Annotated in this window: 63 protein-coding genes and 1 tRNA gene (1 of these 64 cut by a window edge); 29 read left to right on the top strand and 35 right to left on the bottom strand. The window is 67.6% G+C overall.

Annotated elements, in window-relative coordinates:
- The 3 genes in view from V9K99_RS22030 to V9K99_RS22020 are tightly spaced (at most 42 nt apart) and all read right to left on the bottom strand, a layout consistent with a single transcriptional unit that may run on beyond the window.
- Positions 1–1435, bottom strand: partial view of a phosphoketolase family protein gene (locus tag V9K99_RS22030; RefSeq protein WP_337010330.1) — the 5' portion only. It extends 932 nt beyond the left edge of the window; the window shows 1435 of its 2367 coding nt (coding positions 1–1435); the start codon lies at positions 1433–1435; its stop codon lies beyond the left edge, outside the window.
- On the bottom strand, positions 1435–1758 hold the full coding sequence (locus V9K99_RS22025) for a plasmid stabilization protein (RefSeq protein ID WP_337010332.1): 324 nt from the start codon (positions 1756–1758) through the stop codon (positions 1435–1437). The genes V9K99_RS22030 and V9K99_RS22025 overlap by 1 nt, the downstream gene beginning before the upstream one ends.
- Positions 1759–1800: 42 nt before the next feature.
- Positions 1801–2805, bottom strand: coding sequence for a DNA topoisomerase IB (locus V9K99_RS22020; RefSeq protein ID WP_337010334.1), 1005 nt, complete (start codon positions 2803–2805; stop codon positions 1801–1803).
- Positions 2806–2892: 87 nt separating this feature from the next.
- On the opposite strand from V9K99_RS22020, the gene V9K99_RS22015 reads away from it, so the two are divergent.
- The 4 genes from V9K99_RS22015 (at position 2893) to V9K99_RS22000 (ending at position 5834) form a co-directional block, all read left to right on the top strand.
- Entirely contained in the window at positions 2893–3066 is a 174-nt protein-coding gene (locus V9K99_RS22015; protein ID WP_337010336.1) for a CsbD family protein, read from the top strand.
- Between the two features lie 90 nt (positions 3067–3156).
- A complete protein-coding gene (locus V9K99_RS22010; protein WP_337010338.1) occupies positions 3157–4020 on the top strand; it encodes a hypothetical protein in 864 nt (287 codons plus the stop codon).
- A gap of 39 nt (positions 4021–4059) precedes the next feature.
- Positions 4060–4965, top strand: a complete 906-nt coding sequence (gene ku / locus V9K99_RS22005; protein WP_337010340.1) for a non-homologous end joining protein Ku — start codon at positions 4060–4062, stop codon at positions 4963–4965.
- A gap of 32 nt (positions 4966–4997) precedes the next feature.
- Positions 4998–5834 carry an alpha/beta hydrolase family protein gene (locus tag V9K99_RS22000; RefSeq protein WP_337010342.1) on the top strand — a complete coding sequence of 279 codons (837 nt, stop codon included), beginning with the start codon at positions 4998–5000 and terminating at the stop codon, positions 5832–5834.
- A gap of 47 nt (positions 5835–5881) precedes the next feature.
- Here V9K99_RS22000 and V9K99_RS21995 read toward each other — a convergent pair whose 3' ends face one another.
- Positions 5882–6763, bottom strand: coding sequence for a LysR family transcriptional regulator (locus V9K99_RS21995; RefSeq protein WP_337010344.1), 882 nt, complete (start codon positions 6761–6763; stop codon positions 5882–5884).
- A gap of 73 nt (positions 6764–6836) precedes the next feature.
- Between V9K99_RS21995 and V9K99_RS21990 the strand changes: the two genes are divergently transcribed.
- Positions 6837–7499, top strand: coding sequence for a type 1 glutamine amidotransferase domain-containing protein (locus V9K99_RS21990; RefSeq protein ID WP_337010346.1), 663 nt, complete (start codon positions 6837–6839; stop codon positions 7497–7499).
- Here the strand turns inward: V9K99_RS21990 and V9K99_RS21985 are convergent.
- From V9K99_RS21985 to V9K99_RS21975, 3 genes are all read right to left on the bottom strand, one after another.
- The gene (locus tag V9K99_RS21985; RefSeq protein ID WP_337010348.1) at positions 7483–8136 is read right to left on the bottom strand and encodes a hypothetical protein; all 654 of its coding nucleotides are present in this window, start codon (positions 8134–8136) and stop codon (positions 7483–7485) included. The genes V9K99_RS21990 and V9K99_RS21985 overlap by 17 nt on opposite strands.
- A 106-nt stretch (positions 8137–8242) precedes the next feature.
- On the bottom strand, positions 8243–8905 hold the full coding sequence (locus tag V9K99_RS21980; protein ID WP_337010350.1) for a DUF6766 family protein: 663 nt from the start codon (positions 8903–8905) through the stop codon (positions 8243–8245).
- A gap of 29 nt (positions 8906–8934) precedes the next feature.
- Complete coding sequence (locus V9K99_RS21975) at positions 8935–10227, bottom strand: MFS transporter (protein ID WP_337010352.1); 1293 nt, start codon at positions 10225–10227, stop codon at positions 8935–8937.
- A 95-nt stretch (positions 10228–10322) separates the two neighbouring features.
- On the opposite strand from V9K99_RS21975, the gene V9K99_RS21970 reads away from it, so the two are divergent.
- Together V9K99_RS21970 and V9K99_RS21965 are read left to right on the top strand one after the other, a co-directional pair.
- The gene (locus V9K99_RS21970) at positions 10323–10796 is read left to right on the top strand and encodes a MarR family winged helix-turn-helix transcriptional regulator (protein WP_337010354.1); all 474 of its coding nucleotides are present in this window, start codon (positions 10323–10325) and stop codon (positions 10794–10796) included.
- A gap of 12 nt (positions 10797–10808) precedes the next feature.
- Positions 10809–12911 carry a thiamine pyrophosphate-dependent enzyme gene (locus tag V9K99_RS21965; protein ID WP_337010356.1) on the top strand — a complete coding sequence of 701 codons (2103 nt, stop codon included), beginning with the start codon at positions 10809–10811 and terminating at the stop codon, positions 12909–12911.
- On the opposite strand, the gene V9K99_RS21960 is transcribed toward V9K99_RS21965, so the two are convergent.
- On the bottom strand, positions 12904–13380 hold the full coding sequence (locus V9K99_RS21960) for a J-domain-containing protein (protein ID WP_337010358.1): 477 nt from the start codon (positions 13378–13380) through the stop codon (positions 12904–12906). The genes V9K99_RS21965 and V9K99_RS21960 overlap by 8 nt on opposite strands.
- A gap of 102 nt (positions 13381–13482) precedes the next feature.
- Here V9K99_RS21960 and V9K99_RS21955 point away from each other — a divergent pair, with 102 nt between their 5' ends.
- Positions 13483–14058 (top strand): hypothetical protein, encoded by a 576-nt coding sequence (locus V9K99_RS21955; protein WP_337010360.1) that lies wholly within the window; start codon positions 13483–13485, stop codon positions 14056–14058.
- A gap of 58 nt (positions 14059–14116) precedes the next feature.
- On the opposite strand, the gene V9K99_RS21950 is transcribed toward V9K99_RS21955, so the two are convergent.
- Complete coding sequence (locus tag V9K99_RS21950) at positions 14117–14770, bottom strand: hypothetical protein (protein ID WP_337010362.1); 654 nt, start codon at positions 14768–14770, stop codon at positions 14117–14119.
- Positions 14771–14982: 212 nt separating this feature from the next.
- Positions 14983–16350: an aromatic amino acid lyase gene (locus V9K99_RS21945; protein ID WP_337010364.1), complete on the bottom strand. Its 1368-nt coding sequence runs from the start codon at positions 16348–16350 to the stop codon at positions 14983–14985.
- Between the two features lie 106 nt (positions 16351–16456).
- Here V9K99_RS21945 and V9K99_RS21940 point away from each other — a divergent pair, with 106 nt between their 5' ends.
- Both V9K99_RS21940 and V9K99_RS21935 read left to right on the top strand, forming a co-directional pair.
- A complete protein-coding gene (locus tag V9K99_RS21940; RefSeq protein WP_337010366.1) occupies positions 16457–17167 on the top strand; it encodes a YqeB family protein in 711 nt (236 codons plus the stop codon).
- 183 nt (positions 17168–17350) lie between these two features.
- Positions 17351–17833 (top strand): adenosine-specific kinase, encoded by a 483-nt coding sequence (locus V9K99_RS21935; protein ID WP_337010368.1) that lies wholly within the window; start codon positions 17351–17353, stop codon positions 17831–17833.
- Positions 17834–17858: 25 nt separating this feature from the next.
- Here V9K99_RS21935 and V9K99_RS21930 read toward each other — a convergent pair whose 3' ends face one another.
- The 3 genes from V9K99_RS21930 to V9K99_RS21920 all read right to left on the bottom strand — a co-directional run bounded on the left by V9K99_RS21930 (position 17859) and on the right by V9K99_RS21920 (position 19415).
- Positions 17859–18245: a pilus assembly protein CpaE gene (locus tag V9K99_RS21930; RefSeq protein ID WP_337010370.1), complete on the bottom strand. Its 387-nt coding sequence runs from the start codon at positions 18243–18245 to the stop codon at positions 17859–17861.
- 72 nt (positions 18246–18317) lie between these two features.
- Positions 18318–18686: a hypothetical protein gene (locus V9K99_RS21925; protein WP_337010372.1), complete on the bottom strand. Its 369-nt coding sequence runs from the start codon at positions 18684–18686 to the stop codon at positions 18318–18320.
- Positions 18687–18722: 36 nt separating this feature from the next.
- Positions 18723–19415 (bottom strand): M15 family metallopeptidase, encoded by a 693-nt coding sequence (locus tag V9K99_RS21920; RefSeq protein ID WP_337010374.1) that lies wholly within the window; start codon positions 19413–19415, stop codon positions 18723–18725.
- Between the two features lie 176 nt (positions 19416–19591).
- On the opposite strand from V9K99_RS21920, the gene V9K99_RS21915 reads away from it, so the two are divergent.
- Both V9K99_RS21915 and V9K99_RS21910 read left to right on the top strand, forming a co-directional pair.
- Positions 19592–20956 (top strand): sensor histidine kinase, encoded by a 1365-nt coding sequence (locus tag V9K99_RS21915; RefSeq protein WP_337010376.1) that lies wholly within the window; start codon positions 19592–19594, stop codon positions 20954–20956.
- Complete coding sequence (locus V9K99_RS21910; RefSeq protein WP_337010378.1) at positions 20935–21693, top strand: response regulator transcription factor; 759 nt, start codon at positions 20935–20937, stop codon at positions 21691–21693. The genes V9K99_RS21915 and V9K99_RS21910 overlap by 22 nt, the downstream gene beginning before the upstream one ends.
- 218 nt (positions 21694–21911) lie before the next feature.
- Here the strand turns inward: V9K99_RS21910 and V9K99_RS21905 are convergent, their stop codons facing one another.
- The gene (locus tag V9K99_RS21905) at positions 21912–22253 is read right to left on the bottom strand and encodes an MmcQ/YjbR family DNA-binding protein (RefSeq protein WP_337010379.1); all 342 of its coding nucleotides are present in this window, start codon (positions 22251–22253) and stop codon (positions 21912–21914) included.
- A gap of 64 nt (positions 22254–22317) precedes the next feature.
- Between V9K99_RS21905 and V9K99_RS21900 the strand changes: the two genes are divergently transcribed.
- From V9K99_RS21900 to V9K99_RS21890, 3 genes are read left to right on the top strand one after another with little or no spacing between them, the layout of a single operon-like run.
- Positions 22318–23394, top strand: coding sequence for an alpha/beta hydrolase (locus V9K99_RS21900; protein WP_337010381.1), 1077 nt, complete (start codon positions 22318–22320; stop codon positions 23392–23394).
- Positions 23354–24100 (top strand): esterase family protein, encoded by a 747-nt coding sequence (locus V9K99_RS21895; protein WP_337010383.1) that lies wholly within the window; start codon positions 23354–23356, stop codon positions 24098–24100. The genes V9K99_RS21900 and V9K99_RS21895 overlap by 41 nt, the downstream gene beginning before the upstream one ends.
- Positions 24101–24108: 8 nt before the next feature.
- Positions 24109–25338 (top strand): ATP-grasp domain-containing protein, encoded by a 1230-nt coding sequence (locus V9K99_RS21890; protein WP_337010385.1) that lies wholly within the window; start codon positions 24109–24111, stop codon positions 25336–25338.
- On the opposite strand, the gene V9K99_RS21885 is transcribed toward V9K99_RS21890, so the two are convergent.
- The 4 genes from V9K99_RS21885 to V9K99_RS21870 all read right to left on the bottom strand — a co-directional run bounded on the left by V9K99_RS21885 (position 25324) and on the right by V9K99_RS21870 (position 27349).
- The gene (locus V9K99_RS21885; protein WP_337010387.1) at positions 25324–25623 is read right to left on the bottom strand and encodes an AzlD domain-containing protein; all 300 of its coding nucleotides are present in this window, start codon (positions 25621–25623) and stop codon (positions 25324–25326) included. The two genes, V9K99_RS21890 and V9K99_RS21885, sit on opposite strands and share 15 nt — an antisense overlap.
- On the bottom strand, positions 25620–26303 hold the full coding sequence (locus tag V9K99_RS21880; RefSeq protein WP_337010389.1) for an AzlC family ABC transporter permease: 684 nt from the start codon (positions 26301–26303) through the stop codon (positions 25620–25622). Before V9K99_RS21880 ends, V9K99_RS21885 begins: the two co-directional genes overlap by 4 nt.
- Positions 26300–26860, bottom strand: coding sequence for a CGNR zinc finger domain-containing protein (locus V9K99_RS21875; protein WP_337010391.1), 561 nt, complete (start codon positions 26858–26860; stop codon positions 26300–26302). The genes V9K99_RS21880 and V9K99_RS21875 overlap by 4 nt, the downstream gene beginning before the upstream one ends.
- A 72-nt stretch (positions 26861–26932) precedes the next feature.
- Positions 26933–27349, bottom strand: a complete 417-nt coding sequence (locus tag V9K99_RS21870) for an ArsR family transcriptional regulator (protein WP_337010393.1) — start codon at positions 27347–27349, stop codon at positions 26933–26935.
- Positions 27350–27409: 60 nt separating this feature from the next.
- Here V9K99_RS21870 and V9K99_RS21865 point away from each other — a divergent pair, with 60 nt between their 5' ends.
- The gene (locus V9K99_RS21865) at positions 27410–28276 is read left to right on the top strand and encodes an amidohydrolase family protein (protein ID WP_337010395.1); all 867 of its coding nucleotides are present in this window, start codon (positions 27410–27412) and stop codon (positions 28274–28276) included.
- Here the strand turns inward: V9K99_RS21865 and V9K99_RS21860 are convergent.
- Together V9K99_RS21860 and V9K99_RS21855 are read right to left on the bottom strand one after the other, a co-directional pair.
- A complete protein-coding gene (locus tag V9K99_RS21860; RefSeq protein WP_337323600.1) occupies positions 28262–28942 on the bottom strand; it encodes an epoxide hydrolase N-terminal domain-containing protein in 681 nt (226 codons plus the stop codon). The two genes, V9K99_RS21865 and V9K99_RS21860, sit on opposite strands and share 15 nt — an antisense overlap.
- Positions 28943–29169: 227 nt before the next feature.
- Complete coding sequence (locus V9K99_RS21855; protein ID WP_337010397.1) at positions 29170–29805, bottom strand: hypothetical protein; 636 nt, start codon at positions 29803–29805, stop codon at positions 29170–29172.
- Positions 29806–30363: 558 nt separating this feature from the next.
- On the opposite strand from V9K99_RS21855, the gene V9K99_RS21850 reads away from it, so the two are divergent.
- A complete protein-coding gene (locus tag V9K99_RS21850; RefSeq protein WP_337010400.1) occupies positions 30364–32166 on the top strand; it encodes a glycoside hydrolase family 2 protein in 1803 nt (600 codons plus the stop codon).
- Here V9K99_RS21850 and V9K99_RS21845 read toward each other — a convergent pair.
- Entirely contained in the window at positions 32151–33212 is a 1062-nt protein-coding gene (locus V9K99_RS21845) for a YeiH family protein (RefSeq protein WP_337010402.1), read from the bottom strand. The genes V9K99_RS21850 and V9K99_RS21845 overlap by 16 nt on opposite strands.
- 121 nt (positions 33213–33333) lie before the next feature.
- On the opposite strand from V9K99_RS21845, the gene V9K99_RS21840 reads away from it, so the two are divergent.
- The 3 genes from V9K99_RS21840 to V9K99_RS21830 all read left to right on the top strand — a co-directional run bounded on the left by V9K99_RS21840 (position 33334) and on the right by V9K99_RS21830 (position 34998).
- Entirely contained in the window at positions 33334–34107 is a 774-nt protein-coding gene (locus V9K99_RS21840; RefSeq protein WP_337010404.1) for a GntR family transcriptional regulator, read from the top strand.
- An 86-nt stretch (positions 34108–34193) separates the two neighbouring features.
- Positions 34194–34598: a nuclear transport factor 2 family protein gene (locus tag V9K99_RS21835; RefSeq protein WP_337010406.1), complete on the top strand. Its 405-nt coding sequence runs from the start codon at positions 34194–34196 to the stop codon at positions 34596–34598.
- Between the two features lie 10 nt (positions 34599–34608).
- A complete protein-coding gene (locus tag V9K99_RS21830) occupies positions 34609–34998 on the top strand; it encodes a VOC family protein (RefSeq protein WP_337010408.1) in 390 nt (129 codons plus the stop codon).
- 1 nt (position 34999) lies between these two features.
- On the opposite strand, the gene V9K99_RS21825 is transcribed toward V9K99_RS21830, so the two are convergent.
- A complete protein-coding gene (locus tag V9K99_RS21825; protein WP_337010410.1) occupies positions 35000–35911 on the bottom strand; it encodes a hypothetical protein in 912 nt (303 codons plus the stop codon).
- A gap of 14 nt (positions 35912–35925) precedes the next feature.
- Entirely contained in the window at positions 35926–36579 is a 654-nt protein-coding gene (locus V9K99_RS21820; RefSeq protein ID WP_337010412.1) for a flavin reductase family protein, read from the bottom strand.
- Positions 36580–36646: 67 nt separating this feature from the next.
- On the opposite strand from V9K99_RS21820, the gene V9K99_RS21815 reads away from it, so the two are divergent.
- Both V9K99_RS21815 and V9K99_RS21810 read left to right on the top strand, forming a co-directional pair.
- Positions 36647–37354, top strand: coding sequence for an ArsR/SmtB family transcription factor (locus V9K99_RS21815; protein ID WP_337010413.1), 708 nt, complete (start codon positions 36647–36649; stop codon positions 37352–37354).
- A 62-nt stretch (positions 37355–37416) separates the two neighbouring features.
- Positions 37417–37656, top strand: a complete 240-nt coding sequence (locus tag V9K99_RS21810) for a hypothetical protein (protein ID WP_337010415.1) — start codon at positions 37417–37419, stop codon at positions 37654–37656.
- A 578-nt stretch (positions 37657–38234) separates the two neighbouring features.
- On the opposite strand, the gene V9K99_RS21805 is transcribed toward V9K99_RS21810, so the two are convergent.
- Genes V9K99_RS21805 through V9K99_RS21795 form a run of 3 tightly spaced genes read right to left on the bottom strand, consistent with a single transcriptional unit; the run spans position 38235 to position 39854 of the window.
- Positions 38235–38897, bottom strand: a complete 663-nt coding sequence (locus V9K99_RS21805) for an anti-sigma factor family protein (RefSeq protein WP_337010417.1) — start codon at positions 38895–38897, stop codon at positions 38235–38237.
- The gene (locus V9K99_RS21800) at positions 38894–39403 is read right to left on the bottom strand and encodes a sigma-70 family RNA polymerase sigma factor (protein ID WP_337010419.1); all 510 of its coding nucleotides are present in this window, start codon (positions 39401–39403) and stop codon (positions 38894–38896) included. The genes V9K99_RS21805 and V9K99_RS21800 overlap by 4 nt, the downstream gene beginning before the upstream one ends.
- A 43-nt stretch (positions 39404–39446) precedes the next feature.
- Positions 39447–39854 carry a DoxX family protein gene (locus tag V9K99_RS21795; RefSeq protein ID WP_337010421.1) on the bottom strand — a complete coding sequence of 136 codons (408 nt, stop codon included), beginning with the start codon at positions 39852–39854 and terminating at the stop codon, positions 39447–39449.
- A gap of 216 nt (positions 39855–40070) precedes the next feature.
- Here V9K99_RS21795 and V9K99_RS21790 point away from each other — a divergent pair, with 216 nt between their 5' ends.
- From V9K99_RS21790 to V9K99_RS21775, 4 genes are all read left to right on the top strand, one after another.
- Positions 40071–40439 (top strand): PRC-barrel domain containing protein, encoded by a 369-nt coding sequence (locus V9K99_RS21790; RefSeq protein ID WP_337010423.1) that lies wholly within the window; start codon positions 40071–40073, stop codon positions 40437–40439.
- A gap of 110 nt (positions 40440–40549) precedes the next feature.
- Positions 40550–41698 (top strand): hypothetical protein, encoded by a 1149-nt coding sequence (locus V9K99_RS21785; RefSeq protein ID WP_337010425.1) that lies wholly within the window; start codon positions 40550–40552, stop codon positions 41696–41698.
- A complete protein-coding gene (locus V9K99_RS21780; RefSeq protein ID WP_337010427.1) occupies positions 41611–43104 on the top strand; it encodes a LuxR C-terminal-related transcriptional regulator in 1494 nt (497 codons plus the stop codon). The genes V9K99_RS21785 and V9K99_RS21780 overlap by 88 nt, the downstream gene beginning before the upstream one ends.
- A 56-nt stretch (positions 43105–43160) precedes the next feature.
- Positions 43161–43364 carry a hypothetical protein gene (locus V9K99_RS21775; RefSeq protein WP_337010429.1) on the top strand — a complete coding sequence of 68 codons (204 nt, stop codon included), beginning with the start codon at positions 43161–43163 and terminating at the stop codon, positions 43362–43364.
- On the opposite strand, the gene V9K99_RS21770 is transcribed toward V9K99_RS21775, so the two are convergent.
- Together V9K99_RS21770 and V9K99_RS21765 are read right to left on the bottom strand one after the other, a co-directional pair.
- Positions 43351–44235, bottom strand: a complete 885-nt coding sequence (locus V9K99_RS21770; protein ID WP_337010431.1) for a hypothetical protein — start codon at positions 44233–44235, stop codon at positions 43351–43353. The genes V9K99_RS21775 and V9K99_RS21770 overlap by 14 nt on opposite strands.
- A gap of 78 nt (positions 44236–44313) precedes the next feature.
- Positions 44314–44736, bottom strand: a complete 423-nt coding sequence (locus V9K99_RS21765) for a MarR family winged helix-turn-helix transcriptional regulator (protein ID WP_337010433.1) — start codon at positions 44734–44736, stop codon at positions 44314–44316.
- Positions 44737–44788: 52 nt separating this feature from the next.
- Here V9K99_RS21765 and V9K99_RS21760 point away from each other — a divergent pair, with 52 nt between their 5' ends.
- Positions 44789–45367: a TIGR03086 family metal-binding protein gene (locus V9K99_RS21760; RefSeq protein WP_337010435.1), complete on the top strand. Its 579-nt coding sequence runs from the start codon at positions 44789–44791 to the stop codon at positions 45365–45367.
- Here the strand turns inward: V9K99_RS21760 and V9K99_RS21755 are convergent.
- From V9K99_RS21755 to V9K99_RS21725, 7 genes are all read right to left on the bottom strand, one after another.
- On the bottom strand, positions 45364–45954 hold the full coding sequence (locus V9K99_RS21755; protein ID WP_337010437.1) for a G5 domain-containing protein: 591 nt from the start codon (positions 45952–45954) through the stop codon (positions 45364–45366). The genes V9K99_RS21760 and V9K99_RS21755 overlap by 4 nt on opposite strands.
- A 235-nt stretch (positions 45955–46189) precedes the next feature.
- Positions 46190–47176 carry an ArsR/SmtB family transcription factor gene (locus V9K99_RS21750; protein WP_337010439.1) on the bottom strand — a complete coding sequence of 329 codons (987 nt, stop codon included), beginning with the start codon at positions 47174–47176 and terminating at the stop codon, positions 46190–46192.
- A 121-nt stretch (positions 47177–47297) separates the two neighbouring features.
- Positions 47298–47942 (bottom strand): hypothetical protein, encoded by a 645-nt coding sequence (locus V9K99_RS21745; RefSeq protein ID WP_337010441.1) that lies wholly within the window; start codon positions 47940–47942, stop codon positions 47298–47300.
- 95 nt (positions 47943–48037) lie between these two features.
- Entirely contained in the window at positions 48038–48844 is an 807-nt protein-coding gene (locus V9K99_RS21740) for a carbohydrate ABC transporter permease (RefSeq protein ID WP_337010443.1), read from the bottom strand.
- 2 nt (positions 48845–48846) lie between these two features.
- Positions 48847–49713 carry a carbohydrate ABC transporter permease gene (locus V9K99_RS21735; protein WP_337010445.1) on the bottom strand — a complete coding sequence of 289 codons (867 nt, stop codon included), beginning with the start codon at positions 49711–49713 and terminating at the stop codon, positions 48847–48849.
- The gene (locus V9K99_RS21730; protein ID WP_337010447.1) at positions 49703–51007 is read right to left on the bottom strand and encodes an ABC transporter substrate-binding protein; all 1305 of its coding nucleotides are present in this window, start codon (positions 51005–51007) and stop codon (positions 49703–49705) included. The genes V9K99_RS21735 and V9K99_RS21730 overlap by 11 nt, the downstream gene beginning before the upstream one ends.
- Entirely contained in the window at positions 51000–52229 is a 1230-nt protein-coding gene (locus V9K99_RS21725; protein ID WP_337010449.1) for an ROK family transcriptional regulator, read from the bottom strand. The genes V9K99_RS21730 and V9K99_RS21725 overlap by 8 nt, the downstream gene beginning before the upstream one ends.
- Before the next feature lie 135 nt (positions 52230–52364).
- Here V9K99_RS21725 and V9K99_RS21720 point away from each other — a divergent pair, with 135 nt between their 5' ends.
- Together V9K99_RS21720 and V9K99_RS21715 are read left to right on the top strand one after the other, a co-directional pair.
- Positions 52365–54290 carry an alpha-N-acetylglucosaminidase gene (locus V9K99_RS21720; RefSeq protein WP_337010451.1) on the top strand — a complete coding sequence of 642 codons (1926 nt, stop codon included), beginning with the start codon at positions 52365–52367 and terminating at the stop codon, positions 54288–54290.
- 27 nt (positions 54291–54317) lie between these two features.
- Positions 54318–54393 (top strand) — tRNA-Lys (locus V9K99_RS21715).
- Positions 54394–54430 lie beyond the last annotated feature (37 nt).

Below are 54430 nucleotides of genomic sequence, written 5' to 3'. Positions count from 1 at the left end.
GGCCGGTGAGCAGGTACCCCTCCAACCAGCCCTGGCAGGTGTGCTCGCTCAGGATCTCGAGCACCCGCCCGTCCGGCGCCAGATGTTCGTCGGTGTCTCGCCGGTCCGCCATCCAGGCTTTGCCCGTCGCCTCGTAGACCGCGTTCAGCCGGTTCGACTCGGTCTCGTCCGGACCGAACAGCCGGAGATTGTTGTAGTCCGCGTTCAGCCTGAACGCGTCCCGCAGGTACGCCGCGAACACCTTCGTCGGCTCCCCGTCCTCGGCCCCGGGCCGCTTCACCGGTACGGCGTACTCCTCGACGGACGGCAGTTCCAGGTCACGGCTCGCGCCGTTGGCATGCGGACTCGACCCCATCCGCAACTCCGGCCCGGGCGCGAGCTTCAGCAACCCCTCAACGGGCCGGCCGTTCTCGTCGAACAACTCGTCCGGCCGGTAGCTGCGCAGCCAGGACTCCAACTGCCGCAGGTGGTCCTCGTTCTTCCGCACACCGGACAGCGGCACCTGATGTGATCGCCAGGTGTCCTCCACCGGCTGGTCGTCGACCGTATGCGGACCCGTCCAGCCCTTCGGCGTCTTCAGCACGATCATCGGCCAGGCAGCACGCGGCGGCCGCTCCGGAGCCGATCGCGCTTCGTGTTGGATCTCGTCGATCCGGTCCATGCAGTGGTCCAGCGCGGCGGCCAGCGCCTGATGCACGGTCGCCGGATCCGAACCCTCCACCAGACAGGGCTCGTGACCGTATCCCTGCAGCAACGCGGTCAGCTCCTCGTCGCCGATCCGCGCGAGCACCGTCGGGTTGGCGATCTTGTAGCCGTTGAGATGCAGGATCGGCAGCACCGCTCCGTCGCGGACCGGATCGAGGAACTTGTTCGAGTGCCACGATGCCGCGAGCGGCCCGGTCTCGGCCTCACCGTCGCCGACCACACACGCGACGACGAGATCCGGGTTGTCGGCCGCGGCGCCGTACGCGTGACTGAGCGAGTAGCCCAGCTCGCCGCCCTCGTTGATCGATCCGGGAACATCGGCCGCGACATGACTCGGTATGCCACCGGGGAACGAGAACTGCTTGAACAGCCGGGTCATCCCCGACTCGTCCTGCGTGGTGTTCGGGTACGCCTCCGTCCAGCTGCCCTCGAGCCAGGTGTTGGCCACGATCGCCGGACCGCCGTGGCCCGGTCCGATCACGTACATCAGCTGACGTTGGCGTTGCCGGATCACCCGGTTCAGGTGCGCGTAGATCAGGTTGAGGCCGGGCGTCGTACCCCAGTGTCCGAGCAGGCGCGGCTTGATGTGCTCAGGCCTGAGCGGCTCCTTGAGCAAGGGGGTGGCGAGCAGATAGATCTGACCGACGGACAGGTAGTTGGCCGCCCGCCAGTACGCATCGAGACCTTGCAGCTCCTCGTCACTCAGCGGGGTGGCGTCGAGCTGTCGCACTACCGCCCCACGGCCTTCTCGAGCTGTGCCTTCGACATCTTCGAGCGGCCCTTGATGTTCTTCTGCTTGGCCTCGTTGTAAAGCTGCTCCTTCGTGCGCCCCTTGGCGCCGCTGTGGGAGCGGAGGCCGCCGCGGCGACCGGACGAGATGTCGTGGGTGGAGCTGTGGCTCTTGGTCTTGGCCTCACCGGAGCGGGCGCGCTCCTTGTTGACCGTGCGGGCCGCGATCTCTTCCGCGGTGTCCTCGCTCCGGCCACGCTTCTTCAGCCCGGCCTTGATGTGCTCGTACTGCCGCTCACGCTTCCGGCTCGATCCTGCAGGCATTGTCTGACTCCTTTCACACCGCGCGCCCGGTACCCGCATCCGCTAATCCGTAAGCAGCCTCGCGACCGAGCGCTCCAAGGCTGCCCGGGTGTCCTCGTCGTTCAGGTCGTCACCGTGCCGCTTGACCGCCGACGCGATCGTGCGGCCCTCCTCGTACTGCGTGACGACGCGAGGATCGACGTACGACGACCTGGCCACGGCCGGCGTGTTGCCGAGGTGATCGGATACCTCCTCGAGCATGTCCTTCACCGCGGCGTTGAGGGCCTTCTTGGTGGTCGGCGGATCCGCCTGGGCCAGGTCCACGGCGGCGTGGACGGTGGCGGTCCAGGTGCGGAGATCCTTCACCGTGAAGTCCTCGCCGACCAGCTCCTGGAAGCGCTCGTTGATCATCGTCGCGTCGATCTCGTGGTAGCCGTCGCCATCCCGGTAGACGAGCAGCAGCGGCTCGCCGTGCCGGGCGCGTTTGAGCGAGGAGACCGCGTCGACCAGGCGGTCGTCGTCCAACTCGATCACTCGCTCGACCCCGCCCTTGGCGACGAATTCGAACACCAGCTTGCCGTTGCGGACAGACACGTCGTCACGCAGCAGCGTCGCGGCGCCACGGCTGCCGTTGTCCTCCGCGTACTCCGTGTTACCGGTCCGGAAGACGCCGTAGTCGAGCATCCGCAGCGCGACCGCGAGCACCCGTTCGCGGACGATTCCCTTCCGGCACAGGTCGCGGTCCACTGCTTCCCGGAATTCGGGCAGTTTGCGGGCGAGCCGCCGTACCCGATCGTGTTTGCCGGCGTCCTGCGTGGTCCGCCAGTCGTCGTGGTACAGGTATTGCCGGCGGCCGGCATCGTCGGTTCCCGTCGCCTGCAGGTGGCCGTTCGGATACGGGCAGATCCAGACGTCCTTCCAGGCCGGCGGGATGGCCAGCGACCGGATCCGCTCGAGCGTCTCCTGGTCGGTGATCCGCTTGCCGCGGGCATCGAGATAGGTGAAACCGCGCCCGTGTCCCCGCCGGGTCAGGCCGGGCCGGTCCGGATCGCTGCGTCGTAACCGCATACCGACCGATACCCGCCCCGCATGCATGGACGCCGGTCCACGGGGCACCCGAAGGCCGACAGTAACCGGCCCACGAAGGAGAGACCGATGGGTATCGGAGACAAGATGAAGAACGCCGCCGAGGAAGCCAAGGGCAAGGTCAAGGCGAAGACCGGCGACGCGACCGACAACCGCGATCTGCAGGCCGAGGGCGAGACCGAGAAGTCCGTGGCCGCCCTGAAACAGGCCGGCGAGAAGGCGAAGGACGCCTTCAAGAAGTAACCCGAGAAGCAGTTCGGCCACCCCAGCGCTCTGATCCCCCTCGCGCTGGGGTGGTTCTGTGCGCAGCGGAGTTCCGGTAGCGTCGGCTGCGTGGACTTCGAAGAGGCAGCTGATGCGTTGTATGCGGCGTCGGCTGCGGACTTCATTGCTACTCGCAACGAGCTGGCCAAACAGCTGAAGGCGGACGGCGACCAGCTGGGATCGACCCGGTTGAAGGCGATGCGCAAGCCGACCGTCGCCGCCTGGGTGACGAACCTGGTCGCGCGGGAGCTGCCCGACGAGCTGGACGATCTGCTGGCACTGGGGGACGAGTTCCGCGAGGCGACCGCGGACCTGGACGGCGACCGGCTGCGGGAGCTGACTCCCAAGCGGCACAAGTTGCTCGACCAGGTGGCCAAGGCCGCCACCAAACTGTCCGAGCAGCAGGGCCAGAAGGTCAGCGCCGATGTCGGCCAGAAGCTGCGTGAGACGCTCGACGCGGCCTTGGTGGATCCGGCCGCGGGCGACGCCGTACGCGAAGGCCGGCTGAGCAGCGCGCTCCGGCACGTCGGCTTCGGCGTGGTGGACGAGAGCGGCGAGCCCACCACCGTCACGCCGATCACCGACGAACGCCGCCAGCGGGCCAAGGACCGCCGCAAGGCCGAGACCGCGGCGGAGGAAGAGTCGGCCGCCGCCCGCCGCAAGCGGGAGGAGGCCGAGCGCGAGCAGGAGGAACGCGAGGCCGCGGAGAAGACCAAGGCCAAGAAGGCCTTCGAGGACGCGGTCACGGCGGCGCAGGCGGCCGAGGCGAAGGTCGAGGACCTGGACAACCAGCTCGACGAGGCCCGCGAGGCCCTGGCCGACGCGCAGGAGCTGGTACGACGGCTGGGCGCGGAACTGGACGACGCGCGCCGGGCCGCCCGGGACGCACAGAAGGAGAGCCGGGAGGCGCGGAAGCGGTACAACCGCCTCTGACCTGGGTACCGGCGAAGGACGGTTGGAAAGGAGCCGGCGATGGCGCGGTCGATCTGGAGCGGATACATCAACTTCGGGCTGGTATCGGTGCCGGTCGGGCTGTACAGCGCGACCGAGGAGCACGAGGTCGACTTCCACCAGTTCCAGAAGGGCACGTCGGACCGGATCCGGTACAAGCGGGTGAACGAACGCACCGGCCGCGAGGTCGACTACGAGAAGATCGTGAAGGGCCACGACATCGGCGGCGGTGAGTACGTCATCGTGGAGCCCGACGAGCTGGACAACATCGCCCCGGGCAAGTCGCGGTCGCTGGAGATCTCCACCTTCGTCGACCTGGACGAGATCGACCCGATCTACTACCAGAAGAGCTACTACCTCGGCCCGAAGGACTCCGACAACGCGTCGTCGTACGCGCTGCTGCGGGACGCGCTGAAGAAGACCAACCGGGCCGGGATCGCCAAGTTCGTGATGCGTGGCAAGGAGTACCTGGCCACGATCCGGGCCCAGGACAAGGTTCTGGTGCTGGAGACGATGTTCTTCGCCGACGAGATCCGCGACCCGGCCAAGGAACTGGACGACCTGCCGGCCAGGTCGGGGGCCGGCAAGCAGCTGTCGATGGCGGCCGACCTGATCGAGGCGATGAGCGGCGAGTGGAAGCCCAGCGCCTACAAGGACACCTACACCGAACGCGTGAAGAAGCTGGTCGAGACCAAGCGCAAGGGCCAGGAGGTCGTCTTCACCGAAGAGGAGCCCGAGGCAACGAATCGGACCGACCTGGTCTCGGCCCTGCGGGCAAGCGTCGAAGAGGCCCGCAGCCGCCGCGCGTCCGGCACCGGGAAGAAGGCCACTGCCAAGAAGTCCAGTGCCAAGAAGACGACAACGAAGAAGACGGCTGCGAAAAAGACCACCGCCAAGAAGGCGTCCACCAGGAAGAAAGCTGCCTGAGCAAGCACCGTTCTTCGCTATAGTCGCCGCTCGTGCAGGTGACTTTCGCGGACGGCAGCAGTACCGAGCTCCAGATCCATCGGACCACCGCCGCCGACGCGCTGGTCGTGCTCTGCCTGCCCGCGATGGGCGTCCGGGCGAAGTACTACGAGAAGCTCGCCCACACCCTCACCGAGCACGGCTGTCACGCCGTACTGGCCGATCACCGCGGCACCGGCCGCAGCTCGGTCCGGCCGTCCCGCCGGGTGTCGTTCGGGTACGCCGACGTCCTCGAGCTGGAGCTGCCGGTCATTGTCGAGTCGATCTGCGAGGAGTTCGGGACTCGCCGGATCGCCGTGGTCGGGCACAGCCTCGGCGGACAACTCGGGGTGCTGTTCTCCGCGGTGTCCGACCGGATCAGCCATGTCGTCCTGGTCGCGAGTGGCTCGGCCTGGTGGGCCAAGGTGCCGGGGATCCGCTCGATCGCACGGTTCGCCGGTCTCCAGTTGCTGCTTGCGACGACCTTCCTGTGCGGCTACTTGCCGGGCTGGTTCCCGTTCGCCGGCAAGGAGGCCCGAGGGCTCGTCCGCGACTGGGGTCATGAGGCGTTGACCGGTCGCTACAAGGTCGCCGGCAGCACGGTCGACTACGAGGCGGCGCTGGCGAAGTCGTCCGTTCCCGCGCTCTTCATCAACTTCCCCGGCGACAACTACGCGCCGGCGACCTGTGCGTCGTACCTGGCGAGCAAACTCCGGTCGGCGCATGTCACCGCGCGGAGTCTGTCGGCCGCGCAGCTCGGGATGGCTCGCAGCGACCACTTCCGTTGGGCGGCCCAGCCCCAGGCGCTCGTCCGCGACGCGGTGAAGTGGATTCGTACGCATGCCGGCTGAGCTCTTGCTCGCTGGCATCGTCCTGCTCGGCGGCATCTCCACGATCCTCAAGGGCGCGCTAGGCGCCTGACCAGCTCATCCCGTACGACGGCCGCCGCGCTCCGCGGTCCCACATCCGACCGGGTCACGACGTACAACGTGTTCAACGGCGGCAACTCCGGCTCCGCCAGCAACACCAATTCCCCAGACGCCAACGCCTCGTCGCACAGGTACGTCGGCAACACGCTCGCTCCCGCACCAGCCCGTACGGCGGCCAGCACGCCACGCAGATCGGGTACGACGAGATCCGCCGTCCGGGTCAACCGGGTACCGAACACGCTGCGCCAGTAACGACGGATGATCGGGGCCTCCTCGGCGTACGCGACGAGCGGGATCTGGCGGAGCGATTCCGGCGACGTGATCGCCGTACCGCCCGACCACTGGGGTGCCGCGACCAGCGCGAACACCTCGTCGTAGAACGGCGTCACGCGCAGGCCGGGACGTCGTGGGCGGACCGAGCTGATCACCAGATCGAGGCTGCGGTTGAGCAGGCGGTCGAGCAGGTCGTCGGGCAGGCCGAACGTCGTACGCACCTGCAAGCCGTCCGCGAACCGGTCGGCGAGCGCGGGCAGGATCTGGTGACACAGGAAATCGGCAGGACCGCCGAGGTGAACCGTCGCCGCGACCGGTACGTCGAGCTCGTCCCGCAGCAGGCCTTGCAGCGCGTCGATCGGCTCGGCGATCCGGCGGGCCAGCTCATCGCCCGCGGTGGTCGGCCGGACGCCCCGAGCCTGGCGCTCGAAGAGTGGGCGATCCAGCGCGGCCTCGAGCGTCTTGAGCTGCGCGGTCACGGTCGGCTGGGACAGGCCGACGGTCTCCGCGCCCGCGGTGATCGAGCCGGCCCGATGCACGGCCAGGAACGTCCTGAGCAGGTCGAGAGATGCTGCCATATCAGAAATTTTATGCCTTACTGTCGATCTTCCTATTGGTTCCCGATGGCTCCGGAGACGCATCATGGGCGGCATGACACGCGTACTGATTGCTCTCACCAGTCACTCCCAGCTCGGGGACACCGGGCGCAGCACTGGCTTCTATGTCTCCGAGGCGGCCGAGCCGTGGGCGGTGTTCACCGACGCCGGCTTCGACGTCGACCTGGTCTCGGTGGCCGGCGGCCGTCCGCCGGTCGACGGGCTGAACGAGGAGGACCCGATCCAGCAGAAGTTCCTCGCCTCGGTGGACCTCGACCACACCCCGACGGCGGCGGACCTGGACGCTTCGTCGTACGACGCAATCCTCTTCGCCGGCGGTCACGGCACGATGTGGGACTTCCCGGACGACGAGGCGCTGGCCTCGCTCGCGGCCGGTATCTACGAACGCGGCGGCGTGGTCGCGGCCGTCTGCCACGGACCCTCCGCCTTGGTGAACCTGAAGCTCTCCGACGGTTCCTACCTGGTCGACGGCAAGAACGTCGCCGGTTTCACCAACGCCGAGGAGGAAGCGGTCGGCCTGACCCAGGTCGTCCCGTTCCTGCTGGCCGACACCCTCACCGCCCGCGGCGCGATCCACCACCCGGCCGAGAACTTCACCGCGCACACGATCACCGACGGCCGCCTGGTCACCGGCCAGAACCCACAGTCCGCGGAGCCGACCGCTCAGGCAGTCGCAGCCCTCATTCGGCAGGTCTAGGCGGCAGCAGGTATCTGCTCGGGTTGGCGGGGGCGCCGGCGTCGAGCCAGCGGTGGAAGCCGTCGGGGTTGCGACGCTCGAACTCGTCGAGGCAGATCCGCCGTACCTCGGCCACTGCCTGCCGGTCGCGCGGACCCGCGCCCTGGGCGAGCGTGGTGGCGGTCTCGGTCCAGACGCCGCAGAGCTCCTCGATGCTGAGCGGGCACTTGAGGGAGGCGATGAGCTGCTCATCCTCCAGCAGCTCCGCCTCCTTCAACCGCTCGAGCTTGCGCTGACTCCGAGACGGACGCGGCCGGCGCTCCGGCGCCACCAGCTCGATCAGCACGAACAGGCCAGCGACGAGCAGCGCCACCGTCAGCCCGACCGCACCCCAGGCCAGCAGCCGCACCAACCCGGGCAGGCACAGCACACCGGCGGCCGCAGCCGCCGCGACGATCACAGGAGATTGGTACGGCGCCTCGTCCGCAACGTGCCGCACCACCGAAGCCAGCGGCCAGACCAGCACGAACACCGCGGCCAGCAGGATCGACGCCGCGAGCGGACCCAGCAGCAACACGCCAGCGAGCACCCCGGTCGTCCCGACACCGAGAGCACCCGCGATCGCCAGCCGACGCATCAGCGGGGACGGCCGCCTCACCAGAACTCACCCACGACACACCTCACGTGTACCCGCCCCACACCACGACACCTATCCCCAGAACGAACGGCCCGTTCCCACCGTTCCCACGAGAACCGGCTCCCAATCAGCCGCCGGTCTCCGAATGCGGGGCGTGGACAGGCTTCGACTGCGCCGACCGGCGCTGGCGCAGGTAGACGGAACCGCCGACGATCGCGGCGACCGCGAGGAATTCGCTCTGCCAGTTCTGGAACGACTCGTACCAGAACTGCGACGTCCGCACGTACTCCCAGGTGCTCACAGCCTCACCGCCATGCAACTGCTGCTCCTCGCTGTACGACGACGCACCCGTGACCGCGTGCAGCCAGAACGACAGCAGGAACACCAGTCCGAAGGCGATCGCGAGCGAGTTCTCGTACACCTTCAGCAGCACCTCGGACCCGTGCCGAACCGGCCAGGGCGCCTCCCGGTCGTTCCGGTGCGCCCGCGGATCCTCGTCCTGCGGGGCGGGCCCGTCGATCGGCCGCGACTCCGCCGACCCCCTCTGCACCAGATACGCGGTCAGCAGGACGTACATCCCCATCTGCAGGAACTCGGACTCCCAGTTCTCGAACACCGCCTCCCCGAACGACGACGAGACGACGTACTGCCCCAGGCTCTGCGGCGGCTGCCCGTGATCGGCCAGCTCAGCGTTCTCGTGCGCGTGCCCGGTGAGCAGCAGGCCGACCAGGAACAGGAAGAACAGCACGAGGTTGGCCGTGAGCAGCGCCCGCAGTCGAATCCATCGCATGGTTCACCCGGTACCCGCCCGTAACCGGTTCAGGCAGCAACCGGCTCCTGCTGGTCGAGCGGGTGAGCGATCTCGTCCGCCGGGAACCGGCCGAAGTACACGACCAGGAGGGACACCACCGCGGGCCCGACGCCGGCGATGATGAACACCGTCGTCAGCCCCAGTACGGCGCCCGCGGGGCCGGCCAGCGCCATCGACACCGGCATCAGCAGCAGCGAGACGAAGAAGTCCAGGCTGGCGATCCGCCCGCGCAGGTGATCAGGGATCCGCCGCTGCAACAGCGTCCCCCAGATCACCATCGCCGCCGAGCTGGTCAGGCCGACCACGGCCGCACCGGCCATCATGATCCACAGCTCACGCGCGAACCCGAGCACCACGATCGGCAGCGACCCGAGACCCCACAGCAGCGTCAGCACGGTCAGATACCGCCGGGGCAGACTCCGCGACGAGATCAGCAACGCACCGGCCGCCCCGCCGATCCCGAACGCCGCCAGCACCAGCCCGAAGTCACCCGGTCCACCGCCGAGCTGATCCTTGACCGCGAACGGCAGCAGCACCTCGAGCGGTCCCAGGATCAGCAGCACGAACACCGTGCCGAACAGCAGCGACGCGAGCAGCCAACGGGTCCGTCGTACGTAGCTCCAGCCTTCGCGCAGATCGCCGAAGATCGTCCGCGCTTCAGGCTTCTGCTCCACGTCGTCGACCTCACCGGGCTCGACCGGCTCGAAACCGGTGGACGGCACCCGCATCGCGAGCACGCACCCGGCCGAGAAGAAGTAGGTCAGCGCCGTCACCAGGATCGCGATCCCGGGCGACAGCGCCGCGATCGCCAGACCGCCCAGCGCCGGCCCGGTCGCCTGCTGGGCCAGCGGCCGCAGCGTGCCCTCCAGCCCGTTCGCGGCCAGCAACTGCTCGGGCGGCAACAGCTTGGGGACGAGAGCCGTGTACGCCGGAATGAGGAAGGCCTCACCGGCTCCGATCAGCACCGCGGCGCCGGCCAGGTGCCAGACCTCCAGCAGCTCGGACAGCGCCAGCCCGGAGACCACCAACAGCACCAGACCCCGTACGACGTCCGCCGTGATGATCACACTGCGCTGCGACAACCGGTCGGCCGCGATCCCACCGAACAGCACGCAGACGACCAGCCCGATGCTGTACGCCGTCGTCACCACGGACAACTGGACCGGCCCGCCACCGAGCTCGATCACCTGCCAGGCCAGCGCGACCAGCCAGAGCCCGCTGCCGAGCAGAGCGACAGCCAAGCCGGTCCACAGCAGCCGGTAGTCCCGATGCCGCAGCGGTTGGACTGCCTTCCAGCTCACGAGTTCCTCCCCTAGACCGTTGCAGCGAGCATACACAGACAAACAGTTCACGTGTCAACTGTTGTGATGCGCATCCAACGCCGTACACTCTGACCATGTCGACGACGATGAGCTCCGAACAGCTCGGTGCCTGGCGAGCGATGTACCGCGCGGACACGCTGCTGTTCGCGCATCTCGACAACACACTGCGCTCGCGGCTGAAGATGGGGTACTTCGAGCACGAGGTGCTGCGCGCGCTCGACCAGGCCGGCGGCCGGCTGCGGATGGCACCGCTCGCGGAGCAGCTGATGATCTCCCGCAGCGGCTGCACCCGGTTGGTCGGCAAGCTCGAGGACAAGGACGGCTGGGTGGTCCGCCGGAACACCCCGGAGGACCGCCGGGCCACCTGGGCCGAGCTCACTCCGGCCGGACGGGAGGCGCTCGCGGCTGCTCAACCTGTGGTCGAGGCTGTGGTGTCGACGTTCTTCGCCGATCATGTATCAGATGAGGACCTTCGCCGCGCGAGCAGAATCCTGGACGTCCTGGCCGACGCGAACCCGAACGACGACGGGTTCGACTGCGGGCTGTAAGGACACCAGCTCGTGACCAGCGTCGACGAGCAGTTCCCCGGTCGCGTCCGCGCACTCAAGCCGACGCCCTGCGACTACCCGGCCGACCTGCTGCGAACTCTGTACGACGCTCAGCTCGGCAGTCGCCATGCCGACCTGGCCGCTCGCTGGATGCAGTCACAGGGCCAGGGGTTCTACACGATCGGCTCGGCCGGCCACGAGGGCAACGCCGCCGTTGCCGCGGCCCTGCAACCCACCGACCCCGCCCTGTTGCACTACCGCTCCGGCGCCTTCTACCTCGCCCGCGCCGAGCAGTGCGGTTCGAAGGAAGGACTGCGCGACATCCTGCTCGGGGTCGCGGCGGCCACCACCGAGCCGATCGCGGGCGGCCGGCACAAGGTCTTCGGCCGGCACGACCTGGCGATCATCCCGCAGACGTCGACGATCGCGTCCCACCTGCCGCGCGCGATGGGGGTCGCGTTCTCGATCTCGCGGTCGGCGAAACTCGGCGTACCGTCGCCGTGGCCGCACGACGCGATCGTGGTGACCAGCTTCGGCGACGCCTCGGCGAACCACTCGACCGCGACCGGCGCGATCAACGCCGCCCTGCACGCGTCGTACCAGGGACTGCCGATGCCGTTGCTGCTGGTCTGCGAGGACAACGGGATCGGGATCAGCGTGCGGACGCCGGAGGGCTGGATCCGGCAGGCGTACGGGCAGCGTCCCGGCCTGCGGTACTTCGATGCCGACGGCACCGATGCCGCCGCGACACTGTCGATGGCCACGGAAGCAGCGACGTTCGTACGGCGGAACCGGCGGCCCGCGTTCCTCCGGCTCCGGACCGTCCGGCTGCTCGGTCACGCCGGATCGGACGTCGAGACGGCCTATCGTTCCCCTGCCGAACTCGCCGCCGACGAGGAGCTCGACCCGCTGCTCGGTACGGCGCGATTGCTGCTCGGAGCCGGTTACACAGCCGACGAAGTGATCGAACTGTACGAGGACAAGCGATCCGAGGTGATGCGGATCGCGACCGAGGTCGCAGGCCTGCCGCAGCTGTCCTCCGCGGAGGCCGTCGCCGCGCCACTGCGTTTCCCCGATCCGGCCAAGGTCGCGGAGTCGCTGCCCGAGCGCAGTACGACGACAGACCGGCTGACCCTGAGCCAGTCGATCAACCGTGCGCTGGCCGACGTACTCGCGTCGTACCCGGAGGCGATGGTGTTCGGCGAGGACGTCGGCCGCAAGGGTGGCGTGTACGGCGTGACCCGCGGACTGCAGAAGGCGTTCGGGCCGGCGCGGGTGTTCGACACGTTGCTGGACGAGCAGTCGATCCTCGGACTGGCCTTGGGCGCCGGGGTCTCGGGACTGCTGCCGATCCCGGAGATCCAGTACCTCGCGTACCTCCACAACGCCGAGGACCAGTTGCGCGGCGAGGCGGCGTCACTGAAGTTCTTCTCGCAGGAGCAGTACTCGAATCCGATGGTGCTGCGGATCGCCGGTTACGGCTACCAGAAGGGGTTCGGCGGCCACTTCCACAACGACGACGCGATCGGCGTACTGCGCGACATCCCCGGCCTCGTGATCGCGTCACCGTCCCGGCCCGACGACGCGGCCGCGATGCTGCACACCTGCGCGGCCGCCGCACGCTCGACCGGCGCGGTCTCTGTCTTCCTGGAGCCGATCGCGCTATACCACCGGCGGGATCTGTACGACGACGGTGACGACGCGTGGCTGGCGTCGTACCCGGATGAACCGGGGCCGATCGGACGCGGCCGGACGTACGGCGAGGGGACCGGGCTGACCATCGTCACCTTCGGCAACGGGGTCCCGATGAGTCTCCGGGTGGCGGCCAAGGTCCCCGGCATCCGGGTCCTCGACCTGCGCTGGCTCGCACCGCTGCCGGTCGAGGATTTGTTGCGTGAGGCAACCACAACCGGCCGGGTGCTGGTCGTCGACGAGACGCGCCGGTCCGGCGGCGTCTCCGAAGGCGTGCTGGCCACGTTGATCGACTACGGGTACACCGGCCGGATGGCGCGCGTCGCCAGCCACGACTCCTACGTCCCGCTCGGCGCCGCCGCCCACCACGTCCTGGTCAACGAGCGGGAGATCGAGACGGCTGCCCGCGAGCTGCTCAGCTGAACAGCTTCTGCCAGAAGGACTTCTTCCGCGGCGGCTCCGGCGCGCTCGCCTGCTCCGCACGGGCCCGCTCGGGACGGCTCGTGCGCCAGTGCTCGAGGATCTCCTCCTCGTCGACCGTGCCGACCGGGACGACCGGGCCGGTGGTGTCGCGGATGCTGACCAGGATCCGCTTGTTCAGGTCGGCGAGGTAGTCGCGCACCTCGGACTCGCGCCGCATCCTGGCCACTCGCTCGTGGACCTGCTGCTTCTCCTTGCGCAACTGGACCGCGGCCGGCAGCAGCGCCTCGGTGTCGATCTTCTCGCGGCGGATGAAGTCCTTCACCCACCAGTCCGGATCATGCGAGTCCGCCAGCTCCAGCGGCTTCCCCGCACCGGCCAGATCGTCGAACTCACCGGCATTCTGGGCCCGCTTGATCTGGGCCTCGACCCAGTCCTGGGTCTTCATCCCCGGTGGCTTTCGCTCGGTCATAGGCACCTCATCTGTCCTCATCGACAGTTGCTCCGGCACTCACTTTACCGGCTTGTGAATGCAATCACAAGGCATCCTGGCGCGTCCTCGGATACTGGAACGGTGACGGACGAGGAGATCGCGGCGCTGACACCGGCCGAGCGGCGGGACCTGATCCTGCGGCTGGCGCCCGACCCGGGTGGAATGCTGTCCCTCCGGACGATCGAGCGGATCCGCAAGTGGCGGACCGCACTGATGCTGGTCTGCGTGGCCGCGCTGATCCCGTGGACCGTCTACCTGGCCGTCACCCTGCCCAAGCACTACGTCGCGAGGAACTGGGTCGCCACCTGGGTGGGCTTCGACATCCTGCTGCTCACCATGCTGACGCTGACCGCGATCGCGGGCTGGAAACGCAAGCAACTGGTGTTCCCGACCGCGTTCGCGTCCGGGGTGCTGCTGATCTGCGACGCCTGGTTCGACGTCATGACCAGTCAACGCGGTGGCGATCTCACCCAGGCCCTGCTCAGCGCCTTCCTGGTCGAGCTCCCGCTGGCCTTCATCCTGATCGCCGGCCCGCTCCGCCTGCTCCGGTACGTCGCCCTACGCCACGGACTCATCCACCCGCACATGCACCTCTGGCGGATGCCCATCCCGATCCCCGACCTCTACCCCAACCGCAAGCTACCGCCGCACCCGTAGCCTTTCCTTCCGTCCGAAGAAGTGTGGCCTATAGGCCACGTTTCTTCGGACGTAAGGCTCAGGGCTCTTCGTTGCGGGGATCCTCGGCCGGGTCCTGTGGCCAGTTGTCCGGGTCGCACCACTCGGGATCCCAGCCCTGCTGGATGCAGTACTGCCGGAGCAGTTCCTCGCGGGTCGGTGGCGTAGTCGTGCTGGGTCGCGGCGGCCGGACGGTCTTCGGAGCCGTCGACGTCTTGGTCGGCGTTGGCTCGGACCGATCCTCCGACTCCGTCTCGGTGGTGCGCGTCTTCGTCGGCTTGGGCGACGGTTTCGGTGTCGGTGTCACCGTCGTCTTCTGCACCGGCGGCGGCGCGGCGGTCGTGACCCTCGGCGGTACGACGGTCGGAGTCTCCGAGGGGGTCGGCGAACTGTCGTCGACGACGTGGACGGCCTGCGAACCGGAGTCGCCGCCGAACAGACCGATCGCGGACAGGGCCCAGAAGTTGACCCCGAGCAGGAGCACCATGCCGCCGATGCCGACGTACATGGACTTGCGGGACGGGCCGCCGTACCGGCCGACCGGACCGCGAACGGCGTTGCCCTTGCCATCGACCCAGAACCGCCAGCCCTCCGGCGGCGGTGGCCAGGACGGATCGGGACGCCAGGTCTTCGGCGGGACCCAGTGACGGCGGGGCGGCGACGGCCAGGTCGGCGGGACCACGAACCGCTTCAACGAACTCCTCCATCTCCGCCGACCGAAATCTGACTCAGGCTAGTGGATCCAGCTGAGCCCCAGACACCCCCGCCAGGGTCAGGTCTTCGTTCAGATCCACACGCCCGCATCCAGGCCAACGACACAGACCCACCGCAAGCTACTTGCGACTTTCACCCATCCGCGTGTCGCACTGGATTTTCCGATCAACCCATGCCGGATTGATTGACTGGTCAGGTGGCTTCGAGGACCGAGTCCAGCAATCTGGTCAGGTCCTCGCCGAACGGGCGATCGGCTTCGATCGGCGGTACGACGTTCGCCACGGTGCCCATCAGATCGTGCAACCCAGGCGGGATCGGTCGCTTGGACAAGGCGAAGGCTTGGTGGACGGCGAGGAGTTCGCAGGCGGCGACCTCGCGGGTCAACCGGATGGCCTCGGCAAGTCCGCCGACCGCCTCCCAGGAGAAGCTCTGGACGTCCTCCTGACCGTTGGACGTCTCCGCCGTACTGATTGCCGAGGGCAACGTCAGACGACGAAGCGCATGGCTGGTCGCGACTGCTCGTTTGTGGACAGCCACCAGGCCTGCTTGTGGGCCTGGTTCGTGGGCAAGCTGGGCAGGCAGGCCGGTGACGGCGGGATCGAGCAGGCGGTGGAGGCGGGCTGTGGAGACCTCGGCCGCGTGCGCGAGGGCTGCGGTCAGGTGATCGCAGTGCGCGGCGAGGTCGATCCCGTGGAACCCCGCGGTCCCGACGAACTCGCCGTCCAGGTAGGCCGGTGAGTCGGTGACACCGGTGAAGGCTCGCTCGACCGCCGCATCCAACTGCGTGAGGGTACGTCGGACATGCGAGATCACCTGCCCTGCAACGCGAAACGAGACAGGAGCCTGCAGTGACCGAGGTTCGGGGTCGGGACCGGCGAGGTCGCGGAGCCGGGTGAGCTCGGCCGCCAGCTCGTCGTCGCCTCGGGCGGTCAGCGGGTGGTACGGCGCTCTGTTCGCGCCGATCACCGCGATCGCGCCGGCGGCGATCTCGCTCAGACGGTCTGCCAGGCGGCGCGCTCGCGCGGCGTGCAGCGCTGCCCGCCCGGTCGCACCTGGAATACCCGCGAGGAGCGCGATGCCCTCCTTCGGGCCGAGCTCGAACTCGAGCGGACCGAACGCATGCGCCAGCGGGATGATCTCGCCGGCCGAGCCGGCACCGCTCGCCGGGATCTTGGGCATCCGACCGCTGTTGATGACGGCGACCAACTGCTGGATCAGCTCGACGGAGACCCCCGCGTCGCCGGTCAGGAATGTGCGCAGCCGGCCGATCAGCACGGCCCGGGCTTCATCATCCGGCAACCACGGTGGCCCGCCGACCGCTCGACCGAGCAGCAGGTTCCGTTGGTGCTTCTTCTGCTCGTCCTCGGTCAACCGGACCTTGCTCAGGGCACCCATTCCGGTGTTGACGCCGTACACGGGTGCCGCGGAGATCAGCGCTGCGAGCACGTCGGCGCGGACCGCGGCCAGGTAGTCGAGGAGGGGTTGAGCGATGGTGATCGGCTGGGGACTGGCGGGGTCGAGATCCGACGGCCGGCTGATCAGCAGGTCAGTGTCCGTCACCCGGCTCCTTCACCATGTCCCCACCCCCGAGCAAAGCGAGGGGCGAGGTTCTTCGGTCGTCGTGATTCGATACTAAAGTTCTTCGCCGCCACGCTACGTTCGGGCCATGACGACACAGACGCCGGCGCGGACGGTGATCGGGCACTCGACCACGGACAAGGTCGTCCTGTTCGGTGGGTTCCCGCTGGTCGGGCTGGTGCTCGGGTTCTTCCTGCCGCGGATCGCCGACTGGGCCACCACGCTGGGCTGGGTGCCGTTCCAGGGACCGCTGGAGCTGATCGCGGGCTGGGACGAGTGGTGGGTGAGCGTGATCTGCATCGTCATCGGCCTGCTCGCGGGTGTCCTGCTCGCCGCGATCGCGCTCGAGGACACGCTCAAGGTGACGGTCACCGGGCAGTCGGTGGAGTTCCTGAAGAACCAGAAGACGGTCACGGTGCCGCGGGAGAAGGTGGCGGTCGCGTTCCTGGACGGCAAGGAGATCGTGCTGCAGGACTCGACGTCGCGGGAGCTCGCCCGGGAGAAGCACGATCAGCTGAAGTCCGAGGCCAAGCAGATCCCGGCGGCGTTCCGGGCGCACGGCTATCCGTGGTCCGATGGCGGTGATCCACATGCCGCCCGGTTCCGCCGGTGGGTGGAGGACGAGCCGGACCTGCCGCCGACCGTCAACGCGGTGCTGAAGGTGCGGTCGAAGGCCTTCGACCAGGGTGACAAGGGGAAGGCCGATCTCCGGGAGCTTCGCGACGAGGTGACGAAGCTCGGCTACACGGTGAAGGACAAGGAGAAGAGGCAGTACTGGCGGGCCACGACACTGGGCTGACAGGGCTGGGATGGCGCCGAGGAACAGGAGGTAGTCGGCTCAGCAGCTCGAGGTCGTGGTCAACTGAGCGTGCCGAGGCCGGGTAGGTAGAGGTATACATCCTGTCCTTCGGCACGATGCAACTCACGAATCCGCGGTGATCGGGTCTGGGCGCGGGGCAGTACTGCGAGGCAGCATGGCTGTGTGGAACTGACAGCCGTTCGGGTCACCAAACCCGACGACCTCAACGTGATCGTCGGGCAGGCGCACTTCATCAAGACCGTCGAAGATCTGCATGAGGCTCTGGTTGGGGTCAGCCCGCACCTGCGGTTCGGGTTGGCCTTCTGCGAGTCCTCCGGGCCGCGGCTCGTCCGCCACTCTGGCAACGACCCGGACCTTGTCCAGCTCGCGGTCGAGAACGCCCAGGCGATCGGCGCCGGTCACGCTTTCATCGTGTTCCTGCGCGAGGGCTATCCGGTCAACGTCCTGCAGGCCGTGCGGCAGGTGCCGGAGGTCTGCGGGATCTTCTGCGCCAGCGCCAACCCGGTCGAGGTCCTGCTGGCCGAGACCGAGCTTGGCCGCGGCATCATCGGCGTGGTCGACGGTCAGCCGCCACTCGGCGTCGAGACCGAGTCAGACCAGGCCGATCGCAAGCAACTGCTCCGGACGATTGGTTACAAGTTGTAGCCAACGGAGACCGCTGGCGACGTGATCAGGCGCCGAGGAGGTGGATGACGGCCTGGGCGTAGGCCTGTTCCGCGTCGGGGGCGGTGTGGGAGCTGTCGGTGAGCTCGACCCGGTAGCCGCCGGGCACTGCCTCGAGGGTGCGGAAGTGATCGCCGAGGAGGGCGCGGAGCTGTTCCTCGCGCGGGAGCCAGATCACCTCGCGCTGCTCGATGCTGTCCAGGGCCCACTCGGTGGTGCCGTTGAAGCCGATCACCTTGCTGCCCTGGTAGTCGTGCACCTCGACGGTCATGTCGCTCACCACGAACACGTCGTCGTCCATGTCCCGGTCCGGTACGACGAAACGATCCCCCGCCGCGGGGGCCCACAGCACCCCGGCCTTGCGCAGTCGCCCGGCCTGCTCGATCGTGATCACGTCTCCATCCTCCCCATGCCACTCAAGCCCCGCACCTCAGCCGCGAGCCGCGGGGCCGGCCAGGAGGGTGGTTCAGCGGTTCAGAGCAGCCCGGAGTTCGGCCGCACGGCGCGCGATCCGGTCGCGTGACTCGCTGGTCAACGGGAGGTCGAGGAGCGCGGTTGCCTGCAGGTGACTCGCCCCGAGCAGCTCACGAAGACGTCGTACGGCGGTCTCGCGGTCCGGCGACGACGCCAGCACGTCCTGGACCTCGGTACGGCGCTCGAACGCGGCCAGTACGCCGTCGTAGATCTCCAGCTGCGTGTGCGCCGACCGGTCGGGTTCGGTCACGACTGCTTCGTCTCCCTTTCCGGTAGCCCGGATCACCTGTCGCCACAGAGCGGGGACGGCGAGGCGCGCCCGGGTGTATCGCGGCATCGGCTGGGCGTAGGTCATGGTCATGATCGGCTCCTGATTCGTCTCGTCGGGTCAGTCGGACTAGTCGGACACAGCGCGCGCGTACGGTTCGCGCGGCGGGCACTTGGTGCCGGGGGTGGTCAGCGCCTCGAAGTGCCAGGGTTCGTTGTCGTACCTGCGGCAGATGCCGTAGCGATAGCCGTTCCGGTTCAGCCACTGCATGGCGGCCGCCGGACCGATGTCCACGGCCTTGCCCTGCACGTGAGCGGAGTACTTGGGCGGCAGCACCCACCGCGTCGCCGCCTTGTACGAGCCGTACTTCTGGATCGCCTCGTTCAGCAGTCGCTGCTGCTTGGCCGCGGTACGGCGACCGGAAGTGATCCGGAGCGTGACGCCATCCCGCTTCGCCGCGGCCATCGCCTTCGTCAACCGCGACTTCAGCTTCGGCGACAGCCCGTTGATGCTCGACTCGCCGTACGACGGTTTCGTCGGAGGTTTGGTCGGCTTCTTCGTCGGCGTCTTGGTGGGCTTCGGCGCCGTTCTGGTCGGTGTCGGGGTCGGTGTGCTCGTGGCGAGGGTGGTGGGCGGGCCCGAGACCGCGGGGGCGTTCATGATGACCGGCTCCTTGTCGGCGGCCAGGCCGAACAACTCCCCCATCTGCCCGTGCCAGAGCACCAGCGATCCGACCGCCAGCACCGCGAGCCCCGCACCCGTCACGGACAGCAACCGCATCCGCACCGGGCCGGTCCGGCGCGGCGGCTGCTCGTTGGTCATGGGAGTAAGCCTCTCGGATCACGGTGGCGGGCGCATCGGCCCCAGGGACCGTCATCGGGACCCGGAAGTAGGCCCTGAGTATCAAATCGGACGCTCAGCCTCCTCCAAAAGTTGGAGAGCGTGCCCATCCGGGCAGATGAAGCTTCGGCGAACGTCACCTGACTACGCTGGGCAACGTGTGGACCTACTGGCGTCGGTTGCCGCAGGCGCAGCAGGATCTGCTGCTCGCGGCGCTCATCGGCGTGGGCTGGTTCATGGCGCTGAGCCTGATCAACGACAGCGGCCTGCGCCCGCAGAATCCGACCGTCTCGGTCGTCACCGGCGTCTTCCTGGTCATCACGGTTGCCTTCGGCCGGCGGTTCCCGCGCGCGATGCTCGTGGTCGTCTCGGTGCTCTACCCGTTCCTGTACGCCGCGGTCGGCACCGGACTGGCCGCCCAGATCGGCCTGACGATCTTCGGCCAGCCCGAGATCAGCGATGCCGCGCTGCAGTCCGAGATCCACCTGGTTCCGCTGCTCGTGGTCGGGTACCTGGCCGCATCGAGCGGCGTACGGCGGTTCACCTGCCTGTTCTTCACCATGGGCAGCCTGGCCGCGCTGATGATCGGTCTGCCGACCGTGGTCGCGATCGTGCTGGGCCATGCGAACCGGGCAATCCTGTACGGCGACCGGTACAAGAACCTGCCCACCGACGTACCGAGTCTGTACAACTACATCGACGTCTCCCTGTTCGTGTTCGCCGAGGCGCTGATCTGCGGCATGGTGCTGCTCGGCGCGGACGCCCGCCGGCGGCGCAAGAGCGTGGCTCTGCTGGAGCAGCGCAACGCGGAGCTGGTCCGGCTGCGCGCTGTCGAGGCCGAGCGGGCCAAGGTCGCCGAGCGGACCCGGATCGCCCGCGACCTGCACGATGTCATCTCGCACCACGTCAGCGCGGTCGTCATCCGGGCCCAGGCCGCGGACCGGGTCGCGGACCAGAAACCCGAGGCGCTGCGGGAGGCGATCCGCTGGATCATTGCCAGCGGCAAGGAAGCGCTGACCGCGATGCGTGAGACGGTCAGGGTGCTGAACACCGCCGAGCCGGGTGCGGACGCCGCGACCACAGCAGGCTCGGGTGGCGGGACGGCGCCGGTGCCCGATCTGTCCGACGTCGCGCGGATGGGTGAGCGACTGAAGGCGGTCGGCGTCGACGTGACGATGCATCTGCCCACCCGGCAGCGGCAACTGACCTCGGCCACCGATCTGACCGCCGTACGGATCATTCAGGAGGCGCTGACCAACGTGATGGTGCACGCGAAGGCGACCGCGGCTCAGGTCACCTGGCAGAGTGGACCGCAGGGCGAGCTCCTGACCATCGACGACAACGGCAGCGGCGGACCACCGCCGGTGAATGTGCTGGAGACCGCCCGGCGGAGCGAGAGCGGTCGCGGGAACGGGCTGATCGGGATGCGGGAACGGGCGACGGCGGTCGGCGGCACGCTGGCCGTCGCGGCCGGCCCACTGGGTGGATGGAGAGTGCAGGCATGGCTGCCGCCGCAGAGGTAGACGACCAGATCCGGGTACTCGTCGCGGACGACCAGGGCGTGATCCGGATGGGCCTGGCGATGATCCTCGACCATGAACCGGACCTGACCACGATCGCCCAGGCCGGCGACGGCGAGGAGGCGCTCCGGATGGTCGACGAGTTCGACCCGGACGTCGTCCTGATGGACATCCGGATGCCGGTGATGGACGGTCTGGTCGCGACCGAGCGGATCACGTCCGCGAACAAGACGGCCGGCCGTTCGCGTCCCGCCGTACTGGTGCTGACGACCTTCGACGACGAGGCGTACGTGCTGAGCGCGGTCCGGGCCGGGGCGTCCGGGTTCCTGCTGAAGGACACGGATCCGGATCTGCTGGTGTCAGCGGTCCGCGCGGTCTACCGAGGCGACTCGCTGGTCGACCCGGCGTCGACGCGGGTGCTGCTGGAGCGGTGCATGGAGCTCGAGCGTCAGGTCGGCAGCGGTACGACGCAACCCGCGCCGGTCCAGCCGGACGGCCGCTGGGTCGGGCTGCTCGGGCAGTTGAGTGAGCGTGAGCGCGAGATCCTGGTCTGGATGGCCCGCGGCCTGTCGAACCGGGACCTGGCCACCAAGCTGTTCGTCAGCGAGACGACGGTGAAAACCCACGTGAGCAGCGTGCTGTCGAAGCTCGGCCTGTCCAGCCGGGTCCAGGCCGTCGTGGTCGCCTACGAGGCGGGCGTCGTCCGACCGGGCGAGGCCGACGTCCGCTGGGAGTCCTAGGAATACAGATAGATCCCCAGCGCCGCCGCGGCGAGGAGGAAGAGGACCGTCAGGACCTGGGCTTTCAGGGATGCCTTGCGGCGGTTGGGTAGGAAATCTCCGGTCATGCCTCCAGGATGCGTCGCGAGACGCACTCGCCCATCGGTCCTCAGGACGGTTCTGCGGTACTACCTGAGGATGAGGTCGTTGCCCTCGGCCCCCTGATCGTCAGACACGGCCTAGTCCCCGAAGTACTCGGCCCGGACCTTCTTCGGGACGCACATCGACCAGGCGTCCAGGATCAGTTCGCGGAGTTCGTCGTACTCGAGGGCGGCCAGGCGCACCTGGATCCACCGGAAGCGCTCGTCGGACGGGCGCGGTGGGAAGAACTTGTCCGGCTCGGCCGCCAGCGCCGCCGCCCGCTCCTCGCGCGGGAACCCGATCCCGATCGTCTGCTCGTCCGCCGCCACCGCCAGGTACACGATCTGCCCGACCCGGAACTTGATCTGGTCCCGGACCAGCACCTCGTAACTGCGCGGCAGGTCCGCCGTGATTGCCCGAATATCCGTGAGATCGACCACGGTCCAACGATAGACAAGGATCACTGACAGGGAATGTCAGTGATTCCGGCTGTACCTTGGTCGGATGCCTTTTGAGGTGAGCGCGGTCGAAGGGGCCGAGGTGGTGTTCCGCCTCGCCGATCCCTCGCATGCGTTCACGGGCGTCAAGCTGTGGCAGGAGCTGGGTCTCGCGGCCGAGTTGCTCGAGTTCAAACCGGTCCACTACGGCTGGGAGCTGCGGCTGCCGCGGCCGTCCGTGCACCGGATGGAGTACCTGTTCGACATCGCGGATCTGGGGATGCGGACCGATCCGACCAACCCACGGCTCGTCGGCGGCGCGTTCGGCGAGCACTCCTGGCTGCCGCTCCCCGGGTACGTCGAGCCCGCCTGGCTCACGAGCACGCAGATCCCCTCCACTCTGACGCCACTGACGGTGGACTCCCCGGTGGGCACCGTCGACCTCCAGGTGTGGGCGCCGGAAGGCATCGCGCCGACCTTCGAGCTGCCGATGCTGCTCGCCCACGACGGTCCCGAGTTCGCCTCGTACGCCGGTCTGACGCACTACGCCGGCGCGATGGTCGCTCAGGGCGTTCTCCCGCCCTTCCGGCTCGCCCTGATCCACCCGACCGCCCGCAACCTCTGGTACGCCGCCAATCCGCAGTACGCCGAGGCCTTGACGCAGTACGTGCTGCCTGCGATCAAAGCGCAGTACCGGAGCCGTCGAGCCGTGATGATGGGGGCGAGCCTGGGGGCGCTGGCGGCGCTGCATGCGGAGTGGCACCATCCCGGCACGTTCGACGGGCTGTTCCTCCAGTCGGGGTCGTTCTTCACGCTGGAGACGGACCCGCAGGAGGCCAGGTTCGAGTACTACGGCCAGGTCACCGGCTTCGTTAACCAGGTGCTGGCGGCAACCACGGCCCCGAGTACGCCGCTGGTCGGGATGACCGCCGGGACGCCGGAGGAGAACGTCCACAACAACCGGGTGATGGCGGCGAAACTGGCCGGGCTCGGACTCCGCGTACAGTTCGAGGAAACGCCGGACATGCACAACTTCACAGCCTGGCGTGATGTGCTGGATCCTGATCTCACGGATCTACTGCGACGCGCCTGGGGTGAGGCTGATGGAGCGGGAACAGGTCGAGTTGGAGGCACCGGGGCTTGACCGCCCCGGCACGCTGATCCGTTACGGCCATTACGGCCGCCCGGTGCTGGTGTTCCCGAGTGAGCAGGGCCGCGCCTGGGACTACGAGAACAACGGCATGGTCGACGCCGTCGCCGACCTGATCAAGGCCGGCCGGGTGAAGTTGTACTGCGTCGACTCCTACGACCACGTCAGCTGGTCCGACCGGAGCATCCAGCTCGAGGACCGGGCCCGGCGGCACGGGCTGTACGAGTCGTGGATCGTCAACCAGGTGGTCCCGGTGATCGGTGCGGACTCGCCCGGCGTGTCCGACATCATCACCACCGGCTGCAGCCTGGGCGCCTTCCACGCGCTCAACTTCGCGTTCAAACGGACCGACCTGTTCCCGGTCGCGATCTGCCAGTCGGGCAACTACGACGCGGCCAGCTGGCACGCCTGGGGTGAGCGCGGCGAGGCGACGTACTTCAACAACCCGGCCGACTACCTGCCCAACCTGAACGGCGACCACCTGCAGTGGCTGCGCGAGCGGATCTTCATCGTGCTCACGGTCGGCCAGGGCGACTGGGAGACCAACCCCACCGGATCGCTGCCGTCCGCTCGCGCGACAGCCGCCGTACTCGCGGCGAAAGGCATCCCGCATGACTTCGATCTGTGGGGGTACGACGTAGCGCACGACTGGCCCTGGTGGCGGCAGCAGATCGCCCACCACCTGCCCCGATTCTGTTAGGAGATCTTGTGGCTGACCGCTCAAGGCATTTGATCGGGTTGTTGCTCGGGGCCGAAGAAGATTGGCCGCAAGCGTTCGAGGCATTGTTGCAGCGGGTCGGGCCGGTGACGCTGGACGGGGCCGAGCACGAGTTCGGGTCACGGCGGCTGACCATCGAGCCGTTCGACCTGACCGATCCGGTCCGGGTCGGCCTGGTGATCGACCGGCTGGCGTACTGGTACTACCACCCGCGCGAGTGGCTGAAGAAGGCCGCGCTGATGAACGGCACCTACCTGCTGAACTCGCCGTTCACCTTCCAGGCGATGGAGAAGCACAGCGCGTACTGCGCGATGCTCCGGCTCGGTCTGAAGATCCCGAAGACCGTGCTGGTGCCGTACAAGAACCCGGTCGACAACGTGCGCTGGGCGTACACATCGGCGAAGTACAACAAGGGGTTCGATCTCGACGCGATCGCCGAGGACCTCGGCTACCCGCTGTACATGAAGCCGTTCGACGGCGGTGGCTGGCGAGGAGTGTCCCGGATCAACGACAAGGTCGACCTGCACCGGGCCTACGACCAGTCCGGCGAGATGCTGATGCATCTGCAGGCGACCGTCGACTACGACAAGTTCGCCCGGGCGCTGTCGATCGGTGCCGAGACGATGGTGATGGATTTCCGGCCGGACGAGCCGATGCACAACCGGTACGCCGTCTCGCACGACTTCCTCAGCCCGTCGGCCGGGCACCAGGCGGTGGCGATCAGCCGGATCGTGAACGCGTTCTTCGGCTGGGAGTTCAACTCCTGCGAAATGCTGGTCGCGGGCGACTCGGTCCACCCGATCGACTACGCGAACGCCTGTCCGGACGTCGCCGTCACGTCACTGCACTACTACTTCCCGTGGGCGATCAGCGCACTGGTCAAGTGGTCGGTCTTCTCGCTGGCGACCGGCCGGCGCAGCAGCATCGACCTGCACACCGAGCGGTACTTCGAGATCGCCGACGACGAGTCCCTCGACTACGACGCCAAGATCGACGCCTACCTGGCGCTCGCCGACGAACACTTCGAGACGGCGAAGTACCACGAGTGGTGTGCCGAGCACCTGGGTGACTTCGACCTGCGCGTCCGCGACTGGTTCGCCGGCCCCGACTTCGACCACTTGCTCCGGGAGACGGTGAAGACGACCTATCCCGACAACGAGCAGGACCAGTTCTTCAACCATTTCCGCGGCCTGATCAACCACTGGCTAGCCGATCAGTAACCGGGTGCCGGCGGTGAGGGCGATGCCCACGGCGATGGCCAGCAGCAGTGGAACCCTGACAACGGAAAGGATCCCGGCGACACCGACGCCGGCAAGCTGAGTCCAGTCGAGCCGCTTGCCGCCGAGTTCGGTGACGATGAGGCCTGCGAGCAGTACCGGAGCTATCAGGCCCACGACCCGAACCGCAGCCGGTGGCAGCCTGCGTTCGCCCATCGTCAGCGGGCCGCCGGCCTTCATGAGCCAGTTGACGATGGTCACGGCCAGGGCGGCCAACCACAGCCTCATGATTTCTCCTTGTCGGTCACCGGAATCAGGCCGATCAGTGCTGCGGCTGTCGCTCCGAGGAGCGCGTAGCCCGGATCGGTCACCAGCAACAGCACGGCAGCAGTGACGGCTCCGAGGAGGGACGCGGACAAGGCCAGGCGGGATCGCCTCACCTCGTCCAGCGCGAGCACCAGGAAGAACGCCGGGAACACGACATCCAGCCCGAGCCGGTGCATCAGATCAGTCGACGGAGCGGTCAGCGCGCCGACCGCGGTCCCGAGCACCCACGCGACCCACTGCGGCAGGCTGGCGCCGATCAGGCGGGAGACGTCGTACCGGCCATCGTCGCGATGGGCGAAGACGAACGAAGCGTCCACGAGCGCCTGCGCCTGCAGCGCCCGGCTGAGTCGGCTGCCGCGCAGGCTGTCGTTCAAGGCGACGCTCATCACGAGGTAGCGAGCGTTGATCAGCGCCGCCGAAGCGACCGCGGCCGCCACCGTGCCGCCGGACAGCCCCGTCAGCAAGGCGAACTGCGCGGATCCGGAGAAGGCGAGTGCCGAGAACAGGACCGGCAGGCCGAATCCCCAGCCCCGGGCCTCTGCCTCCGCGCCGAAGCTGAGCGCCAGCACGAACCCCGCGCCGGCCGGTCCGAGCCCGAGCCGGATCCCCTCGGCGAGGCCGGCCCGCTGGATGCCCGTCATATCGATGCTCCGGCGTGACGCCGTTGATAGTGCCTGCGGGCCCGGGCCCGATTGCCGCAGTCCGCTGAGCTGCACCACCGGCGCGAACCGTTCTTGCTGCGATCCAGGAACAGCCAACCGCAACCGTCGTCATCGCACTGCCTCAACCGATTCAGGTCCTCATCTTCAAAGAGCCGCCAGACGGCCAGCCGTACCCGAGCGACGACGGTGTCGGCGCTCCAGGTCAGCGGTCGCGCATTGACCAGCGAGGCCTTGCGTACGGCGTCCCCGACGAGTTCCCGCAGTACGGCGAGATCCTTGGCGTCCGCCTCATCGCCGACAGCGAGCGGACGCAACACCGCGTAAGCCGTCTCACGGCAACGCACGAGGTCGTCGTACAGCGCGGTCTCTCGATCCGACGCTTCCAGTCCGGCGGCCGTCAGCCACTTCCGCAGGTTGTCCGGATCCGCGAGCCGGTCAACCCGCCGCCGCTCGTCCAACCGCCAAGCCACGGTGTTGACCAGATCAACCCCCAGATGCCCACCAACCAACTCCGGCCGATACTCCATGGCTCTCATCTAACACCCAAAAGGCAGAATGAGTCGTTAGGCAAGGAACGCGCAAGCACACCGCGTGTCGAGGCTGGGGGGTCAGTCGTCGAGGGCGGTGAGGATTGTGTTGAGGGCGGTGGTGCGGGAGGGCGGGATGGCGAAGGTGCCGCGGGTGGGGGTGTGCAGCCAGCCTTCGGCGGTGAGGTGGCGGAGGTGGTGGTAGATCTGCCCGCTCGTGCCGAGGCCCTCCACCTGGCTCAGCGAGTTGACGGTCGCGTGACCGCGGACGATCTCGCGGAGCAGGGTGAGCCGGATCGGGCTGCCCAGCGCCGCGAGCGCCGGCGCCACCTCTGACCAGTCGCGCCTGGCCCGGAGTTCCCTGAGCGCCCGGCCCGCGTCGGCCTGCCGGGAATCGGACCGCCGCCGGCTCGTTCCCCGCTGCGTGACTGCTGCGGATTCCAGCGCCGCGATGCGCCGTTCCAGCTCTGCGAGCCGGTTATCCACAGGGTCTTCCACACTGTGGATAGTACGTAGTTACGTAGCTGTTGAAAAGCTCGGCGCACGTAAAGTAGCGGGGTGCGTGATGTGGATGTGCCGGCGTGGTGGCAGCGGCTTGGGTTGGATGGGCTGGTCGACGTGCACGTGCACTTCCTGCCCGACCAGGTGATGAATGCGGTGTGGTCGTACTTCGACCAGGCGTCAGAGCACTACGGCACGTCCTGGCCGATCAACTACCGCACGTCGGTCGAGGAGCGACTGAAGACGCTGGAAGCATTGGGCGTTCGGGCGTTTCCGGCGCTGGTCTATCCGCACAAGCCAGGGATGGCCGCGTGGCTCAACGAGTGGGCGCGTGACTTCGCCGAGGCGACACCCGGGTGCGTGCCGAGCGGGACGTTCTACCCCGAGCCGGGTGCAGCCGCGTATGTGCGCGACGCGTTGGAGAAGGGCACGCGGATCTTCAAGGTTCACGTGCAGGTGGGCGATTACGATCCGCGCGACACCGAGCTCGACGACGTGTGGGGCCAGCTAGCCGAGGCCGCCGTACCAGTGGTGGTGCACTGTGGGTCCGGCCCGATCCCCGGCCGTCACACCGGTCCAGGGCCGTTCGGTGAGGTACTACGGAAGCACCCTCAGCTGACCGCGGTCATCGCGCACCTGGGGATGCCGGAGTACGACGAGCACCTGGCGATGACGTCGTACCCGAATGTGCACCTCGACACGACGATGGCTCTCACGCCCTTCACCGAATCCCTCATGCCGTTCCCCCGCTCGCTGACCGCACGCCTCGGCGAGTTGCAGGACCGGATCGTGCTCGGGTCGGACTTCCCGAACATCCCCCACGAGTACGCCGTCCAACTCTCATCCTTGGAGACATTGGAGCTGGGCGACGACTGGCTGCGCGCCGTCTGCTGGGACAACGGCGCCCGCCTACTCTGCCTGTAACCGCGGCGCGAACCAGGCCAACATCACACCGGTCAGAACCGCGTCCCGATCGGGCTGCTGCGCGCGCGACGCAAGCATGACCGCACTCAACACCAGCGCCCGAATCCGCTGCTCCTCGTTGCCGGCATTGAGATTCTCGTTGAACCACCGAACCTCACCCAGCTCATCCGGCGCCAACCCCCGCCGCTCACCCATCACCCCAACCCCCACCGGCGGCGGCCCCTCACCCCGATCATCCCGAACGACATAGTCGCCATACCCAAGCCGCCCCATCAACTCCCCCCACCCAGCCGGATCCGTCAACGCGCCCCAAGCAACCGACGGCATCACCAGATGATTTGTCTTTCGGAGCGCCACGGCCGCATCCAGCACATCCATCACCCCACTGGGCCACACATGAGTCAGCAGCACAGCCGGTGCATCACTCCGCCCCGCCCGCGAATGCATGAAGTGCACGAACTGCCCACCGACCTCGGTACCAAAGTGCTCATAGCCGTTCATCCGGTCCTGGTGGACGCGCCAGTCGTAGCCGTCGACCCAGTAGTCCACCAACTCATCGACAAACTCGGCCGGCACAACCCCAGCGCCCTGTTGCCCACTGTCCTCGAGCTCCCGGATCCGCCGGTACAGCGCCGCCAACTCGTCCTGCGGCACCCGCAACCGCACCCGACGAACCGCAGCAACCCGCTCCATCCCCACCCTCCCACCCATCAAACGCCCAGCCTGACACATCCGACCGCCCCCGACCCCACAAGCAACCACGCAAACTCCGCGGGCCTTCTCGCGCAGTCGAACGGCGCGACGACGCGCCACAGGGATCAAGACCCTCGCAGGTGATGTCCGAACAACGAGCGATCCCACAGACCGGCGAAGCCGTCCCGCCCGATCGGCGGCTATGCGAGGCCCACGAAGCCAGTTACCTTGTCCGCGGTCACCCAGTCTTCTCCCGAACTGTTATGGAGCCGGAGTTCGAGTTCGTCGGACTGGGTCCATCTGACTCCCGTCACCGTGAATTCTCCGCCATCGGTGCTGGCCTTGAAGTTCGAACCGAAGGCAAGCCCGTAGACGAGCTGCTGTTCGGTCGGATTCTTGGCACGCTTCGGGGTGGGACTGTCGGCGGTCGCCCCTTGGCTCCTGAGCGTTTCCAGCAGTTTCTCCGTCACGTCACCGCGAGCATTCACCGAGGCGGTTGCTACCGCAGACCGGCCGCGCACGTCGCCGTCCATGACCTTTGCGAGTGCGGTTACGCCAGCTGCAATGACGACCGCAGTTGAGAAGACGACCGCTGCGATCACCACTTGACCCTGATCCTGCGTGAAGGTGAGGAAAGACGTGACGAGTCCCGCACCCGCGCCGGCGCCCGTGCCCCAGCCGATGAGTTTCTGGGTGGTCTTGGTCACTTGCAGCGAGAAGTCTTCCAAGGCAACTCGCGCGCCTTCCTCCGCCGAAATTTCCTTCGCAGGAAGAAGCGAAAGGCCCTGGAGGACCTCCTTGATCGCCGGTAGTTTCTCGGTCACATTGTCGGTCACGACTGTTACCCCTTCGAATCGAATGAGCAGCCTGGAACGCCAAGTCGCCCCATCCTTGAGACTACGCACACCGGAATCATGAACGTCGCATCGCCGCCAACTCGCAGCGAAATGACGCACCGATGCCGTTCCATCGAATCAGCGATTCGAGGCAAATCCGGACATTGCAATCGAGTACGAGGTTCGCAGAGGCGAGGCCGACGCACCAGCCACCGCCGCCGTCAATCAGGACGACTGACCTGACCACGAACTGCGAGCGGAACCGGCTGTGCGGGGTGTCACCACAGTCCGTGGACTGGGGGTCGGCGACACCACGCGGCCGTCGAGTGAGCGAGTCGCCGCGACCACATCGCTTTCACAAGCGCGCGACGAACGAGCACGCGCAGCCGAGAAACGGGTGGGTGGGGCAGGCTGCGGGCGAGCGATAGCGAGCGGGAACCGGCTGCGAGGGCAGATCACGTCCCCCCGGCAAGGCAGTTCTTGATACGCCGTTGATCACGCTCATTCCAACGTTGTACTGTCGTGTCGACCGCCCACCTCACTCTGATGGAGTTCTTGATGACCCAGCCTCGTTCTGAGCACCCGCGGCCGCAGTTTGTTCGGGCGGAGTGGTTGAACTTGAACGGCGAGTGGGAGTTCGAGATCGATCGGTCGGACTCCGGGCTCGAGCGCGGGGTGCGGGATCGGGAGTTGGCGCAGCGGATCGTCGTACCGTTCGCGCCGGAGACCAAGTTGTCCGGAATCGAGGACGTCGACTTCCTCGAGGCGGTTTGGTACCGGACGACCGTCACGATCCCGGCTGAGTGGACGGGCAAGGACGCCGTGCTGCACTTCCAGGCGGTCGACCACGACGCGACTGTGTGGGTGAACAGCGTCGAGGTCGTCCGGCATCGCGGTGGGTTCACGCCGTTCAGTGCACGGTTGAACGCCGCGCCGGGTGAGGAAGTGGTGATCGTGGTCCGCGCCCGGGACAGCCGGTACGGCGTCCAGGCTCGCGGGAAGCAGACGACGAACTACTTCAACAGCGGCTGCCACTACACCCGGACCACGGGTATCTGGCAGACCGTCTGGCTCGAGGCCGTGCCGCGCGTGCACCTCAAGCGGCCGCGGATCACCCCGGATGTAGCCGGCTCGAGCTTCCACCTGGAGCTACCCGTATCGGCCAACAAGCCGGGTTGGAGGGTTCGCGCGACGCTCAAAGACGCCGACGGCGAGGTCACGCGAAAGGAGGTCCGCGCCGACCTCGATCTGGCGCCGCGCCTCACCCTCGAGATCCCGGCCGACCGGGTCCGGCTCTGGGACACGACCGATCCGCACCTGTACGACGTACGCCTCGAGCTGATCGATGCCGACGGCAACGTTGTGGACGGCGCGGACAGCTACGCCGGGCTGCGGTCGGTGTCGATCAACGGTCAGGCGATCCTGATCAACGGCAAGCACGTGTTCCAGCGGCTTGTGCTGGACCAGGGCTACTGGCCGGAGAGCCTGATGACGGCGCCGTCCGAGGAGGCGCTGGTCGCGGACATCGAGCTGAGCCTGGCGGCCGGGTTCAACGGGGCGCGGCTGCACCAGAAGGTGTTCGAGGAGCGGTTCTTGTACCACGCGGACCGGCTCGGGTACCTGGTCTGGGGCGAGTTCGGCGACTGGGGCTCCGGCAGAGGCGACACCGGCGACGACAACCAGCAGCCGGCGGCCAACTTCGTCACCCAGTGGCTGGAAGCGGTCGAGCGTGACTACAGCCACCCGAGCATCATCGGCTGGTGCCCGCTGAACGAGACCCACCAGCTGCTGCACGACCGGATCACCCAGCTGGACGACGTCACCCGGGCGATGTTCCTGGCCACCAAGGCCGCGGACACCACTCGCCCGGTGCTGGACGCGTCCGGATACTCCCACCGCGTGCCGGAGACCGACGTCTGGGACTCGCACAACTACGAGCAGGACCCGGCCGAGTTCGCCAAGCAGATGGCTGGCCTCGCGGACGGCGCGCCGTACGGGAACACCGGTGGACACGAGCAGAAGCCGATCTCCCAGCCGTACGCCGGTCAGCCGTACTTCTGCAGTGAGTTCGGCGGCATCTGGTGGAACCCGGAAGCGGCAGCCAAAGCAGCGGGCAACGACACCAACGAGTCATGGGGTTACGGCCAGCGCGTCAGGGACGAGGACGAGTTCTACGACAGGTTCGCCGGACTGGTCGACGTACTGCTCGACGACCCGCTGATGTTCGGGTACTGCTACACGCAGCTCACCGACGTTTTCCAGGAAGAGAACGGCATCTACCGGTTCGACCGGAGCTCGAAGCTCGACGTACCGCGGATCAAGGCCGTCCAGACCAGGCCGGCCGCCTACGAGAAGGACTGAATCGCGAGACTGCCTGCCGCGACCAGGACCCACAGGATCGCTCCGAGGAGGAGAGGCCGGGGTCCTGTGTCGCGGAGCTCGCGAGGCCGCAGCGACAGTCCGATCGCCACCAGCGCGGAGGTGATCAAGAAGGTCCCGACCAGGCTCAACGTCGGCAGCCAACCGAGCGGCACAAGACCGGCCGAACGCAGGCCGGCGGCGGCTAGGAAGCCGATCAGGAAGAGCGGGACAAGCTTCCGCCAGGGCAGACGGGCCGCAGGCTCGCCGGAGGGCGTCCGGGCGTCGCGGCGCGACTTGAGTACGACGAGCGCGATGACGATCGGGACCAGCATCAGCGAGCGGGTCAGTTTGACGACGATCGCCTGGTCGCCGGCCTCCTGGCTGTAGGCGTAGCCGGCGGCGACCACCGAGGACGTGTCGTTGATCGCCGTACCCGCCCACAACCCGAAGGCTTCCGGGCTGAGGCCGAGCAGATGGCCGAGCGGCGGGAACGCGAGGACGGCGACGACATTGAAGGTGAAGATCGTCGCCAGCGCATAGGCGACCGATGAGCGCTTGGGGTTGATCGCCGCCGTGGTCGCCGCGATCGCCGAGGCGCCGCAGATCGCCGTGCCGACGCCGATCAACGTCTGGGTGTCACCGCGGACACCGAGCAGACGGCCGAACAGCCAGGCACCGCCCAACGCGATCGCCAGCGTGCCGAGCATCACCGGCAGCGACGAGCCGCCGACGTGGACGACCTGCTGCAGAGACAGACCAGTTCCCAGTACGACGATCGACAGCTGGAGCAACGTCTTCGACGCGAACCCGTACCCAGGCCGGCACGCGTCGGAGCGCAAGGCAGGCACGAGCAGACCGGCCAACACGCCGAGCACGATCCCGAACACAGGCCCGCCGATCACCGGCACGAGCCGGCCGAGCGGAACGGCGACAGCAGTCAGAGCCAGTACGACGGCCAGGCCGGGCACCCGCCGAAGAACCGGCCCACGATGGTCGAGAACGGCAACAGTCGAGACGACTGGTGGCCTAACCTCGACCTGCACCATCAGACCGGCTCCCCCTACGCTAGAAATGTACGCACATTTAAGCTAGGAGATGACCGGACATTTGGCAAGCCCGGGCGAGACCCGGGCACCCCCGGCGACCCCCAGCGGAGGACACGACCCGATGACCGAGCGCAGGCTTGACCGCACCGGCGGCCAGCCGCTCTGGAAGCAGCTGCAGCAGGACCTGGTCCGGCGACTGCGGGCCGGGGAGTTCGACGACCTCTTCCCCGGCGAGCTCGCGCTGGTCGAGGACTACCAGGTCAGCCGGCACACGGTCCGCCAAGCGCTCGGCAAACTGCGCACCGACGGCCTGATCGTCGCCGAGCGGGGTCGCCAGCCACGAGTCGCGACCGCGCCGGAGATCCGCCAGCCGATGGGCGCGCTCTACAGCCTGTTCTCCTCGGTCGAGGCCTCCGGTCTGACCCAGCACAGCGTCGTACGGGCGCTCGACGTCCGAGCCGACGGGGTCATCGCGGCCCGCCTCGACCTCGAGGCATCCATCCCGCTGCTCTACCTCGAGCGACTCCGCTTCGCCGGCGACGAACCGCTGGCGCTCGACCGCGTCTGGCTGCCCGCTTCACTCGCGGAACCACTCCTGGACGCCGACTTCACCCACACCAGCCTCTACAACGAACTGGCCGCCCGCACCGGAATCCGCCTCGACCACGGTCGCGAAGACATCCGGGCCGTCGTACCCACGCCGGCCGAGCGGACCCTCCTGCACTGCCCACCGGAAGCGGCCGCCTTCTCCATCAACCGCCAGGGCACCTCGCAGAACCGCCCAGTCGAGTGGCGCCACACCCTCGTCCGCGGCGACCGTTTCGCCCTCTCCGCCGAATTCTCCGCCAACACCGGCTACCGCCTGACGGCGGGCGCGGTGACCCACACCGCCTGATCCGAAATAATTGTTGGCTGCGCCAACAACATCTGCCTATAGTTGGTGTCACCAATGTTGGTTACACCAATGAAAGAGGATGGATGATGAGTGAGATTGCGGATCGGCTGGAGGTCGCGGAGTTGTTCGGGCGGTTGGCGCGGGTGCTGGATGAGGGGACACCGGACGACCTTCGGCAGATCTACACGAAGGATGTGGTGGTGCGGTCACCGCGCGGCAATGAACTGCACGGCATCGACACCGTGCTCGAGTTCGTGCGGAGTACGGCGGTCGACGGCGAGCGGACCCAGCATCTGCACAGTGACGTACTTGTCACGGTCGACGGAGATCAGGCCGACGCATCGGCCAACCAGTTGGCCTTCTTCTACCGCGAGGGCGAGGCACCGCACCGGCTGGCCGGCCTCCGGTTGACCTACACCGCCGTACGAACCGAGGAGGGCTGGCGGTTCCGGGAGGCCAACATCGGCCGGGCTTGGCAACGCGGCGATTGATACTGAGGGCATGACGGTCAAGGAATTGCGGTTGGTGGTGACGGCGGACGACTACGACGCGGCGGTGGCGTTCTACCGGGACGTGGTCGGGTTGCCCGAGCGGGCGTCCTACTCGTCGGAGAACGGGCGGGTGGTGATCCTCGAGGTCGAGCGGGCGACGCTCGAGATCGCGGACCCCGGTCAGGCCGACTTCATCGACGAGGTCGAAGTCGGCCGCCGGGTCGCGGGGAAGTACCGAGTCGCCCTGGAGGTGGACGACTCGGCCGAGACCACCCGGAAGCTGGCCGACGCCGGCGCCACCGTGCTCGCCGAGCCGACCCGCACTCCGTGGAACTCGCTCAACGCCCGGCTGGAGACGCCGGGAGGAATTCAGCTGACCTTGTTCACCGAGCTCGGCTGACTCACTCACCGAAGAGCGGGGCGCCCCAGTCCTTCCAGCGGAAGTAGACCGGGTCGCCGAAGCTGGCCGGGACCTTGCCGAGGCCCTGGATGACCGTGGCGAGTCCGTTGGCGTGACCGACGGCATACAGGTAGCCGGTCTTCGTGTCCTTGTCGATGCCGAGCAGCACCGTGCCGTACCGGCCGCACATTTGCCCGAGCATCGCTTCGAAGCCCTGCCAGGTCGATCGCCGGACCAGCTTCACGACCGGCTTCATCGGCGACGTGGTCGGGATGTGGATGGTGTAGAGGGCGCCGCCGCGGGTGTTGGCGAGGAAGGTGTCGTAGGTCTTGGTCTTGCTGATCAGCACCATCGACTTCACTGCGGCGAAGCCCGGCGCGGACACCTTGTTCCGCCACACCCCGCGGTCGACCGTCCAGCGGAACAGGACGCCGTCATTCCGGAGGGCGTACATGTTGGTCCGCGTGACGCCGGGGTCCGTCGGGCCTTGGTACTCGGCCTCTTCCAACGCGGTGAAGGTGCTCCAGCCACCCCCGATCCGCGGTCCCAGTCCACCGTGGAGGACACCGTCCATCACGGTGTAGCCGGTGCCGTACAGCGAGTCGCCGAGGACGACATAGCCGTTGGCGCGATAGCCGCCGTACCCGTCGTCCTGGACCTGGAACGAGCTGCTCAGCCGGGCGAGGCCGTCGGCATACAGGTTCGGTGCACCGATCGTCGGCGGCCTGACCGTGGGCGGCGACGTCGAGATGACGAGCTGCGAGCGGTGATCGCCACCGGCCGTGACGGAACCCGTCGACACGACACAGTTCGCCGTCGACGCGCTCGGCGTCGCCGACGCCGTCGCGGGGATCAGGCCGACGCCGAGGACGGCCGTACTCATCATTGCGATTGCCCTGGATCTACCGGCCATGGTGGCTCGCCTCCCTAGTGGTCCTTACCTACCTGGATGGCCGATCGAGGCCGAAAGTTGCGCGACTCCTTGGGCGTCTCGGTCCGGAAGGATTCACCGAGCTCCGGACCGAGGCCGAAGTAGTGCCGGAAGTTGTACAGCAGCGGCGACCACAGACCAGGATCGACGTACGACGTCCCCGGTACGACGATCCGGTCGTCGGCGTGCACCCGCAGTACTCGCGCCTGCACGATCAAGAAGTTGCCCTCGGCATCAAGTTGCCCCTGTACGGCGGATGCCTCGAACTGCAACGGGCATTCGGCTACCCGCGGCGGACCGACCAGATCGGACGGAACCGGCGTCAGCCCGGCCGCCTTGAACTTCTCCCGCTCGTACCGGAACCTGGCCCGCTTGTGCGCCGGTACCGGGTCACGACCGGTCAGTCCAGCGAGACGCTCGACCGCCTCCCACTGTGCAGGCGAGGGAAAGTTGATGACCAATTCAGGTCGATGCTGGAGGTTGTGCGCGGTCTGACCGGAGTTGCCGAGTCCGAGGACGACGACGTCGCCGAGTGCCCAGGCGGACGACATCGGCGCGAGGTTGATCGTGCCGTCGCCGTTCTCGGTGGAGAGCAGGGCGACCGGCGTACCGACGTACAGGATGGACGGTTCGATCGTCAGATGCGTCATGGGTCCCGACGCTAGGTCGCGGTCGCTTCGGCGGGGGCCGAACTGTCTGAACGGCATGATGGATGGCATGAGTACGCAGACCGAAGGGCAGGAGTTGGCGGCGTGGGCTCGGATGTTGGCCGATGCCACCCGGGCGACGGTCTGTCTGGCGTTGCTCGACGGGCGGGCGTGGACGGCGACTGAGCTGGCGCGGCTGGCGAAGGTGTCGCGGCCGACGATCAGTGAGCATCTCAACCTGTTGGTCGACGGTGGGTTGCTGACCGAACTACGGCAGGGTCGGCATCGGTACCTGAAGCTCGCCGGGCCAGAGACGGCCGAGTTGCTCGAGGGGCTTGCGGCGCTCGCACCTCGTCGTACCGAAGTACTGAGCAGCCTGGCCGCGGTGAGCAAGCGGGACGCGTTCGCCCGGGCGCGGACCTGCTACGACCACCTCGCCGGCAAACTCGGTGTGGCGCTGGCGGATGCGATGACCGAGCGCGGCCTGATCGACTGGTCGGGCGGCGTCAGGCTCACGCCGGAGGGCTCGGCCTGGCTGGAAGATCTCGGCATCGTGGTCGAGGCGCGCCGCGGACGACCCGCGCTGCGGTCATGTCTGGACGTGACCGAACGACGGCCGCATCTGGCCGGTGCGGTCGGAGCGGCCCTGTGCGTCCACGCCTTGGACCACGGATGGGTGAGCCACATCCCCGGCGGCCGCGCGTTGAAAGTGACCGGTTCGGTGCGTGAATTCGGGCTACCGACCGGCGTCGTACGAGAACTTCTGCCCAGAGTCTGAGAAGACCGTGAGAAACACGCTCCAAGGAGGCGCGTAGCGCGGAAACCACCTAGCCTTCGGCCATGACTGAGTTCGAGCCCGGCACCGAACTGGTGTCCCGTCTGCCGCTGCCCAGCCATGTGATCGTCCTTGTGGACGGACAGTGGCGTCCCGGCTGGCTGATCGGCCGTGAGCACGAGGCGACGGGATGGACCGGCATGGTGCAGTACGAGGGCGACGACGGCACGGAGCAGACGGAACGCCTCCCGGCGGACCGGATCGCGCTGCCGGAATCGCACCAAACGAGCGAACAAGCGTCATAGCGAGTGCCTCGTCAAGGAACGTTGGTGCGACTAGCGGTGGTCCAGTCGTTCGCTGGCAAGGCGGAGGAGGAGAGCAATGCGGAGCATTGCGCGACGACGACAACGCCGCCAGCGGGCGTCTGGGGCGCCGCTAGGCGTGCCGAACGTTTCTTGACGAGGCACTGAGGGAGGGTTACAGCACGAAGGCCCCCGGTTGGTACCGGGGGCCTTCGTGCGTAACGCTGCCGGGGCGCCTGTCGACGACGAGAACCCCGCCCCAGGCCCTTCGGGCGGTTGACCTGGGACGGGATCCTCAGTGGCGTTACACACGGTATATCGCTGGTGACGGCGCGAGTGTTACACGATCGAAGGAAAAATCTTCCGGCGCGCTGACGGCGGTCGTTGACGACGGTCCGTCACGGCCGGCGTGGTCCGGCGGTCGGTCGAGGCGGCCGGACGTCGAGCGACCCCGGTGCACGTCCCTGAACACCGGGGCCTGGATCGACGGCCTCTCGAGCGACCCTCGCTCCTGCCCCTCAGGTGCCCCAGTCGCAGACTGCCAATCATGCCGAACGCAACCGAATCCGCGCGGACAGTGGTCAGAAGTGCACGGCGAGCAGAATTCGGCCGGTTTCCGAGCTGCGGATGTCCAGCGCCCGGATCTCGCTGCGCTGCAGTTTCGTGGTCGCGGCCGGCTTGACCGTCGTCCCCGGAGACGCGGTCCAGCTGGCCAGCAGCTGGGACTTCCCGGACGTGTCCGTGACGTACAACTCGTAGCCCCGGGCCCGTTCGCTCGGCGTGGCCAGTTCGTCGTACCGGCAGCTGATCTCGATCGTCGTACCCCAGCGTTCCGGCACCAGCCGGGCGTCCGCGGACAGTTTGCTGGCCACGGTCTGCGCGAGTACGACGTAGTCGCCCTGCGGCTCCTCGCGGCTGAGCGGGATCGCCACCAGCGCACTGACCGCGGCCGCGGTGGCCGCGACGCCGGCCATCACCAGGCCGAGCTTGAAGCGCCGCTGGCGGGTGTCCCGCTGGACCGCGCGGACCAGGCCGGGCAGCAGGTTCGGCGGGGCGGCGTTGATGGTCGCGAGCGCGCGGTCGTCGGGCAGCGCCGCCAGCGTGCCGGGTACGCCGGCCAGCCCCGCGACCTCGGCCGAGCACTCGTCACACGTCCGCAGGTGCTCCTCGTAGGCGCGCCGGTCCTTCGCCGACAACGCCCCGAGCAGATAGGCCGCGTCCCACTCCCGGTACGGATCGCTCACTGGCTCGTCACCCCCCTCTCCTGCAACGCGAGCTTCAGCGCCCGCAGCCCGTAGTGCAGCCGCGACTTCACGGTGCCCGACGGGATGTCCAGCTCTTCGGCGATATCAGTGACGGTACGACGCCCGTAGTACGCACGAACAATCACCTGCCGATGTTCCTCGGACAGCTGGGCCAGCGATTCCGCCACCAGCCACGCGTCCAGTACGGCGTTCGCGTGGTCGGCACTCGGGTTCTCCGGCAGGTCGTCGCTGGCCACCTCGCGGCTGACCCGGGCACTGCGCCGGTCGTCGATGACGAGATTGCGCGCCACCGTGAACAGCCAGGCCCGGGCCCCCGCCTCGTCCTCGGTCAGGATCTGCGGCCGGCGCCAGGCCCGCAGCAACGTCTCCTGCACGACATCCTCCGCCAGCCGGTCGTCACCGGTCAGCCGGACCACGAATCGCCACAACGCGGGCGCGTGCACATCGTGCAGCTCACGCAACAGCGCCGCCCGGTCATCGGCCATCGGCGCTCCTGCTCTGTCGTGCATCGTGCGGTCCCGGCCGGGATCACTCCGCTGCGACTGTTGCCTTGTGGGGTGCTGCTCGCTGCTCCACCGCCCAGGCGCCGTTGCCGAGGAACGCGATCAGCAGGAAGGCGAAGCAGAACAGCGCCGCCTTCTCGCCACCATTCTGCACAGGAAGCAAAGCATCTACCTGGTGAACCGTGAAGTAGGCGTACGCCATCGATCCCGAGCAGAGCAAGGCCGCGTACCGGGTACCCAGCCCGATCAGCACCAACGCACCGCCGGCGAACTGGATCGCGGCCGCCCACCAGGACGGCCAGGCGAACATCTCGACCTGCTTCGTCCCGAGTACGCCGAACAACGCGGCCGCACCGTGACTGGCGAACAGGAACCCGATCACGATCCGGAAGACGGCGATCACTTGCTTCTGGTAGCGCTCCAGCACCTTCATGGCCTCACTCCTCGAGGGTGTAGGGGTCGTTGCCTGTCCGAACGAGACAGCGGGCCATCAGGTTCAACGCATCGTGACTTTCAGATCACACTCCGAATCGGTTGCGTCGTACCAGCGTTATTGCTAGGTCGATCCGCGCATTCAGCGGCCGGAGCGGGGTACCGCCGGGTCCCGGCCACCGTGGCCGGCCCGTCCCCGTGCGGAAGGAAGAGCATCATGAGCACGTTCGACCCGTGGAACTATCGGGAGGACTCCGGATTCACTCCGGGCAACGACATCACCGGGTACAAGATCGCGGCCGTCGACGGCGACATCGGCAAGGTCGACGAGGCGACGTACGAGGTCGGTTCCTCGTCCATCGTGGTCGACACCGGCCCGTGGATCCTCGGCCGCAAGGTGCTGCTGCCGGCCGGAGTGGTCCAGCGCATCGACACCACCGACGAGAAGGTGTACGTCGACCGCACCAAGGATCAGATCAAGGACGCCCCGGAGTACGACCCGGACGACCCCGACAGCAGCGTCGACCCCGATTACCGCGACCGTCTCGGCAACTACTACGGGGACTACTACAAGCGCGGTATGTGACGTCCACCCGACCCGGAGGGTGGCCCGGCTCACTGCCAGGGCCACTCCCCGGCTCCGCGGCTCGCTGCTTGCCAGGCCCTGTGGCACGCTGAAGGCGGGGGTGGGGTCCTGTGCTCGAGACGAAGCTGTACGTGCCCAGGCCGCGAGCGGGTCTGGTGTCGCGGCCGCGGTTGAGCGAGCGGCTGGGCAAGGGGGCGAAACTCACGCTGGTCTCTGCGCCGGCCGGTTTCGGCAAGACGACGGTGCTGGCGGCGGCAGCCGAGAACCGATCCGTCGCTTGGCTGTCGCTGGATGCCAGTGACAACGACCCGGCGACCTTCTGGACCTACGTCGTCGCGGCACTGCGAACGGTGGCGCCCGAGATCGGCACGCTGCCGGAGTCGTCACAACCGATTCCGGTCGGCCTGATGCTCACTCCGCTGCTCAACGACCTCGGCGCGATCAAGCAGGAGATCGTGCTGGTGCTCGACGACTACCACCTGATCGACGCGCGCGAGATCCAGGACGGAATGGCGTTCCTGCTGGACCACGTGCCGCCGAATCTGCGCCTGGTGATAGCGGGTCGGGCTGACCCTTTGTTGCCGCTGGCCCGATTGCGGGCGCGTGGCGAACTGGTCGAGATCCGGGCCGCCGAACTGCGATTCACTCCGGACGAAGCAGCGACGTACCTCACCGAAAGGATGGGGCTGCAGCTGACGGCGCGGGATGTGGCCGCGCTGGAGGAGCGCACCGAGGGGTGGATCGCCGCGCTCCAACTGGCGGCGCTGTCGATGCAGGGGCGTGACGACGTGACCGCCTTCATCGACGGATTCGCGGGCACCGATCGGTTCGTCGTCGACTATCTGGTCGAGGAAGTGGTGCAGCGGCAGACCCCGGAGATCCAGTCGTTCTTGTTGCAGACGTCCATTCTCGGCCGGCTGAGTGGCTCGTTGTGCGATGCGTTGACCGGGCAGGTCGACGGGAAGGCGGTTCTGGCGGAGCTCGAACGCGGGAACCTGTTCCTGGTCCCGCTCGACGATCGCCGGCAGTGGTACCGGTACCCCACCTCTTCGCCGACGTCATGCACGCGCGCCTGCTCGACGAGCAACCCGATCAGGTGCCAGTCCTCCATCGACGCGCGAGCGCTTGGTATGAGCAGTACGGCGAACTGCAAGCCGCCGTCCACCATGCATTGGCCGCTTCAGACTTCGAGCGGGCGGCGGATCTGCTCGAGCTGGCGCTCCCGGCCATGCGGAGGGATCGGCAGGAAGCAACGATGATCGGCTGGCTCAAGCGGCTGCCCGACGAACTGCTTCGAGAACGGCCGGGGCTCAGCCTGGACTATTCCGGCGCGCTGCTGTCGTTCGGCTCGGTGGACGACGCGGAGTCGCGTTTGCAGGACGCCGCGCAGGATGAGGCACTCGGCGGCTGGATCGCCATCTACCGGGCCGGTCTGGCACTGATGCGCGCCGACAACGCGACCACGGTCACCCAAGGGAGGAAGGCACTCGAACTGCTGCCGGACGACGATCATCTCGGCCACGGCGCGGCGACCGGTCTGCTCGGGCTCGCGTCTTGGTCGCAAGGGGATCTCGAGGCAGCACACACGGCGTACACGGACTGCATGGCGAGCCTGATCCGGGTCGGGCACCTGTCCGATGCCCTCGGCTGCTCGATCACGTTGGCCGATATCGCGATCACCCAAGGACGACTCCGCGAGGCGATGCGCGTGTACGAACGCGCGTTGGAGCTCGGGCAGGACGGGCCGCCGCTGCGCGGGACGGCTGACATGTACGTCGGAATGAGTGGGCTGCACCGCGAACGGAACGAGCTACCGGCGGCGCTGGAGTTGTTGCACCGCAGCGACCGGTTGGGCGACGCGATGGGGTTGCCGCAGAACCCCTGGCGTCGGCGGGTCGCGATGGCCCGGATCCGTGAAGCGGAAGGAGATCTGGCCGGCGCGGTCGAGCTTCTCGACGACGCGGAACGCCGGTATTTCGGCGACTTCTCGCCGGAGGTCCGGCCAGTGTCGGCGATGCGGGCCCGGGTGTGGATTCGGCAGGGCAAGGTGGAGGACGCGCTGGCCTGGGCTCGCGATCGGGGTCTGCCCGGTGACCTTGTCTATTTGCGCGAGTTCGAGCACATCACGCTGGCCAGGGCACTCCTGGCGGGGGGATCGCTCGATGAGGCGGTCGAGCTGTTGCAAGGTCTGCTGCGTGACGCCGAGACGGGTGGCCGGATCGGCAGTGTCATCGAGATCCTGGTGTTGCAGGCGCTCGCTCAGCGGGGCGACGTACCTGCTGCGCTGGTTCCATTGTCGCGGGCCCTCACGCTGGCCTCGCCGGAAGGGTACGTTCGCGTCTTCGTGGACGACGGTACGGCGATGCTGCCGCTCTTGAAAGCGGCCGCGAAGCAAGGGATCCCCGTCGGTCATCTCGTCAGTGCGCTGACTGGTGCCGTGGTGCCTTCGCAAGGCGTGCCGGACGCGTTGAGTGAGCGCGAACTCGAGGTGCTCCGACTGCTCGGCAGCGAACTCGCCGGACCGGACATCGCCCGCGAGCTCACGGTGTCGCTGAACACCCTGCGCACGCACACGAAGAACATCTATCTGAAGCTCGGCGTGAACAGCCGGCGGGCAGCGGTACGACGAGCCGGTGAGCTCGGCCTGCTCGCGCGGACCCACTGAAGGGATCACCACATCTGGTGATGACGGCTCACCAGATCGGTTCCTAGCGTGGCGTCATGACCGTCCGGCGCTATGAGATCCGTCTCGAGGGACACCTCGACGGCCGATGGTCGGCGTGGTTCGACAGCTCGAGTATCAACCACGAGCCTGACGGCACGACCCGGATCGATGCGTCGGTGGTGGACCAGGCCGCGCTCCACGGCCTGCTGCTCAAGGTGCGTGATCTCGGCGTGCCGCTGATCTCGGTCACTCGCCTCTGAAGGGTTTGCGGGTACACAGGTAGTAGCCGTAGGTGGCGACAGCCAGGCCGGCGCCCCAGACGAGATAGGCCGGGACCGCCACCCAGAAGAAGGCGTCCGGCAGGCCGATGTCGCCGTACACGGGCTCGCCTTGGACTGCGGCGGCGATCATTTGCAGGAGGCCGACGCCGAAGTACGCCGTGATGCCGCCACCGAGCCCGGCACCGGGGAGCAACAGCATCCACCGCGGGAAGAGCCGGCCGACGCGATAGACCAGCAGCAGCGGCAGAACGATCCCGGCGAGCAGGAAGCCGGCTTCGAACAGGATGAGCGAGAGGCTGGCGCCGTACGGCGTGCTGTCGAATCCGACGACTGCTTGCGCGGCCAATCGGATCAGGCACCCGGCGACGGCGACCCACGCGCCGATCACGGCCCAGGTCGGGATTTCGTCGAGCGAGCGGCCTGGGCCGAGCCGACGCTGGTGAGTCAGCGCGGTTCGGCCGAGAAGCGCGGCGCCTCCTAGGGCAGCCAATCTGCTCAGCATTCCCGGCAGATCGAACGGGATGCCCAGACCGGGCAGCACGCCGCCGACCACATCGAGCAACGCCATCCCGGCGGCTGCCACCCAACCGGCCGCGAGCACCCACAGCGTCCTGATCAGGAACTTGCTGCGCGGTCGCCGACCGAGCGCGAGCACTGCCGCGGCACTGACCACACATCCCAGCACCGCCGGCCAGTCGGGAATCAGCAGGTCGCCACCGGGGAACTTCCAGTCCGGCGCGTGCCCGGTCGCGAACCACACGCGCACACAGCCGTACGCCGCTGCCCACGTCAGGACCGCCCTGCTCATTGGCGTTCGGGCGAGGTCGGTCGTGGGCGCGATCAAGGTCATGCGTCCAGCCTCGATCAGGCGGCCGGGACAGGGATCACTCCCGCGGGGGAACTGCCTCCATCGCAGGATGGAGCTGTCTCAGCGGGCGTCGTCGTACAGGGTGCGGAGAGCGCGGAGGAAGGTCTGGCGGTCGGCGGGTGGGAGCGCCGCGAGCATGCGGTCCTCGTGCGCGCGGATGCCTTTGCGAACGGAGCGTCGTACCCGGCGGCCCTTCGGGGTGATCGACAGCAGCCTGACCCGGCGGTCGTTGGGGTCCGGCGTCCGCTCGATCAGGCCGGCGTCCTGGAGTTCGTCGAGGGTGCCGATGATGCGTGACTTGTCGGCGCCGATCGCCTCCGCGAGCGCGGCCTGGGTGCGGACCGGGGTGTCGTCGAGCGCGGTCAGCACCGAGTATCCCCACATCGAGACCTCGTGCTCGGCGAGCACAGGCGTCTCCACCGCGATGAGGGCCCGCACCAACGGATACAGCATCGCGGCGAGGTCGGGGCGTTCGTCGCTCACGGTGGGAAAGATAGCACTGGCGCAATCATATGCGGGCGCATATGATCAGCGCATGCCTACAGTTGATTACGTATCCCTCGACGCACAAGCGGTTCAGACCAGCATCGACCTGGTCGCGCGTGTCACCACCGACGACCTCTCCAAGCCGACTCCCTGCCGCGCCTGGACGCTCTACGGCCTGCTGGCCCACATGGCGACCCAGCACTACGGCTTCGCCGCCGCCTCCCGCGGCGACGGCGACGAAGCCGTGTGGAAACTCCGCGACCTGGGCGACGATCCGGTCAAGGCGTACATCGACTCAGCGGAACACGTCCTCGCCGCCTTCGCCGAGGACGGCGTCACCGAACGCACCTTCCCGCTGGCGGAGTTCGGGGCGTCGTTCCCCGGCAACCAGGCGATCAGCTTCCACTTCATCGACTACGTGGTGCACTCCTGGGACGTCGCGCAGAGCCTCGGCACCACGGTCACCTTCACTCCCGAGGTTCTGGAGGCGGCGTTAGCCGTAGCCCACATCGTTCCAACCGGCGACGTCCGTCTGAGCCCGGGCTCCCCCTTCGCCCCCGACATCCCCTACTCCGGCACCGATCCTCTGAGCCAAGTACTCGCGCACCTCGGCCGCAATCCCGCCTAGTCTTCACAGCCGACGCCGTCGTTGTCGCGGTCCAGGTCGTAGATGTCGCTTCCGATGACTGTGACCGGACCACTCACGTACTCAGGTCCGTTGCCGCTTCCACCGGAACAGTCGACGTCGCTGGCGATCGGCACGCATCCGCTGTAGTTCGGATCGCACCCCGACGACTCCTCTTCCTCCTCGACCTTGGTACCGACCGTCGTCACCTGGGTCCGCGGCTGCCTGGCGACCTCCTGCTTGAGCAACTCCTTCGCGGTCTGTACGCCGTTGACGAATGTCACCTGATACGTCAGCCGATGCGTTCCGTTGACGCCTTTGGTCGTGACGACCCTCTCGCCTTTCGGCAGCGACGAATCCGTCACCGTCTTCTTCTTGAACGGAATAACCCGAAACTCCACCACAGTCTTCTTCGTCGTCGTCACCGTAGGCTTCGGCTTCGGCGTGGCGACCGGCGTCGGCGTCGCAGCCGCTGTCGGCGTGGGTGTCACCTCAACCCGGCTACTCGCAATCGCCGCCGGCTCCGCGACACCCGCCGTACGCTCCACTCCACAACCACCGGCGGCCAGCACCACGGCGGCCCCCAGCACAGCACAGAACAAACGCACAATTCCCCCCAACCCGCCGCAGTTCCCCCCACAGCAGGATTGTCAGCACCCGGCCTCCCCGGACGATTTCCGATCCATACCATCCATCGACCGAGCCGGTCGAGACCCCAGCACACACCCGCACCGAACCGAATCACTCTCGTGACGAATAACTGCCGGACTCAAACATTTGCTGGAAAAGCGCTCTATTTGTGGAGGTACGCAACGGTTGTCAGCGTCAGGCGCGGTCGCCGGTGAGGATGTGGATGCCTATGGGGCTGATGGTGTGGCGGACGGCGGAGCCTACTCGGCGGGTGGTGACGAGGCCGGTGCGGTGCAGGACTCGGGCGTGTTCGCTGGCGGAGGCGAGGGAGATACCGGCTCGGGCGGCGAGTTCGCTGGTGGAGCAGGCGCCGGCCGAGATGGTCCGGAGTACGGCGGCGCGCGTACGGCCGAGGAGGTCCGCCAGGGCGCGTTCGGGGTCGGCGCGTTGTTCGGCGGATCCCGACCAGGCCGGGTCGTGGTTCACCGGGTACACCAGGACCGGCGGCAGATCCGAGTCGGCGGGCATGATCGGGTGCCGCCAGCAGAAGAACGACGGGACCAGTCGCAGACCGCGGCCGCGGAGGTAGAGGTCGCGGTCGATGTGCTTCATGTCGACGTGGAGTGTCGGCGCCAGCCACTGCATCGCCGGATGCAACGTCGCCGCGAGCGTCTCGAAACCGCCCTTCGACACCGTGTCGCCGTGGACCTTCACGTCCCGGGCGATCGTCGTCGACATGGACGGCAACTGCGGCGCGATCTTCGTCCGGTGGAACGTCTTCAGCCCGTGACAGACCTTCTTCAGTACGTCGGGATCACCCGCCGCGAGCCGTCGAGTCCACGGCGGCAACCGCACCTCGTCCGCCAGCAGGCGCAACTCACTCTCCAGGCGCGCTTGTGGAGTCGCCGCGACCGCCGCCAGGCCGGCCTCGAGCCCGTCGACCGATTCGGCCGGCGTCAAGAAGTCCGGCGAATAGCCCACCGGTGGCGCGAGCACGAGCAACTCGCGTTCGAGCGGGGTCAGCCGGGCCAGGGAGCGTTGCCGCCAGGCCCCGAACACCGCCGGTTCGTCATCCGTCTGCAGCATGTGCATGCCGAGCAGCACTTCCCACAACGGATCCGGGTCGCGGCCGATCGTCGTACGCGCCAGGTCGGCACAGCCGAAATGAATCCGGAAACCCATCGCCATCCTCCCCCGAGGAAATGGGCACGCCAGTGAACACACCCCCAGCGTGACCACTTTGACCTATCTGCAGCACCCAGCGTAACCGGGGCCGGGGGTCATGCGCGGCCCCGACCGCGAGTCAGGCGAGGGCCTCGGCTCCGACGAGGGCGGCGAGGACGAGGCCGACGACGAAGCCGATGGCGCCCAGCACGACCAACGGCCCGGCACTGATCGGCGGCTCCGGGACCCGCTGGTCGAAGATCGCGAACAGCCGATCCTCGGCCGGACGAACCTCCTGCAGCAGGACCGTCGAGGGGTGCTTGAAGATCTCCACTGCCTCGACCGCGGTCTGAGCGGCCACGACGGCACCCCGGATCACGCCGACGACCACGGCACCCGACGCCAAGGTCAGGACCCCGATCAGCGCCAGCGTCGTCTGGGCCATCCCGGTCTCGGAGAACAGTGTTCTCCGCATGGCCGAGAACGACCACAGGCCGAAGAATCCGAGCACGGCCGAGGCGAGCCCGGCCGCCACGAACACCTTCGCCAACGGATTCTGGATCCGCACCACCGCCGCGAACGCCTTGGCGTCCCTGGCCAGGTCCTCCGCGCCCCGGGCCAGTCCTTCGTACGTCGCCAGTGCGTCCGCCCGGGCTCTCAGCTTGACCGCGATGACGATCCGATCGGCGAGGTCCAAGGTGCTCGCCTGGTCCAGGATCTCTTTCCAGGCGCTCACGACCTCGTCGTGCGACGGCGCGATGGCCGCCCGTTCCACGACACTCATGCCTGCCCCTTACGCCGAGCGCGCCTCCCCAGCGCGATCGCCACCCCTGGGCATGAGCTTACGCCGACCCTCCACTCACGAACAGTCACCGAACGTCAGCTCTTGACCGCCCCCTGTGTGATCCCGTTGACGAAGTTCCGCTGGAAGGTGAGGTAGACGAGCACGATCGGGGCGATCACGATCAGGCTCGCGGCCGACAGCAGCGGGATGTTCGTCGAGTACTGCCCGACGAACAGTCCGAGCCCGGCAGGCGCCGTACGGCGGTCCGGATCCTGCATCATCACCAGCACCAGCAGGAACTGGTTCCACGACCACATGAAGTAGAGCACCGACAGCGTCGTCACCGCGGGCCAGGAGATCGGCAGCAGGACCCGCACCAGTACGGCGAGATCGCGGGCACCGTCGACCCGCGCCGCCTCGACGAGCTCACCGGGCAGACCGGAGAAGTGCGACTGCATCCAGTACACGCCGAACGGCATGAACAGGGCGACCTCGGCCAGGATGATGCCGAGGTAGGAGTTGGTCAGGCCGACCTGCTGCAGGTTGTAGTACAGGGCAACGACCACGAGCTCGACCGGCAGCGTCAGCCCCAGCACGAACCCGCCCGACAATGCCCGATTGCCCCACACTTTAAGGACTTCCAGCCCGTACGCCGCCAACGTCGCGAGCACAGCCGCGAGAGGTACGACGCATGCGGCGATCAGCAGGCTCGACCGCATCAGGTTCGTGAAGTTGCCCTGCTCCCAAGCCAGCTTGAAGTTCTCCCACGACCAGTGCTCCGGCAAGCTGAGCCCACTGACCTGCTCACTCGGCGAGTGCAGCGCGGTCAACACGATCCCGACGAGCGGCAGCAACACCATGGTCGCCATCACGATCAGAACGCCGTACCGAAGTGTGCGCATGCTTATCGACCAACCCTTGCAACCCGGCGGATCGTGGTCACGATGGCGACGACGAGGACGGTCAGTACGACGGCCAATGCGCTGGCGGCACCGATTTGGCTTTCGTTGAAGGCCAGCCGATAGACGAGCAGACCGGGGACGTTCGTCTGCCCGGCCGGACCGCCGTTCGTGGTCACGAAGACCAGGTCGAAGCTGGCCAGCGCGGCGATCGTGGTGATGACGCCCGCGATCGTGACCTCCTCGCGGACACCGGGAAGCGTGACGTGGCGGAACGTCCGGAACGGCCCGGCGCCGTCGAGGGTCGCGGCCTCGTAGAGCGCGGTGTCGATCTTCTGAGCACCGGACAGGAACAGCATCATGCAGAGCCCGCTCATCACCCAGGTGCCGATCAGGCCGAGAGCGATCAGGGCGAGGTCGTAGTCACCGAGCCAGGCGCGGGTGACGCCGCGAAGCCCTACGGCGGTGAGGATCTGGTTGATCACACCGTCCTCGCTGTAGAGCCAGCGCCAGGTGATGCCGACGGCAACCAACGGCAGCACCTGCGGCAGGAAGAAGACGACCCGGAAGAACGTCATCCCGCGCCGCACCTTGCCAAGCAGGAGCCCGGTCATCAGCAGACCGACGACCACCGGAACGAAGGAGAAGAAGACGATCAGCACCAGGCTGTGCAGGATCGCCTCGTACAGCGTCGGATCCTTGAAGATCCTGGTGTAGTTGGAGAAACCGGCCCAGGTCGGCGCGAGGATGCCGTCCCAGTTCAGGAACGACAACCGGACGGTGTTGAGAGCCGGCCAGATCGCGAACCCGAAGTAGACGAGCAGCGCGGGCAGGACGTAGACCCACCCGCGCGCCCGGCGTCTACCCACCATGATGGGCAGCCCACGACTCCTGCAGGGACGCGAGGAACTGGTCGGTCGTGGTCGTCCCGTTGATGATGCCCTGGATCCCCGGCGTCAGCTTGTCGATCATGCCGGGCGAGGCGAAGTCCGGGAACGGCACAATCCCGTTGCGCTGGGCAATCGGTGCGAACTGCTGGGCGATGTCGCCGCGCAGACCGGTCGCGCTGAGCTGGGCCTTGGTGTCGACCGGCATGAAACCGCCGGCGAACTGGATCTGCGCGGCCTCGGGTGAGCTCATGTAGTCGAGGAAGGCGGCGGCGACGTTCGGGTACTTCGTCTTGGACGAGATGGCGTACGCGACACTGGCACCGGAGGCGACCTTCACCTCACCGCCGGCCGGGTTCGGCATCGGGAAGAAGCCGACCTTGTCCTTCAGCTGCGTCTCCAGCGCGGAAGCGGCCCAGTTGCCGGTGACCAGGAACGCACTCTTGCCCTGGGCAAAGTTCGCCTGGGCGTCCGGATCCGCGGTCGCGTTGGCCGACTTGGCGACGTACCCCTTCTCGACCCACCGCTTCAGGGTGTCGGTGGCTTCCTTCGCCTTGTCGGTCTGGATCGTCGCGCCCGGCTTGCCGTAGACCCAGGCGCGGTAGTCGTCGACCGAGCCGATCACGTTCAGCAGTGCGTTCCAGAGGTGGAATCCACCGACCTGGAGCCCGCCGACGCTCAGCGGAGTCCGGCCCTTGCTCTTCTGGACTTCGAGCTCCGCTTCGAACTCCGCCAGCGACGTCGGCACCTTGGACACCATCGACTTGTTGTAGAAGACGCCGAGGATGGACAGTCCGCCCGGTACGGCGTACAGGTTGCCGGTGCCGAACTGCTTGGCCGTCTGGTCCGACTTCAGCACTTCGAGACTGGCCGGCGGGAACTTGGTGTCCCAGCCGTAGGCCTCGGCGTACGGGTTCAGATCGAGGATCAGCTTGGCCGGGACGAGCGTGTTCATCGCGCCCGGGTTGTACTCGGCGATGTCCGGCGGCTGGTTCGACGACATGGCCAGCTTGATCGACTTGATGTAGTCGTTGAACGGCGTCTGCTGCGGCTTGATGGTGACGTTCGGGTACTTCTTCCGGAAGCCTTCGATCAGTGCCTTGGTGGGCGGATCGTCGGTGTAGGCGAGGGTCAGCGTGACCGGATCGCTCGGGATCGTCGTGGCGACGGACGCCTGCGTCGCCGGCGCGGCCTGCGGTCCGCCGGTGCCCGCGCAGGCCGTGGTGGCGAGTACGGCGGCGGCCCCGACTGCTATCAGCTTTGCTGCAGTCCTACCCATGAGCTTCTCCTTCGGGGATGGCGGCCTGGTGTGGCTCGGCCGGTAGCGGGCCGCGAGCTGCTGCTCGGCGGATGCTGCTTCTGACGCGTTCGAACCGGGTCCGCTCGATCTCCACCAGGCAGTGGTGCAGAGCGCCGTACACGACGGCGTCGTCACCGAGCGAGGAGACGGCGAGCGGGGGCTGGTTCAGGGCTTGGTGCTCCAGGTGGCCGCGAATCGCCTCGAGCAGCGGTTCGCCACACCGGGCCATCGGGCCGCCGATCACGACGAGCTGCGGATCGAGGATCGACCGGATCGCGGCGACACCTTTGGCGAATCGGCCGGCGACGGTCTCGATAGCGCTGACGGCGGCCGGGTGTTGCTTGCTGTAGGCATCCAGTACTTCGTCGAAGGTGCCCAGGCCGGCGAGCCGCACGATCTCGTCGGCGCCGACCCAGTCCTCGAACGGACCCAATCCGTCCTTGCGGGTCTCACCGGCCAGCAAGTCGAGGAAGCCGATGTCACCGGAGTCGTTGGACGCACCGCGATACAGCTCGCCCTGCATCACGATCCCGGCGCCGACGCGCTCGCCCCAGTGGATCATCACCACCGAGTCCTCACGCCGCTGCGCACCACGCCACCGCTCGCCCTGCGTCGCCAGCTTCACGTCGTTGTCGAGATAGACCGGACACGTGAGTACGTCGCTCAGCCGCCGTACGACGATGTCGCCGGCCAACCCCGGCATGCTCGGGATGAGCTTGATGACCTGGGCGTCCAGGTCGACGATGCCCGGTGCTCCGACGGTGGCGAACCAGATGTCGGCGTCGGCAATTGTCGCCTGCACTGTGGCAATGAGCGCCTCGACGCCCTCCGCGCCGCTTGTCCCAGGGTCAAGCTGGACCGTGTTCGTCGCGATGACGGCGCCGGCCAGGTCTGACAGCGCCACGCGGACGTCCTGCGGGCTGATCGACAGCCCGAGTACGGAACCGGCCTCGGCCCGGAACCGCACCCGCTGCGCCGGCCGCCCCACCTTCGTCGCGTTGCGCTCGGGCGCGCTGAACTCGACCAGCCCCTCGGCCTCGAGCGCAACCAGGGAACGCGTGACGGCCTGCCGGCTGAGGCCGACCTTCTTGGCCAGCGCGGACACGGTCATGCTGGACTCGGTACGGAGCTGCCGCAGTACGGCGTCCGCGTTGATCCCGCGCATGAGCTCGGTGCCCACGGCGACCAGTTCGTCCATCATCACCCTTCCCGCTGCGCTGTCCGGTGTGCGAGGGTATTTATTATGGATCGCACGAAACTAACTCCGTCAAGCGATCAGCACCCTTGGATTTCCACCCTCGAGGGGCTCGCCCAGCGTGTCCTCGGGGCTTCCGTCATGTTCGCCGGGCTGCCGGGCGGTGGGCGTCGGTTCGAGTACGTCGCTCGTCGCGGGGAGTTGACGGTCGCCGCCACGGACGGAGTGAGCGCGGCCGTCGGGCTGCACGACTACCTGCGGAAGGTGTGCGGCCGCTCGGTCAGCTGGGACACGCCGCTGCCGCTTTCGCTGGGGCCTTTGCCGGACTGCGCCTCGACTCGCGGTGAGGCGCGGGTGACCGAGTTCTACTACCTGAATTTCTGCACCTTCAGCTACACGATGCCTTACTGGGACTGGGCGGAGTGGGAGCGCGAGATCGACTGGATGGCGCTTCACGGCGTCACGATGCCGCTCGCGCTCACTGGCCACGAGGCGGTGCTCTTGGAGGCTTACGGTCGGCTGGGTCTGTCTGATGAGGCGATCCGGTCGTTTCTCGGTGGTCCTGGGTATTTGCCGTTCCAGTACATGGGCTGTCTCGACAGCTTCGCCGGACCGCTTCCGTCGTACTGGATCTCCTCTCATCTCTCACTGGGCCGGCGGATTCTGGAGCGTGAGCGTGCCTTCGGGATGACGCCGGTGCTGCCCGCGTTCACCGGGCACATCCCGCGGGCGCTGGCTCCTGATCGGGTCACGCGGCGTGAGTGGCAAGGGTTCGAGACTTGGGTGCTGGACGCGGCCGATCCGCTGTATGCCTCGATTGGGAGCGAGATCGCGCGGGTCCAGGTTGAGCTGCTCGGAACCGACCACCTGTACGCCGCCGACCCGTTCATCGAGATGATCCCGGTCGATGCCGATCCGTCGTACCCGGGAACCGTCGCGGCCGCGACCCTCGCCGGCCTGCGCGCGGCCGACCCTTCCGCCGTTTGGTTGATGCAGGCTTGGCCGTTCTCCTACCAGCGTGCGTTCTGGACCGAGGCTCGGGTTGCTGCGTTCCTCGACGCTTGTGACGGGATGATCGTGGCCGATCTTTGGGCTGAGCGGGACCCGGTGTGGCAACGGTTCGACGGCTTCGGGGACAAGCCTTGGTTGTGGTGCGGGCTGCTCAACTTCGGCGGCCGCACGGACCCTGCGGCCGACCTCTCTGCCGTTGGTGTAGGTGTTGAGGCTGCGCTGGCGTCGTCGCATCCGCCTGTGGGCCTCGGCCTGTCGATGGAGGCCATCCACAACAACCCGGTCTTCTTCGAACTGATCGCCGACCTCGCCTGGAACCCCGTCGACCTGGAGGACTGGCTCGACTCGTGGGTCGCGTGTCGCTACGGGAGCCAGGTGCCCCTGCTCCAGAAGGCTTGGCGCGGGTTGCTGGGAACTGTGTATTCCTGCGAGATCCCGATCTTTCCTGAACACTTCCACGGTGTGCTGACGACGCGGCCGTCGTACCACTCACCCTCAGAGATCCAGGCGGCGCTCTGGTACGACCTGGCTGACTTGCATGACGCCTGGGGCGCGATGATCACCGCCGCCGAGAACGACCCATCCCTGCTCGACGGTCCGCTGGCGCCGGACCTGATCGCAGTGGCCATCGCGTACCTGACCCGGATGGCCGACCACTACTACCTCACGGACCAGTCGGCCTTCCTCACCCTCTTCACCGACCTGGACCGCCTACTCTCCACCCACCCCGACTTCACCCTCGCCAACTGGGAAGCCAAAGCCCTCCGCTGGGCCCAAACCCCCGAGGAACGAACCCTCTACCAACGCAACGCCCGCCAGATCCTCACCGCCTGGGGCCCCACCCCCCACCTCAACGACTACGCCGCCCGCCACTACTCCGGCCTGGTCACCCCCTACTACCTCTCCCGCTGGTCCACCCCCACCACCAACCAGGACCACCTCACCCAGACCTTCCTCGACTCCGAACTCCCCCCACCACCCCCAACCAACCTCCTCACCCACTCCCGCCACCTCCACACCACCCACCCCCACCCCCAAACCCCTGGACAAACCTGACACACTATTCCCCTCACCCTCGTGAGAGGGCCTCTAGCTCAACTGGCAGAGCAGCGGACTTTTAATCCGCGGGTTGTGGGTTCGAGTCCCACGGGGCCTACCAAACGCCCAGGTCAGAGCACACATGACCGCGCCGGCCA

The organism is Kribbella sp. CCNWLW201, from assembly GCF_037203805.1.
In the GTDB taxonomy this organism is placed as follows: domain Bacteria; phylum Actinomycetota; class Actinomycetes; order Propionibacteriales; family Kribbellaceae; genus Kribbella.
Note: the sequence above shows the minus strand (reverse complement) of the source record. Positions and strands in the feature narration are given on the sequence as shown.

Excerpts from the sequence above, each read along its gene's own strand:
- V9K99_RS21910 (WP_337010378.1), top strand. The coding sequence starts at position 20,935 with ATGGCTGCCGCCGCAGAGGTAGACGACCAGATCCGGGTACTCGTCGCG.
- V9K99_RS21840 (WP_337010404.1), top strand. The coding sequence starts at position 33,334 with ATGACCGAGCGCAGGCTTGACCGCACCGGCGGCCAGCCGCTCTGGAAG.
- V9K99_RS21740 (WP_337010443.1), bottom strand. The coding sequence starts at position 48,844 with ATGCGCACACTTCGGTACGGCGTTCTGATCGTGATGGCGACCATGGTG.
- V9K99_RS21790 (WP_337010423.1), top strand. The coding sequence starts at position 40,071 with ATGAGCACGTTCGACCCGTGGAACTATCGGGAGGACTCCGGATTCACT.
- V9K99_RS21995 (WP_337010344.1), bottom strand. The coding sequence starts at position 6,763 with ATGGCAGCATCTCTCGACCTGCTCAGGACGTTCCTGGCCGTGCATCGG.
- V9K99_RS21775 (WP_337010429.1), top strand. The coding sequence starts at position 43,161 with ATGACCGTCCGGCGCTATGAGATCCGTCTCGAGGGACACCTCGACGGC.
- V9K99_RS21875 (WP_337010391.1), bottom strand. The coding sequence starts at position 26,860 with ATGAGAGCCATGGAGTATCGGCCGGAGTTGGTTGGTGGGCATCTGGGG.
- V9K99_RS22020 (WP_337010334.1), bottom strand. The coding sequence starts at position 2,805 with ATGCGGTTACGACGCAGCGATCCGGACCGGCCCGGCCTGACCCGGCGG.
- V9K99_RS21895 (WP_337010383.1), top strand. The coding sequence starts at position 23,354 with ATGGAGCGGGAACAGGTCGAGTTGGAGGCACCGGGGCTTGACCGCCCC.
- V9K99_RS21795 (WP_337010421.1), bottom strand. The coding sequence starts at position 39,854 with ATGAAGGTGCTGGAGCGCTACCAGAAGCAAGTGATCGCCGTCTTCCGG.
- V9K99_RS21750 (WP_337010439.1), bottom strand. The coding sequence starts at position 47,176 with ATGGGTTTCCGGATTCATTTCGGCTGTGCCGACCTGGCGCGTACGACG.
- V9K99_RS21720 (WP_337010451.1), top strand. The coding sequence starts at position 52,365 with ATGTTCGCCGGGCTGCCGGGCGGTGGGCGTCGGTTCGAGTACGTCGCT.
- V9K99_RS21825 (WP_337010410.1), bottom strand. The coding sequence starts at position 35,911 with ATGGCCGGTAGATCCAGGGCAATCGCAATGATGAGTACGGCCGTCCTC.
- V9K99_RS21735 (WP_337010445.1), bottom strand. The coding sequence starts at position 49,713 with ATGGTGGGTAGACGCCGGGCGCGCGGGTGGGTCTACGTCCTGCCCGCG.
- V9K99_RS21810 (WP_337010415.1), top strand. The coding sequence starts at position 37,417 with ATGACTGAGTTCGAGCCCGGCACCGAACTGGTGTCCCGTCTGCCGCTG.
- V9K99_RS21920 (WP_337010374.1), bottom strand. The coding sequence starts at position 19,415 with ATGACCAACGAGCAGCCGCCGCGCCGGACCGGCCCGGTGCGGATGCGG.
- V9K99_RS21820 (WP_337010412.1), bottom strand. The coding sequence starts at position 36,579 with ATGACGCATCTGACGATCGAACCGTCCATCCTGTACGTCGGTACGCCG.
- V9K99_RS21760 (WP_337010435.1), top strand. The coding sequence starts at position 44,789 with ATGCCTACAGTTGATTACGTATCCCTCGACGCACAAGCGGTTCAGACC.
- V9K99_RS21990 (WP_337010346.1), top strand. The coding sequence starts at position 6,837 with ATGACACGCGTACTGATTGCTCTCACCAGTCACTCCCAGCTCGGGGAC.
- V9K99_RS21940 (WP_337010366.1), top strand. The coding sequence starts at position 16,457 with ATGACGACACAGACGCCGGCGCGGACGGTGATCGGGCACTCGACCACG.
- V9K99_RS21770 (WP_337010431.1), bottom strand. The coding sequence starts at position 44,235 with ATGACCTTGATCGCGCCCACGACCGACCTCGCCCGAACGCCAATGAGC.
- V9K99_RS21835 (WP_337010406.1), top strand. The coding sequence starts at position 34,194 with ATGAGTGAGATTGCGGATCGGCTGGAGGTCGCGGAGTTGTTCGGGCGG.
- V9K99_RS21730 (WP_337010447.1), bottom strand. The coding sequence starts at position 51,007 with ATGGGTAGGACTGCAGCAAAGCTGATAGCAGTCGGGGCCGCCGCCGTA.
- V9K99_RS21925 (WP_337010372.1), bottom strand. The coding sequence starts at position 18,686 with ATGACCATGACCTACGCCCAGCCGATGCCGCGATACACCCGGGCGCGC.
- V9K99_RS21885 (WP_337010387.1), bottom strand. The coding sequence starts at position 25,623 with ATGAGGCTGTGGTTGGCCGCCCTGGCCGTGACCATCGTCAACTGGCTC.
- V9K99_RS21960 (WP_337010358.1), bottom strand. The coding sequence starts at position 13,380 with ATGACCGAGCGAAAGCCACCGGGGATGAAGACCCAGGACTGGGTCGAG.
- V9K99_RS21970 (WP_337010354.1), top strand. The coding sequence starts at position 10,323 with ATGTCGACGACGATGAGCTCCGAACAGCTCGGTGCCTGGCGAGCGATG.
- V9K99_RS21745 (WP_337010441.1), bottom strand. The coding sequence starts at position 47,942 with ATGAGTGTCGTGGAACGGGCGGCCATCGCGCCGTCGCACGACGAGGTC.
- V9K99_RS21845 (WP_337010402.1), bottom strand. The coding sequence starts at position 33,212 with ATGGTGCAGGTCGAGGTTAGGCCACCAGTCGTCTCGACTGTTGCCGTT.
- V9K99_RS21980 (WP_337010350.1), bottom strand. The coding sequence starts at position 8,905 with ATGCGATGGATTCGACTGCGGGCGCTGCTCACGGCCAACCTCGTGCTG.
- V9K99_RS21850 (WP_337010400.1), top strand. The coding sequence starts at position 30,364 with ATGACCCAGCCTCGTTCTGAGCACCCGCGGCCGCAGTTTGTTCGGGCG.
- V9K99_RS21800 (WP_337010419.1), bottom strand. The coding sequence starts at position 39,403 with ATGGCCGATGACCGGGCGGCGCTGTTGCGTGAGCTGCACGATGTGCAC.
- V9K99_RS21815 (WP_337010413.1), top strand. The coding sequence starts at position 36,647 with ATGAGTACGCAGACCGAAGGGCAGGAGTTGGCGGCGTGGGCTCGGATG.
- V9K99_RS21725 (WP_337010449.1), bottom strand. The coding sequence starts at position 52,229 with ATGATGGACGAACTGGTCGCCGTGGGCACCGAGCTCATGCGCGGGATC.
- V9K99_RS22025 (WP_337010332.1), bottom strand. The coding sequence starts at position 1,758 with ATGCCTGCAGGATCGAGCCGGAAGCGTGAGCGGCAGTACGAGCACATC.
- ku (WP_337010340.1), top strand. The coding sequence starts at position 4,060 with ATGGCGCGGTCGATCTGGAGCGGATACATCAACTTCGGGCTGGTATCG.
- V9K99_RS21900 (WP_337010381.1), top strand. The coding sequence starts at position 22,318 with ATGCCTTTTGAGGTGAGCGCGGTCGAAGGGGCCGAGGTGGTGTTCCGC.
- V9K99_RS22015 (WP_337010336.1), top strand. The coding sequence starts at position 2,893 with ATGGGTATCGGAGACAAGATGAAGAACGCCGCCGAGGAAGCCAAGGGC.
- V9K99_RS21880 (WP_337010389.1), bottom strand. The coding sequence starts at position 26,303 with ATGACGGGCATCCAGCGGGCCGGCCTCGCCGAGGGGATCCGGCTCGGG.
- V9K99_RS21830 (WP_337010408.1), top strand. The coding sequence starts at position 34,609 with ATGACGGTCAAGGAATTGCGGTTGGTGGTGACGGCGGACGACTACGAC.